Origin of the sequence: Nostoc sp., assembly GCF_036919575.1 — a bacterium.
Taxonomy (GTDB): domain Bacteria; phylum Cyanobacteriota; class Cyanobacteriia; order Cyanobacteriales; family Nostocaceae; genus Nostoc.
In genome coordinates this window covers 1-57,671 of record NZ_JBALBY010000102.1, presented here as the reverse complement: position 1 = coordinate 57,671, position 57,671 = coordinate 1, and the positions used below count along the sequence as shown (strand labels likewise).

Annotated in this window: 47 protein-coding genes, 2 tRNA genes and 1 pseudogene (1 of these 50 running past the window's edge); 21 read left to right on the top strand and 29 right to left on the bottom strand. The window is 42.7% G+C overall.

Going from position 1 to position 57,671, the window contains the following annotated elements; genetic code table 11:
- Nucleotides 1-61, top strand: partial view of a DnaJ C-terminal domain-containing protein gene (locus tag V7K27_RS25685; RefSeq protein ID WP_334951072.1) — the end only. 947 nt of this gene lie to the left of the window's left edge; only the last 61 of its 1,008 coding nucleotides appear in the window; its start codon lies beyond the left edge, outside the window; its stop codon occupies nt 59-61.
- A 195-nt stretch (nt 62-256) separates the two neighbouring features.
- Here the strand turns inward: V7K27_RS25685 and V7K27_RS25680 are convergent, their stop codons facing one another.
- The 4 genes from V7K27_RS25680 to V7K27_RS25665 all read right to left on the bottom strand — a co-directional run bounded on the left by V7K27_RS25680 (nt 257) and on the right by V7K27_RS25665 (nt 3,074).
- On the bottom strand, nt 257-910 hold the full coding sequence (locus tag V7K27_RS25680) for a glutathione S-transferase family protein (RefSeq protein WP_334951070.1): 654 nt from the start codon (nt 908-910) through the stop codon (nt 257-259).
- Nucleotides 911-1,024: 114 nt separating this feature from the next.
- A complete protein-coding gene (locus tag V7K27_RS25675) occupies nt 1,025-1,627 on the bottom strand; it encodes a Uma2 family endonuclease (RefSeq protein WP_334951069.1) in 603 nt (200 codons plus the stop codon).
- A 36-nt stretch (nt 1,628-1,663) separates the two neighbouring features.
- A complete protein-coding gene (locus V7K27_RS25670) occupies nt 1,664-2,218 on the bottom strand; it encodes a peroxiredoxin family protein (protein WP_334951067.1) in 555 nt (184 codons plus the stop codon).
- A gap of 244 nt (nt 2,219-2,462) precedes the next feature.
- Nucleotides 2,463-3,074, bottom strand: a complete 612-nt coding sequence (locus tag V7K27_RS25665; protein ID WP_334951066.1) for a peroxiredoxin — start codon at nt 3,072-3,074, stop codon at nt 2,463-2,465.
- A 131-nt stretch (nt 3,075-3,205) separates the two neighbouring features.
- On the opposite strand from V7K27_RS25665, the gene V7K27_RS25660 reads away from it, so the two are divergent.
- Entirely contained in the window at nt 3,206-5,344 is a 2,139-nt protein-coding gene (locus tag V7K27_RS25660; protein WP_334951065.1) for an amylo-alpha-1,6-glucosidase, read from the top strand.
- 22 nt (nt 5,345-5,366) lie between these two features.
- The gene (locus tag V7K27_RS25655) at nt 5,367-6,344 is read left to right on the top strand and encodes a DUF4351 domain-containing protein (RefSeq protein ID WP_334951087.1); all 978 of its coding nucleotides are present in this window, start codon (nt 5,367-5,369) and stop codon (nt 6,342-6,344) included.
- Between the two features lie 89 nt (nt 6,345-6,433).
- Here the strand turns inward: V7K27_RS25655 and V7K27_RS25650 are convergent.
- The 14 genes from V7K27_RS25650 to V7K27_RS25585 all read right to left on the bottom strand — a co-directional run bounded on the left by V7K27_RS25650 (nt 6,434) and on the right by V7K27_RS25585 (nt 30,802).
- Nucleotides 6,434-6,507, bottom strand: a tRNA-Met gene (locus V7K27_RS25650).
- A 146-nt stretch (nt 6,508-6,653) separates the two neighbouring features.
- Nucleotides 6,654-8,963: a peptidoglycan DD-metalloendopeptidase family protein gene (locus V7K27_RS25645; RefSeq protein WP_334951064.1), complete on the bottom strand. Its 2,310-nt coding sequence runs from the start codon at nt 8,961-8,963 to the stop codon at nt 6,654-6,656.
- Nucleotides 8,964-9,754: 791 nt separating this feature from the next.
- Nucleotides 9,755-10,216, bottom strand: a complete 462-nt coding sequence (locus tag V7K27_RS25640; protein ID WP_334951063.1) for a tRNA (cytidine(34)-2'-O)-methyltransferase — start codon at nt 10,214-10,216, stop codon at nt 9,755-9,757.
- 193 nt (nt 10,217-10,409) lie between these two features.
- Complete coding sequence (locus tag V7K27_RS25635; protein ID WP_334951062.1) at nt 10,410-10,574, bottom strand: hypothetical protein; 165 nt, start codon at nt 10,572-10,574, stop codon at nt 10,410-10,412.
- Nucleotides 10,553-11,692 carry a glutamate--cysteine ligase gene (gene gshA, locus V7K27_RS25630; RefSeq protein ID WP_334951061.1) on the bottom strand — a complete coding sequence of 380 codons (1,140 nt, stop codon included), beginning with the start codon at nt 11,690-11,692 and terminating at the stop codon, nt 10,553-10,555. Before gshA ends, V7K27_RS25635 begins: the two co-directional genes overlap by 22 nt.
- 188 nt (nt 11,693-11,880) lie before the next feature.
- A complete protein-coding gene (locus V7K27_RS25625) occupies nt 11,881-13,713 on the bottom strand; it encodes a hypothetical protein (RefSeq protein ID WP_334951060.1) in 1,833 nt (610 codons plus the stop codon).
- Nucleotides 13,714-13,815: 102 nt separating this feature from the next.
- Nucleotides 13,816-14,535, bottom strand: a complete 720-nt coding sequence (locus tag V7K27_RS25620) for a DEAD/DEAH box helicase family protein (RefSeq protein ID WP_334951058.1) — start codon at nt 14,533-14,535, stop codon at nt 13,816-13,818.
- Between the two features lie 72 nt (nt 14,536-14,607).
- Nucleotides 14,608-17,922, bottom strand: a complete 3,315-nt coding sequence (locus V7K27_RS25615) for a translation initiation factor IF-2 N-terminal domain-containing protein (RefSeq protein WP_334951086.1) — start codon at nt 17,920-17,922, stop codon at nt 14,608-14,610.
- 347 nt (nt 17,923-18,269) lie between these two features.
- Complete coding sequence (locus V7K27_RS25610) at nt 18,270-18,893, bottom strand: Uma2 family endonuclease (RefSeq protein WP_334951057.1); 624 nt, start codon at nt 18,891-18,893, stop codon at nt 18,270-18,272.
- A 232-nt stretch (nt 18,894-19,125) separates the two neighbouring features.
- On the bottom strand, nt 19,126-20,532 hold the full coding sequence (locus V7K27_RS25605) for a family 2B encapsulin nanocompartment shell protein (RefSeq protein ID WP_334951056.1): 1,407 nt from the start codon (nt 20,530-20,532) through the stop codon (nt 19,126-19,128).
- Between the two features lie 275 nt (nt 20,533-20,807).
- On the bottom strand, nt 20,808-22,217 hold the full coding sequence (locus V7K27_RS25600; RefSeq protein WP_334951055.1) for a family 2B encapsulin nanocompartment shell protein: 1,410 nt from the start codon (nt 22,215-22,217) through the stop codon (nt 20,808-20,810).
- 176 nt (nt 22,218-22,393) lie between these two features.
- Nucleotides 22,394-24,652 carry a family 2 encapsulin nanocompartment cargo protein terpene cyclase gene (locus V7K27_RS25595; protein WP_334951054.1) on the bottom strand — a complete coding sequence of 753 codons (2,259 nt, stop codon included), beginning with the start codon at nt 24,650-24,652 and terminating at the stop codon, nt 22,394-22,396.
- Between the two features lie 637 nt (nt 24,653-25,289).
- The gene (locus V7K27_RS25590; protein ID WP_334951053.1) at nt 25,290-29,771 is read right to left on the bottom strand and encodes a translation initiation factor IF-2 N-terminal domain-containing protein; all 4,482 of its coding nucleotides are present in this window, start codon (nt 29,769-29,771) and stop codon (nt 25,290-25,292) included.
- Between the two features lie 113 nt (nt 29,772-29,884).
- Complete coding sequence (locus V7K27_RS25585) at nt 29,885-30,802, bottom strand: histone deacetylase family protein (protein ID WP_334951052.1); 918 nt, start codon at nt 30,800-30,802, stop codon at nt 29,885-29,887.
- A 301-nt stretch (nt 30,803-31,103) separates the two neighbouring features.
- On the opposite strand from V7K27_RS25585, the pseudogene V7K27_RS25580 reads away from it, so the two are divergent.
- A pseudogene (locus tag V7K27_RS25580) lies at nt 31,104-31,723 on the top strand (mechanosensitive ion channel family protein); the annotation flags it as partial.
- A gap of 287 nt (nt 31,724-32,010) precedes the next feature.
- Here the strand turns inward: V7K27_RS25580 and V7K27_RS25575 are convergent.
- Nucleotides 32,011-32,790 (bottom strand): MBL fold metallo-hydrolase, encoded by a 780-nt coding sequence (locus tag V7K27_RS25575; protein WP_334951051.1) that lies wholly within the window; start codon nt 32,788-32,790, stop codon nt 32,011-32,013.
- Nucleotides 32,791-32,908: 118 nt separating this feature from the next.
- Here V7K27_RS25575 and V7K27_RS25570 point away from each other — a divergent pair, with 118 nt between their 5' ends.
- Nucleotides 32,909-33,049, top strand: a complete 141-nt coding sequence (locus tag V7K27_RS25570; RefSeq protein WP_334951050.1) for a hypothetical protein — start codon at nt 32,909-32,911, stop codon at nt 33,047-33,049.
- Nucleotides 33,050-33,294: 245 nt separating this feature from the next.
- Entirely contained in the window at nt 33,295-33,543 is a 249-nt protein-coding gene (locus V7K27_RS25565; protein ID WP_334951049.1) for a hypothetical protein, read from the top strand.
- A gap of 46 nt (nt 33,544-33,589) precedes the next feature.
- On the opposite strand, the gene V7K27_RS25560 is transcribed toward V7K27_RS25565, so the two are convergent.
- The 3 genes from V7K27_RS25560 to V7K27_RS25550 form a co-directional block, all read right to left on the bottom strand.
- A complete protein-coding gene (locus tag V7K27_RS25560) occupies nt 33,590-33,916 on the bottom strand; it encodes a type II toxin-antitoxin system HicB family antitoxin (protein WP_334951047.1) in 327 nt (108 codons plus the stop codon).
- A complete protein-coding gene (locus V7K27_RS25555) occupies nt 33,909-34,181 on the bottom strand; it encodes a toxin HicA (protein WP_334904800.1) in 273 nt (90 codons plus the stop codon). The genes V7K27_RS25560 and V7K27_RS25555 overlap by 8 nt, the downstream gene beginning before the upstream one ends.
- 694 nt (nt 34,182-34,875) lie before the next feature.
- Nucleotides 34,876-35,808, bottom strand: a complete 933-nt coding sequence (locus tag V7K27_RS25550; protein WP_334951046.1) for a serine hydrolase — start codon at nt 35,806-35,808, stop codon at nt 34,876-34,878.
- Between the two features lie 9 nt (nt 35,809-35,817).
- On the opposite strand from V7K27_RS25550, the gene V7K27_RS25545 reads away from it, so the two are divergent.
- Nucleotides 35,818-36,615: a C40 family peptidase gene (locus tag V7K27_RS25545; protein ID WP_334951045.1), complete on the top strand. Its 798-nt coding sequence runs from the start codon at nt 35,818-35,820 to the stop codon at nt 36,613-36,615.
- Nucleotides 36,616-36,629: 14 nt separating this feature from the next.
- Nucleotides 36,630-37,643 carry a glycosyltransferase family 2 protein gene (locus tag V7K27_RS25540; protein ID WP_334951044.1) on the top strand — a complete coding sequence of 338 codons (1,014 nt, stop codon included), beginning with the start codon at nt 36,630-36,632 and terminating at the stop codon, nt 37,641-37,643.
- A gap of 179 nt (nt 37,644-37,822) precedes the next feature.
- Here V7K27_RS25540 and V7K27_RS25535 read toward each other — a convergent pair.
- Nucleotides 37,823-37,896 (bottom strand) — tRNA-Arg (locus V7K27_RS25535).
- A gap of 34 nt (nt 37,897-37,930) precedes the next feature.
- On the opposite strand from V7K27_RS25535, the gene moaC reads away from it, so the two are divergent.
- The 5 genes from moaC (at nt 37,931) to V7K27_RS25510 (ending at nt 39,884) form a co-directional block, all read left to right on the top strand.
- Nucleotides 37,931-38,440, top strand: a complete 510-nt coding sequence (gene moaC / locus V7K27_RS25530; RefSeq protein WP_334951042.1) for a cyclic pyranopterin monophosphate synthase MoaC — start codon at nt 37,931-37,933, stop codon at nt 38,438-38,440.
- Nucleotides 38,400-38,615, top strand: a complete 216-nt coding sequence (locus V7K27_RS25525) for a hypothetical protein (protein WP_334951040.1) — start codon at nt 38,400-38,402, stop codon at nt 38,613-38,615. The genes moaC and V7K27_RS25525 overlap by 41 nt, the downstream gene beginning before the upstream one ends.
- A gap of 82 nt (nt 38,616-38,697) precedes the next feature.
- Nucleotides 38,698-38,955 carry a hypothetical protein gene (locus V7K27_RS25520; RefSeq protein WP_334951038.1) on the top strand — a complete coding sequence of 86 codons (258 nt, stop codon included), beginning with the start codon at nt 38,698-38,700 and terminating at the stop codon, nt 38,953-38,955.
- A gap of 120 nt (nt 38,956-39,075) precedes the next feature.
- On the top strand, nt 39,076-39,384 hold the full coding sequence (locus tag V7K27_RS25515; protein WP_334951036.1) for a DUF3181 family protein: 309 nt from the start codon (nt 39,076-39,078) through the stop codon (nt 39,382-39,384).
- Between the two features lie 284 nt (nt 39,385-39,668).
- Nucleotides 39,669-39,884, top strand: a complete 216-nt coding sequence (locus V7K27_RS25510) for an acetyltransferase (RefSeq protein ID WP_334951034.1) — start codon at nt 39,669-39,671, stop codon at nt 39,882-39,884.
- A 243-nt stretch (nt 39,885-40,127) separates the two neighbouring features.
- On the opposite strand, the gene V7K27_RS25505 is transcribed toward V7K27_RS25510, so the two are convergent.
- The 3 genes from V7K27_RS25505 to V7K27_RS25495 all read right to left on the bottom strand — a co-directional run bounded on the left by V7K27_RS25505 (nt 40,128) and on the right by V7K27_RS25495 (nt 42,288).
- Entirely contained in the window at nt 40,128-40,610 is a 483-nt protein-coding gene (locus V7K27_RS25505; RefSeq protein WP_334951032.1) for an ABA4-like family protein, read from the bottom strand.
- A 106-nt stretch (nt 40,611-40,716) separates the two neighbouring features.
- Nucleotides 40,717-41,757, bottom strand: a complete 1,041-nt coding sequence (gene cobW, locus V7K27_RS25500; RefSeq protein ID WP_334951030.1) for a cobalamin biosynthesis protein CobW — start codon at nt 41,755-41,757, stop codon at nt 40,717-40,719.
- Nucleotides 41,758-41,994: 237 nt separating this feature from the next.
- Entirely contained in the window at nt 41,995-42,288 is a 294-nt protein-coding gene (locus V7K27_RS25495; RefSeq protein WP_334951028.1) for a helix-turn-helix domain-containing protein, read from the bottom strand.
- A 106-nt stretch (nt 42,289-42,394) separates the two neighbouring features.
- Between V7K27_RS25495 and V7K27_RS25490 the strand changes: the two genes are divergently transcribed.
- Nucleotides 42,395-42,622 (top strand): hypothetical protein, encoded by a 228-nt coding sequence (locus tag V7K27_RS25490; protein ID WP_334951026.1) that lies wholly within the window; start codon nt 42,395-42,397, stop codon nt 42,620-42,622.
- 372 nt (nt 42,623-42,994) lie between these two features.
- On the opposite strand, the gene V7K27_RS25485 is transcribed toward V7K27_RS25490, so the two are convergent.
- A complete protein-coding gene (locus tag V7K27_RS25485; protein ID WP_334951084.1) occupies nt 42,995-43,711 on the bottom strand; it encodes a biliverdin-producing heme oxygenase in 717 nt (238 codons plus the stop codon).
- Nucleotides 43,712-44,568: 857 nt separating this feature from the next.
- Between V7K27_RS25485 and glmM the strand changes: the two genes are divergently transcribed.
- The 7 genes from glmM (at nt 44,569) to V7K27_RS25450 (ending at nt 56,509) form a co-directional block, all read left to right on the top strand.
- Nucleotides 44,569-46,041 (top strand): phosphoglucosamine mutase, encoded by a 1,473-nt coding sequence (gene glmM / locus V7K27_RS25480; RefSeq protein ID WP_334951024.1) that lies wholly within the window; start codon nt 44,569-44,571, stop codon nt 46,039-46,041.
- Between the two features lie 450 nt (nt 46,042-46,491).
- Nucleotides 46,492-47,232: a glycosyltransferase family 2 protein gene (locus tag V7K27_RS25475; protein WP_334951022.1), complete on the top strand. Its 741-nt coding sequence runs from the start codon at nt 46,492-46,494 to the stop codon at nt 47,230-47,232.
- A gap of 65 nt (nt 47,233-47,297) precedes the next feature.
- Nucleotides 47,298-48,941 carry a hormogonium polysaccharide biosynthesis protein HpsL gene (hpsL, locus tag V7K27_RS25470; RefSeq protein WP_334951020.1) on the top strand — a complete coding sequence of 548 codons (1,644 nt, stop codon included), beginning with the start codon at nt 47,298-47,300 and terminating at the stop codon, nt 48,939-48,941.
- Between the two features lie 121 nt (nt 48,942-49,062).
- Nucleotides 49,063-50,043, top strand: a complete 981-nt coding sequence (gene hpsN / locus V7K27_RS25465) for a hormogonium polysaccharide biosynthesis glycosyltransferase HpsN (RefSeq protein WP_334951018.1) — start codon at nt 49,063-49,065, stop codon at nt 50,041-50,043.
- 136 nt (nt 50,044-50,179) lie between these two features.
- Entirely contained in the window at nt 50,180-51,355 is a 1,176-nt protein-coding gene (hpsO, locus tag V7K27_RS25460) for a hormogonium polysaccharide biosynthesis glycosyltransferase HpsO (protein ID WP_334951016.1), read from the top strand.
- A gap of 175 nt (nt 51,356-51,530) precedes the next feature.
- Nucleotides 51,531-52,709: a hormogonium polysaccharide biosynthesis glycosyltransferase HpsP gene (hpsP, locus tag V7K27_RS25455; RefSeq protein ID WP_334951014.1), complete on the top strand. Its 1,179-nt coding sequence runs from the start codon at nt 51,531-51,533 to the stop codon at nt 52,707-52,709.
- A 440-nt stretch (nt 52,710-53,149) separates the two neighbouring features.
- Nucleotides 53,150-56,509: an efflux RND transporter permease subunit gene (locus tag V7K27_RS25450; protein WP_334951012.1), complete on the top strand. Its 3,360-nt coding sequence runs from the start codon at nt 53,150-53,152 to the stop codon at nt 56,507-56,509.
- A 333-nt stretch (nt 56,510-56,842) separates the two neighbouring features.
- On the opposite strand, the gene V7K27_RS25445 is transcribed toward V7K27_RS25450, so the two are convergent.
- Together V7K27_RS25445 and V7K27_RS25440 are read right to left on the bottom strand one after the other, a co-directional pair.
- Nucleotides 56,843-57,010: a type II toxin-antitoxin system RelE family toxin gene (locus tag V7K27_RS25445; RefSeq protein WP_334951010.1), complete on the bottom strand. Its 168-nt coding sequence runs from the start codon at nt 57,008-57,010 to the stop codon at nt 56,843-56,845.
- A complete protein-coding gene (locus V7K27_RS25440) occupies nt 57,003-57,245 on the bottom strand; it encodes a hypothetical protein (RefSeq protein WP_334951008.1) in 243 nt (80 codons plus the stop codon). Before V7K27_RS25440 ends, V7K27_RS25445 begins: the two co-directional genes overlap by 8 nt.
- Nucleotides 57,246-57,671 lie beyond the last annotated feature (426 nt).

Here is a 57,671-nt window from a genome sequence, read left to right as displayed (position 1 = left end):
AAAAATCAGGGCTATACGTACTTATAATCCCCGTAGTCATTTGCAGCAAGTCAGGCTGTAAATATTTTGGATTGTAGAGACGTGAAACTTCGCGTCTCTAAATTAAGTAACGCCATGTGCGACTTGATCTCAAACCTAACCCCCAACCCCAACCCTTGTAGCGTTGGGGAGCAAAAATCAAAGCCTCTCGACCCTTCGGACAGAGGAATGGAAGCGGGGTTCCAAGAATAAGTCGCACATCGCGTTAAGTATGAATTTACCGTGCCATTCTCGCCACCACGATGGACTTAAACACTTCGATTGCCTCCGGTGTAGCCTCGGTAGCTTGCCACGATGGACGTACAATCAAGCGATCGCACCAAGCATTTAATTTGGGATAGTCACTCAAGGATACGCCTACACTTGGCAACACATTTACCACAGTTCCAGCCACAACCTCGGCGAGAGTCAGGTTGTGACTAGCAAAGTAAGGGCGATCGTCAAGTAAATTTTCAAAAAACTTCAATACTATGGCAATTTTTTGCTGTGCCTTCTCGATTTTCTCTGGATCTCCTCCAGGCAAGCCAAGAAACTGAGGTAGAAAGGTAGTGGTTGCTGGCAAAAGTTCATTCACAGTTACCAGTTGTACCATCCGGGCGATCGCTAAATCCTTGGCATCTTTAGGCAACATCGCAGGTGTCGGGTATTTTGCCTCTAAATAGTCCAGAATTGCTAAAGATTCTACTATATTAAAGCCGTCATCTACTAACGCGGGAATGTGATGAAAGGGGCTAATTGCTAAAAAATCTGGTTTCAACTGCTCCCCATTCAGTTTTATCTCTACTAATTCAAACTCAAGTCCTTTTTCCAGCAGAGTAATCCAGACGCGGCGCGAATTGGGAGAAATTGGCGAATGATAAAGTGTCAACATGAGAAAACCTTACAAATTTATGAGTAGGGTAGACATTTTCACTTTACACTTACAGTGGTTTTTAAATGCTGATTTATCATTCTTGGCTTCATCTGTCTGCCTTTTAAATTTAAACTAAGAAATGGCATCACCCGCATTGCTTTCTCCGGCGTTCAGTACTTGCTCTGCGGTTAGCTGTAATTCTCTTAAGATGGTAGAAGCGATCGCTGTATTTCCTGTAAACACAGTTTCTTCATAAAACCCATCAACTAAAGTCAGTACGGTAACTCTGTTCCTTTGGGGGTCAACAATCCAATATTCGGCAATTCCCCTTGCAGCATACTCGGAGCGTTTGTAGCGATAGTCCCGGTCTTCGTTAGCTTTGCCAGGAGAAACAACTTCGACAACTAATGCTGGAGGTGGCATATCCAAGGTGATTGTAGATCGTGTTGCACGTTCTAAGACTGTTGCTAGTTCATCCGTCAGCACAACTAAGTCAGGAATGCGAGTTGTCGCACGAGAACCAGCAACAACAATTTCAGCTTTATTACTCAACCGATTAACCGGGACAAACTTGAGGAAATTTACTAGCAAAAAGAGAGATATCTGGACATTTTTTGGGCTTTCGGGTGGCATTACAACTAACTCACCTGCCACCAGTTCATATTGGTTATCAGTGCGATCGTCATACTTCAAATATTCCTCAAGCGTTAGACGTTTGCCAGTGATTGCGGTCATATAGCGTAAAGGGGAGTCGCGTACTGATAGTTTACTTCAATCTCGTATAGTCTCTATATTGAATTGTTCTAACAATGTCTCAACGCTAGCATTGTGATCCAAAAAAGAAAATAAATGCCAGTAGCGAAGTTTTCCTTCTTTATCTAATACGAACTGTGCTGGTAAAGGCGCTCCCAGTGCTTGTCCTACTTGATATTTACGAAACACTCGACAACTGGGATCACTCAGCAACGGCATTTTTAAACCTAAATCCTTCACAACTATTTGACTCTGCCGTTCATCGGTACTAGTAATCATTAAAACTTCTATACCACGATTTTTAAATTGTTCGTAGTTTTCATTCAAAGCTTTGATGTGAGGAAAACAAAATGGACAATATTGCTTTTCGGTAAAGATCCGAGTCAAGGCGAGTAACACTGGTTGCTTGCCTTTATAATCACACAATTTTACTAAAGTTCCGTTGGTAATATCTGGCAGTTGAAAGTCTGGTGTTCCCACTCCCAACCTGAGTTTATTGCTAGCTGGAACTGGTAAAAAGTTGCGGAAGAATCGCTCATTTAATAAGCCACTAAAATCAGTTGAAGTCAGCATAATAACATTTTGGATTTTGGATTTTGGATTTTGGATTGTCAAAGAGTTATTAGATAAGCTTTTGGGCGCTTAATCTGTCGGAATAATTGTTCAAACTGGATTATTTAAATACTATTTTATAAGAAAACCACAGATAGATACGGAGGTTAACACTGTTTAATGTGTATCTCTGTTTATCTGTGGTTTTCATTGATTTTGCTCTCAACTCCAACAGGATGGATTAGAGTTTGCTAGCTAGCGAAATTTAGACGGCAGAGAAGTAAACTTTAGACTTCACTGGGTCAGGATTCATTGTCTTGTCCCCAGGTTGCCAACCAGCTGGGCAAACTTCGTCGGGGTGAGACTGAACATACTGAATTGCTTGTAATGTCCGCAGGGTTTCATCAACGCTGCGACCAAAAGCTAGGTTGTTAATAGTGGCGTGCTGTATGATACCATCTTTATCAATGATGAACAGACCACGCAAGGCAATGCCTGCTGCTGGGTCAAGAACGTTGTAATCGGCACTAATCTCTTTCTTGATGTCGGAGACTAGAGGATAATTCAGGTCGCCGACGCCGCCAGACTTACGATCTGTTTGAATCCAAGCGAGGTGGGAGAATTCACTATCAACGGAAGCCCCAAGGATTTCCGTATTAATTTTATTGAATTCTTCGTGGCGATCGCTAAATGCTGTGATTTCAGTAGGACAAACAAAGGTAAAGTCTAGTGGGTAGAAAAACAGGACGACATACTTACCGCGATAATCGGAAAGTTTGATTGTCTTAAATTCCTGATCTACCACAGCCGTTGCTGTGAAATCGGGAGCTTGTTGACCAACGCGGAGGCTTGCTTCGGTTCCGTAAGTAAGGGACATTAACCTAATTCTCCTTTATCGGTTTAGTAGCGTTGGAATTCGGGTTAAGTAAAACTCACCCATCCACGCTCTCACAGTTTAATTACAATCTGTTACGACTATATCATACTCATAACGATTTTGAGTAGCAAATGGCTGATTTAGATACAAGAGAATGGGTACTTACCAATGGCTTAGGAAGTTTTGCCAGTGGTACAGTTTCTGATGTCCGCACGCGCACTTATCATGGTTGGCTGTTTGCGGCGACAAACCCGCCTTCTGGGAGGACTCTGCTGTTTTCGCACCTAGAAGCTAGCTTGGAAGTATTAGGGAGCGTTGTGGCACTGGGGACAAACTTTTGGGGTAACGGTCAGATTGAGCCGACAGGCTACGAACTGCTACGTTCTTTTGATATTAGCCCAGTTCCAAAATGGACTTGGGGTCAAGATAACTGGCAGTTAACTAGACAATTGATGATGCCTTATGGTTGGGGAGGGAGTAGCGAAGAGAATCCCACTCCCCACTCCCTACTCCCCACTCCCTACTCCCAATTTTGCCATCGGATTTTAATCCACTATCGCTACGAGGGAAGTCATACAGCGATTTTACGGCTGCGGCTGTTGATCGCAGAACGTGACTTTCACCACCAGCAGACTGCTGGCCCAAAATTACAGTTCTCGCAAATGCTAGGACAACAGCAAGTCTGTCTGCAAGCAATCAATTCTGGGCGCTTCGGTATACCTTGGAACTTGCGCTGGACACAAGGAAATTATCAACCAGATGCAGTTTGGTATTGGCATTATGGATTGCCGGAGGAGACGAAACGGGGATTAGGCGACAAGGAAGACCTCTACAGTCCTGGTTACTTGATAGTCACACTCCAACCAGGAGATGCAGTGACTCTAGAAGCACGAGTAGGTTTTCCCGACTCGATGCTAAGTGTTATCACGGACAAAACTTTTGCAGAAGCTGTGGAGGCAGAGCAAGAACGGCTCTCACAGATTTTTGGATGGGGAGAGAGGGGCGGAAATCAATTCAAAATTCAAAATTCAAAATTCAAAATTAAAGAACTTCTGCCTCCTGCCTCCTCTTTGCCACTCCCCAGTACAGACGCGATTAATCGCGTCTCTCCTCACTCCCCACTCAGCCAACAACTACTCAAAGCAAGCGATCAGTTTATTGTCTATCGAGCCTCAATTGCTGGCCCCACAGTTATTGCTGGTTATCACTGGTTTAATGACTGGGGACGTGACACATTAATCGCCTTACCGGGGTTGGCACTAGTTCCACAGCGCTTTGATCTGGCAAAAGGAGTATTGCGAACTTTTGGGCATTATTGTCGTTACGGTTTGATTCCTAATGCATTTCCTGATGTGAATGGCGAACCAATTTATAACAGTATTGATGCGGCGTTGTGGTGGATTGAAACTTTAGGACTTTATTTAGAAGCTACCCAAGACTGGAATTTTTTGGCAGAGCAATTCCCTGTAGTACAGCAAATCTACAAAGCATTTGTCGGTGGTACACATTTCAATATCCAGGTGGATGCTACTGATGGGCTAGTTAGTTGGGATGCTCGTGGTGTAGCCCTCACCTGGATGGATGTGGTAATTGGGTCACACCCCGTGACTCCCCGTTACGGTAAGCCAGTGGAAATCAATGCGCTGTGGTATTCTGCTTTATGTTGGCTGAGTCAGTGGGCAGAACGATTGAGCCAGCTTGAGTATGGTGAGCCAGTGCGTCTCACTAAGCAAGCACAGCGTTATGCTCAACAAGCAGAACACGTAAAAACCTCGCTGCAAAAGTTCTGGAATCCTCAGCTAGGTTATCTTTACGATACTATTGAGCCGGACGATCGCCGGAATTTTCAAATTCGTCCCAATGCTGTTTTGGCGCTATCGCTGCACCATTGTGGGTTTTCTGAACAACAAGGGTGTCAGATATTAGATTTGGCAACTGCCAGCTTGCTGACCCCCTATGGTCTTCGCAGTCTCGATCCAGGAGATCCCGAATATAAAGGGAAATACCAAGGCAACTCAGAGCAACGCGATCGCGCTTATCACCAAGGCACTGTTTGGGCTTGGCTAATTGGCCCATATATTCGGGCTTGGCAACGTTTTTATCCACAGCGATCGCTACCTTTTGATTGGCAACCTCTGCGAGATCACTTTTTATCTGACGCTTGCCTTAGTTCTATTTCTGAGATTTTTGATGGCGATTTACCTCATACACCCAGAGGTGCGATCGCTCAAGCTTGGTCAGTCGCTGAAGTCATCCGCCACATTAAATAGTGCTGAGTCTACCAATCAACTCATGAGCGAGAAACGAGAAAGAGCCGATAATGATTCCCCGTGGAAAGAAATCCTAGAAGCTTACTTCCCCCAAGCAATGCAATTTTTCTTTCCGCAAACAGCAGCACTAATTAATTGGGAACGTCCCCATGAGTTTCTTGATAAGGAATTTCAACAAATAGTCCGCGAAGCAGAACTTGGTAGAAGATATGCAGATAAATTGGTCAAAGTCTGGCAAATTCAAGGAGAGGAAATTTGGCTGTTGATTCATGTCGAAATTCAGGCAAAATCGGAAGATAATTTTGCTCAAAGGATGTTTTCCTACAACCTGCGAATTTTTGACAAATTTGCTAAACCAGCCATTAGCCTAGCAATTTTGTGCGATGCTGACTCGAATTGGAGACCAAATCAATACAGTTATAATTATCCCGATTGTGGTCTGCATTTTAGATTTGGAACCGTCAAATTGCTCGATTATCAAAATCGCTGGACAGAGTTAGAAAAGAGCGATAATCCCTTTGCGACGGTGGTAATGGCACATTTGAAAACCCAGCAAACTACTAAACAGCTGGGAGAAAGGAAAACGTGGAAATTTAGTTTAATTCGGCGATTGTATGAACAAGGGCTGCAAGAAAAGGATATTCGTAACCTCTATCGTTTTATCGATTGGGTTATGATTTTACCAAAAGGATTAGAAGCAGAATTTTGGCAGGAGTTTAAACAATTCGAGCAGGAGCGTACCATGAGTTACATTACCACAGGCGAGCGCATTGGCTACGAGCGAGGGAAGGAGGAAGGACAACAGGAACAAGCACAAACACTTGTACTACGACTGCTACAAAAACGGGTAGGAGAGTTACCACAACAGGTTCGAGAACAGATTCAGGGTCTTTCTCTAGAACAATTGGAAACACTGGGTGAGGCTTTGTTAGATTTTAGTGCGATCGCTGATTTGCTCAACTGGCTACAAACTCATCAAACAGTTAGCGCTGAGTCCTGAATATTAGAGGTCAAACTTGTCTCTTACAGAGCAGTCAAAGTTACTCTATCTTTACTCGACTTATCGCTCGCTACTTATAAATTTTAAAATGGCTCAGGTCGGAGTTGAACCAACGACCCCAGGCTTATGAGTCCCGTGCTCTAACCAACTGAGCTACTGAGCCAGATTTATTCAAATCATTAACTAATATAGCATACAAATTTGCTCAAGACTAGCCTCTTTGGGAATTTTGTTAGAACTTGTATCCCTGTTGAGGTCATAGAAAGCAAAAGAGGGAGGTGAACTCCCTCAGTTACAGACAGTCAAGAATTACAGGCGATTTGGTAGGAAGGCTATTGGGTTAACAGCACCCTTGCCTGATGGATGAATTTCAAAGTGGCTGTGTGGCCCAGTGCTGTGACCGGTGCTACCCATTAAAGCAATTGTTTCTCCTTGATGCACTAGCTGACCAGGTTGCACCAGAATCTTGCTGTTATGACCATACCGAGTCATACTGCCATCGGGATGACGAATATCGACAAGGTTGCCGTAACCGCCATTGTTCCAGCCAGCTTTTTCTATCGTACCCTCTGCTGAGGCAACAACTGGCGTACCAGTGGAGTTAGCAACGTCAATTCCCTTGTGCAATCTACCCCAGCGCCAACCATAACCAGAGGTGAGAGTACCCTTCGCCGGCCATGTGTAAGCTATAGATGAGCTAGATGGAGGGGGTATAGTTTCGTCAATTTGTCTGGGCAGATATTGATCCACTGCTGCCAAAGGTGGTATCCGCATCTGTGGAGAAACTGTACTTCCCCGCATCTTTCCTAAAGAGTCAGAGGCATTTACTCTTCCAGCAGGCGTTTTAACCCTTGTGCCAGATGGATTGCCAGATGGATTGTCCGAGGGAGTCCACTGACTAGCAGAGCCTAGATTGGGCAAGAAATCTGGGTTTACTGGCTCGTTAGCCGGCATAGTAGCACGGTATTGAGACTTAATTGGTTGAAAGCTATAGTTAGCTCTAATCGGTGTAGGAACTGGAATTTGTATCGCTACACTATTCGGTCGAACTACAGACTTGGGTACAGTGAAATTATTGGGGCTAGAAATAGGAATGAGCATCGCAGCATTATTAGTTTCGCTAGCTGCTGCTGGCACAATTAAGTTCCCAGACTGTTGAGCGCGATATTTCTGCTGTAACCTCTGGATTTCCGATTGTAAGCCCCGCAAACGGTCATTATTGTTGTTATTGTTTACCCTTGCTACCTTATTTGTTGGCGTTTTCGGCTGTTGCATTTCTACAAAAGCCTGTGGCACTGGAATGTCACCACCGACGCCATAAGAAGTTACAGCAGTGGGGGCTGTTTGGCGTTTGGTTGCACTATTTGCCTGAATCTGAACAATTACCGGTGTAGGGGCGGCAACGCTACTGTTGTCGGCAATAGTTGGTGATTGTGAAGTAGGTAGATATGAGTTAGCACTACCAATGTTGACATTATCGGAGGTGGCAACATGAGGAGTATTGCTGGACTCTACAAAAGTGGGGTTACTTGCTACAGTTGCCTCAACTTGAGCAGTAGGAATAATCAGTTTTTGACTAATTTTCAGTTGATTTGGATTATTAAGGTTATTTGCCTTAACTAGTTGTGATACTGAAGTTTTGTATCTGCTGGCGATCGCTGCTAGTGTATCTCCAGGCTTAACTTGGTAGGCTGTATGAGTCGAGGACGCAATAACTGTTGGTTTGGCTGGTACCAGTGCAGTCGTCTGTGTCTTCTGTTTTAACCTCGATATCAGGTTCGCTTTGCTGGCATTCTCAGAAGTATCCGACTGGGCTAATACAGTCTTCTCAACGACAGTCGCCGGCTGCACCAACCCCATATCAGCTTGTGATAAATTTTTAGTCTCCCCAGACCGCAACTGCGCCAGACTCTTTCTTAAACGATTCGATTTTTCTTGTAAGCGATTCAGTGCGAACTCTTGTTGCGCCTTAAGTTGTGCATTTATTTCACTGTTGGCTGCGGTTGACGTTGCCACTGTTTGTGGCTGGGCAGTTAGTGATGCATTTATACTACCAACACCATCAGCACTATAGTCAGACAGATTATTGACTGTTGGGAAACTAGTTTCCGCTAAGGTATTGTTCAATCCCTGTGCCACTTTCGGCTTCAGGTAGGTAGAATTTTTATAACCTGGTGTTGCTTGAGAAAATGTGTTTGATGCCGGAACTTCCAAAGACATTCCACTTGCCGCAACTTGCCATTTAGCTTCAAGCCCAGGCACTTGTGAGACTGCGGTTGGTTCCACGATCGCAGGATTTTCCGGCACGCTCGCTGATGAGACTGCTTGGGACTCCAGCTTTGTGGAGGCGAATTTCACCTCAGTGTCAGGAACAGCAGGAATCGCTGAAGTTGCCTTTTGGCTGCCTACAGGCACTGCTGCTTGGGCTTGATCGCTTTGTCGAGTCACCAAAAGGCTGGTTGCTCCCATAGAGATTGCCAAGCCAATCATCGCGGCTTTTGTTCGCACCCGGCGGTTAACTTTTGGATTCATCATATTTACCAGTTTTACCGGGGAATCATCATCGCTAGGGTTATTGTTCAACACAGCTTTTACTCTCTTTTTCAATGCTCGTTTCAAAGACGACCTCCTACGATCACTAGCGCTTAACTGACCTCGATTTTTCAGTTGGATACTAGTCAATGATTTAGATCACAACGAACGATAGATCAAGATCACATTCACCAGAGATGCTTACGCAAGATTAACCTGCTTCTCTGATTTAGACAAGTTCACCTGTTTTAGCAAAATTTAAAGTTTGCTGTGTTTACTTGTCCGAACCACTCCTAACACCACTTAGGACGTTTTACTCTTTACCATTGTCCGCGCTTGTCTTGCGTCAATCGCGGCGACTGGGCAAATAGTTTGCCTAGTCCATAGTCGCTGTTAATAATTAAATTCCTGCGACTTCTGGAAAAGTTATATCCCCTGCTGTAGATATCTTCAAGATATTTCTACCCAATCCGTCTTCTCAACAAGAGACTTTAAGTTGATTATTCCCTAAAAAACAACCGTATGAAGCATCGGCTACTTTTGGGCTGCTTTCTGGCGTTCATTGAGCCAGAATAGCTCAAATGTATAACATGAACGGATTTTAGTGCTTTTGTTCCCCCATTTAGGATGTTTCAAATTCATCAAAATCTATCATTCAAATTTGGGAATGTCCCAAGTTTTATATACAGATTTCTTATAACAACCTTCCTATGCTTGTAAGTATCTTCCACTACAATTTGGCGATCAATCTTATTATATGTATTTTTTTTGACAATTTATTCCAGTAACCAGAAAATTTTTGTCGCCACAAATAACTCGTATAATAGATTTCTGGAGATACTATAAGTATATTTACTTATGCTTCTGGAGGTAAACAACTATTGTAAATAGCCTAACTGACGACGGGTTTCAAATAAGCCAATTGCCACACTCACTGACAGATTCAAGCTACGAACCCCGGGTTGGCTCATGGGAATATACAGGGTAGCATCGCAATCTGACAGAATTGCTGGTGGTAAGCCCGTGGTTTCACTACCAAACAGCAGCCAATCATCAGGTTGAAACTGAAAGCTGACATAATTAAAATTTCCACCAACCGTATAACCCAACCATCTGCCTCCACGCTCCTGATGTACGGTTTTAAAAGCTTCTAGCGATTCATGATAGTGTAATTTGACATAAGGCCAGTAATCCAAGCCCGCTCTTTTGAGGTAGCGATCGCTAATTTCAAATCCCAAAGGTCCCACCAAATGTAACTCTGTACCCGTAGCTGCACAAGTACGGGCAATATTACCTGTATTAGGGGGGATTTGCGGGTTAACTAAAACTACATGAGGCATTGTCCGTATAATTTTCGTATTGTATAAAACAATTTATTGTAAATGTTAAATCTACCAAAAGGTAGAGGCGATTCATAGCTTTTATTAATAATAATCAACCATCCTCCATCGATTAGATTTTTAAAACGAAGCACAAATCCTCCCAGAGGAATACCTGAGAGGATATTTGGTTAAAATCAGAAAATATTAAGTTTTATGTAGAAAGAGTGGGGAGTGGGGAGTGGGGAGTGGGGAGTGGGGAGTTATAAGAATTCTTTCCCCAATGCCCAATGCCCAATGACAAATGACAAATGACAAATGACAAATGACAAATGCCCAATGCCCCTACCTCTTCAATTAAGCCAGTAGGGACGAACACAATTTGTCTTCAAGTTCGATTTCGCGTTCTTGGGTGGCGATAATAGCCTGAGTAATGACACGCTGGCTGTCGAAACCGACTGCGTGTAATTGCAACCACTGTTGAGCTTCATTGCCTTCGCGGAGGATTTTTTGCAAAGGGGAAAGGAAACAACTAAAGCCTTGTTGTTTAGCGATCGCCCAAACATCTTGGTACATTTGAGCAATCCAATCTCTCGCTAGGATACTTCTGCCATCTTGCCAATGTCTCAAATTAGCATCAAGACTACTAACAGCAGCAGCAGCTTCGTTGTCAGCAGTCAGGGTGACGAGTTCTTCAGCAGAGAAGGTACTTTGGGTTAACGGATCAATGCTGGGATTTTCGATTATTTGCAATAAACGCGCTTCTAATAAGGCACTAATCGCTAGCAAGGCAATGGGATCTGTGACTAAATCACATATTCGCAATTCTAGACGATTCAAGTCGTAGGGACGGCGATCGCCATTTGGTCGTACTGATGCCCATAAATGTCGTATATTTTGCATTGTTCCAGCAGCCAGTTGATCTTCCACCCACTGAATATGATCGGCGTGGCTGGCAAATAACGGTACATGACTAGGCGTTTGCGGAAAGAGTCCCCAACGGGTGGAGTGATAGCCAGTAGTTTTCCCATCCAAGAAGGGAGATGAGGCGCTGAGGGCGAGAAATAGAGGTGCTTCCATACGAATCACCCGACACGCCCGCATTAATACTTCTGGGTCGCTGATGCCGACATTAATATGTACACTAGCGGTGACTACTTTTGTTCCGTAGGTGTTCTCAATGTAGTCATGATAAGGGTTTGCTGGATCGGAACGCAGAAAGCGATCGCCACCACCCAAAGATAAAGTACTTCCCGGTATCAAGGTATAATTGCCCAAGCGATCGAGGTAGTTTCGCAACTCTCGCCGGGGACGCAGCAAGGCACACAATAAATTATCGTAATTAGGGGATGGTTGAGTTATGTATTCCACGTTGCGGCTATCTGGCTCCCGCATAAATCCATCCAAATCTGCAACGATTTTGTCGGAGAGGCCCACGATTTCACCTTGAGGCGTGCCAGTGTACATCTCTATCTCAAAGCCTTTTAATAAAACCACATTGTTCTCCTCGGCTCTCTCTGCCTATAAATTGTATCGAATCAGACGAATTTCTGTATCTATCTTTAAGTCAATCAAAGGTTAAGAATCATTTAATTGCCAACTCACCCGAAATCAGGACGACAGATTTCTGGGCTGTCTTCCGTAAAATTATTACTATTGAAGTATGAAAAATATTCTAATATGTGTTATTCACGGGAGAGAATAAAATCATTGGGTGAATCACTCTCTTGGGCAATATTGAGACGTAGAAACTGCGCCCATACTTCATCACTCAGTAAGTTTAAAGCAGTTTTAGGATTGTTAATTGCGATCGCGCGGATAACTTTACGCCATCCCTGCTGTAATGACTCAATAAAAGCCTCTTCAATAGAAACTTGATTCAGCAACGAAAGTGCCGTTTTAAAACTTGCTGAATCAGCTTGTATATTCTTCGATCTTAACCCTTGAAGTGCTACATTCAACCACACAGGCAGAAGTTCCAGCCAGTTGTTTTGCTGTATCTCTTTGAGTGCAATATCTTCCATACCTAGCGCACCCCACATACATAAAGACTCTACAGCAAGTTTATAATCGCGGTTTTCTAGAGCATTTCGCCATAATTTTTGAGCGTGATTTTGGAAGCGATTAGCGAGAAATTCATAAGCTTCCTGAACTTGATGCAAAATTGTAACTTTATAAACTGACTCGCCTCGTGGTAGGTAGTCGCCGCGATAGGATAACCAGTTATGAGATCCACAAAGATGGATTTCCTGATCAACTATTACTTCTTTGACATGGGAATCTCCCAACCAAAAAACCTGTACAGATGGTAAACCATCAGGGGTTTTTATCGCTCGAAGTTTTTTCTCTACTTCTGGTGGAATTGGCTTATCTTCATCTTCTTCTCGCCGCGAAATTCCATGTCCAATTAAAATCCAAACTCCGCGATTAGCTAATTTCTGTAACAGAGTTATAAATGTTTCATTTACAACTGCCTGATTCACCCAAGGAGAATAAATTATAACCTGATTTTTAGCCGAATTTAAAACTTCTGAAAAAGCTTGGCTAATTTGTCCATCGCGTAACTGTGTAGCTTCACCTACCACTGTAGAATTATCTAGTTTTTTACCAGCTTTTGTGGCAGTTTCTAGCGCCTTCTGGCGAATATTTTCGAGTCTAGCTTCTATTTCAGTATTTTTTTGCTTGAGAATGGCTTCACGTTCAAAATTGATGGTTTCGGTTGACAATTTACATAATGCTTGCAAAGATATTTTCTCTTCAGCGTGTAGCACTTCCAACCAATTTGATGCTGACTCTAAAATTTGCTTTCCATTTCTTATTTGAATATTCAATTTATCTTCAAGTGCATCGAAGATAATGAAAAGCGATATCTTTTTCCAAAATTTTTCAGTCGAAGCTATTACCTTATAGGAAGTGACAATTTTTCCCTCTTCTCGCAGATGAAGCGCTAAACCTGAAGCTTGAATACTTTTTTGTATTTCCTCAAGCGATAACAAAGAAATCTCACTAATTGTATGATCAATAGTTATAAAGTCTGCCAAGTCAGGCAAATTTATCACTGTCTCATTTAAAGATTCAGATTGAAAGGTGATTTTGTCGCTTAAAGGGTCTGTAATAGCATTAAGCTGTACAGGATATGGCGGCTGTGGTACAGACCCTTTTTCATAAAATGAGCGACCTTCAGGAGTGACTGTTAGTGGCGATGTTGCTGATAGAGTTTGTAATGTCCGAAGAGTTGCAGTAGTAGTTTTAATAAATACAGAATCCAGCCCAAGTACAGAGGCTAATTCATCCTCTGTTGGTGGAGGTTGAAATTCAATAGCAGCGCGGATAATAAATTCTTCGAGTACGTTAAACTGGCGGGGTTCTTTGATATTTACTTCTACCGGAGTTTGACGCAAACTATAACGGAATTGACGCGCTGCTAAAACTGATAAACTAAGGCTTTGCGCTTCTATTTCGTCTACCAACTTCTTAAGATTGTCATCAATTGGTTTAGCTGAAGAGGCGAGAAACATCAATGAAACCTCCATGTTGACGCACGATATCTGAAACATTGGAGTACATACTCCCGACTTCTCCACCCTGTTGGGTGAATAGCGAATGACAACCGACAATTACTAGTAGTTCTGAGCGCGGGAAAAAGCAACGTTAACTCGTTCTGGCTTTTTGGCAAATCCCACATCTCCTCTACTATTATTGCGAACCATACTCACAATTACAACAGGTCGTTCCATACCTTGAAATCGGTCTACTGTACCAGTGGTGATTTGCAACGATGGGAAAAGTTCAGATTGTAGGCGTTCATCAATTTTTCTGAGTTGATCGCCATAAAAAGTAATCACGGCGATTTCTTTTTTTGGTTTACCATTAGCAACTTTAGAAGCCCAAGTAGTCTCAAATTGCTTACACAGACGTACAATGGCATCAATTTCTTGAGTATTAAAATAAGAAGTTCCGTTTCGTTCTTGTTCCTCTAAAAATTTCTTCTCTATAGGCGTTTTTACCCAAATAATATGGTGAGATTCTTTGATGATTTTGCCTGCTAAATTATGTGCGCGTTCGGTATCAGGCTTCAAAATACCACATTCTAGTTTACCATGATAAAACTGATTGATTGCGCCCATAATTATGGGGTGCATTCGATATTGAATATTTAACATTTTTTTGATGCTATCATTAGCAGTCTCAAAGTGAATTTTAAACAGTGATTCTTGCAATAATTGTAATTCTGTATTTGTGCTGCCAATCTCTTGAGAAACTTCCTCTAAAGTCTTAGTGTCAAGCATGGGTGGTAATTGTCGATGATCGCCTACCATGACTAACTTTTTGCCTTTCAAGGCTGGAATTAGTAACTCTGGTGGAGTACATTTACTAACTTCATCAATAATGACGACATCAAAGTATTTAAATTATTTTGAAAAATCGTAATTTGCAGCTTGAACGCAAGTGATACCAATGACGTTGGCATTATTTAGATAAATCTGCCTTAAATCAGTGCGATCGCCTTCAGTTGGCTTTCTTAATTTTCCAATCCAATCTTGAACAAAATTCTGATATCTGTTGAGATAAATTTCGTCTTTTTGGAGTTGCTGTTGCCAAGATTTAAACTGAGTATTGATAGTGTGTAAAAAGTCTATATTAAACAAGTCTGTAGAATCAACTTTAGGCTTGAATTTACTAGGGATATCTTCCCAAATTGACTGCCACCAAGTTCGCTCAGTGGATATATAGTTTAATTGCTGCCGCAAATTCTCAACAATTTTCTGTATTTGGCTTTGAGTTTCTATAAATTGTTTTTTGTAAGTTTCAGTTATTTTATGCAAGCTAGTAATGCGAACTATCAGCAAGTCTTTGCTAGCCGAAAGTGTAGCAAAAGGATCGATTAAGGAAATCAAAGTATTAAGTTGTTTTGTACAATTTCCCCAGTGGCGGATTTTTGCTGTAAATCGTGGTGTCTCAGTTAGAATATTTGAAGGATTATCGAGGTATTGTTGCACTAAAAGCCTTAATTCTTTGGGTAAGTATGGGAAGGGAAAAAGTTCTTGTAAGAGTGCGATCGCTCTTTTTAATTTTAAGTCAGCCTCACTACAAGAAGTTTCTAGCTGCTCTTGATTAGCAGATATTTTTTGCTGCTCATTAACCGCCAACCTCATCTGTTCATTTAATTGAACCTCAAGCTGCTTTTGCTCTTTTTCTGTTTCAGTCTGTAGTTGCTTGAGCCATGTACGCGCACTTGTAACTATGCCGTTGACCACTTCTGCGGTAATTTGAGAGAGAACCAATTCACTCTCAACAGGTTGAACTCTTTGACGTATAATCTGGGCTTGTCTTTTAATAGCCTTAAGAGTTATCGCCGCACCATAACGGCGGCTATATGGACGTAACTTTTGAGCTATAAAATCCAAACTTTTCTGCTTGAGAGCGATCGCAAGCACCCATTCAATAATCCGACCCCAGACCCCTAGTGGTTTCTCAATGTTATCAATGCTATGTTGTGCTAGTTGCTTCAGGTTTATAAGGGATTCCATAGGGTCTAGCGCTTTACTAAAGCTGACTTGGGAAATAGCAGCTTTATTGATTGAGTGATTACCTAGTAGATTTCGCCCCCGCACGAGTAAATTGTTTATCTCAATAATCTGACTCCATACCCTATCCCATTCATGGTATTTCTGAATTAACTTATTAACTTTTACCCGACACCGATCAAGACTTTGTTGCCAGGGTAGATATTGATCTGCGATCGTCATGCTTTGCAATCCCGAAGGTAATGAGATTAAGTCAACTGTAAAGCCTTGACGATTTTGTAAGCACTGTTTCAATACATTGACAATATCTAAATTAGCTGTAGATAGCCATATATCAAGGTCATTTATTGCTAAACTGACCTCAGATTCACGGTTATGTAAATTCCTAATTCTTTGGTGCAAACTTTGCTGGTTTGCAAGCAATTGTTGGTGATTTGACTTTAAGCGAGCAAGAAATTCTGAATTTTGTGTGTAAGTCTGTGCAGTTAAATCCGCTTCGGTCATTACCATAGCTATATCACTGGCGTAGGCTAATGCTGTGCGAACTTCAGTAATCCAAGAAGCTACAGTTTTATGCAACCAACGAGCTAAACCAAATAAGCCGTAATTTGGGTGAACTATACCAAGTTCAGAAGCCAAATCAATTGCTAACTGAAGATTTACAGCAAAGTTTCGCAAGGAAGCGTCTGTAGATGTGTATTTGTTCAGACCCGCCCACAAATTAAGAAGTGCTGGATCTTGCCAGTCTACTGAAGGTGCTTGATTCAGCAACTCCTCCAAAGCAGTTTTCAAAGATTCGACCTCACCCAGTTGAGATGCAGCTTGATTGTATTCTTTTTTTTGGGTCGTACAAGCTGACTCTAAATTTGCTTTACGTGTCTGTAATAGATTCTGCTCTCCCTTAAATACCTCTTCTACTTTCAGGTATGTTGTGAATCGTTGTGATGCTGCCAAAAATTGAGGTAAAACTCTTACATTATCGAGGCGTTGGGTAATATTTTTTTCGCAGTAAGTAGCAGTATTTTCTAACCATGTGCCAATCACTCGATCTTCTAGAAATGGCTGTCCTTGTACCCCAACTTTTTCGGCTTTTCCCTTTCGCACAGCCCGGATTACAGGGTTATGAACTAATCGACTCAGGACGTTATCTACTGCTAAATTGGCTTGAGAAGTAATTAGAGTACGTCCACCGCGTAGAGCAACTTGATAGCAAATCTCGGCAATTACGGTAGTTTTACCAGTACCTGGCGGTCCTTGAATGACAACTAAATCTTCAGCTGCAAGCACCATTTCTACTGCTGCTTTCTGACTAGGATTAGCTGAGGATAACAACAAATCTTCTGGTCGCAATTCGACAGTTTTTAGAATAGGTCTTGCTTGGGAAGCGTCGAATAAAAAGTTTCCCAAATAAGGATTTTGGGTGCGTCCCTGTTTTAATTGTGCCAACGCTTCTTTTTTGCGTTTAATCTGTTGGATGTCACCAACTGCCTCGAAAAACAAAAATCCGGTAGCTGGTAGCTGATAACGCCCTGCTGCCATATTGTCAGCTAAATCGTCTTTTAGCGTCACGCTTATGGTACAACTGTTTGGGACAACTTTTTCAATAGTTCCCAATTTATTGCGGTTGCTATGCCAGTTTTCTCTTGTGGGAGTAGTCTCGGAGAGCTTAATCTCTTCGTTTTTTGCTAGTTTTACCCGTTCCCAGAAGTTTTCCACAGTTAAGGAATTTTCATCAGAACCCTCAAGAGTAGCTGAGGTTACGTCAATCCCAAAAGTGACCTGTCTTCCGAAGCCATTGTGGGTGAGAAAAGAGACACAAAATTGGCGTCCTTTAGCGATTTTTTCCTCAATCTGTAAAAATACTTCCCAAATTCGTATGTTAGAGGGACGATTTGTTACGATTATAGGTTTAGGAATTTTCAAAATTTGTTGTTTGAGAAGTGGAGCAAGTCGATTTTGAGAGATAATCTCTGGTGATTTTGGTTGATGACTGGTTATACCTAATTCATTTTTAGGTGTCTCCTTTTTAGATGCAAGTTTTTCAGCAGCTAAACGGATTTGTTCTGCCTCAGATTCGGAAATCCTGCTGCTATGGCTTCTGACTACGATATTGAGTTTGTCGCAAATTGCTAGTAACTCTTTGTTCTCCAAATTCAATTCTTTTGATAGCTCATAGATTCTGAGTTGGGCGTTGTTCATCCACAGCTTGCCTTTACTAACAAAGGTTTCCAAGTCTAGTATTCCCAAATGCTGGCAAGGAACAACATCTTAAATTTCTGCTGCTTTGCCTATTTTAGGTAGTATTACCCACCAAGAATAAAATTCCCGACTTCTCTAAGAAATCGGGAATCTAAGCTTTTTAATTTTCACAAATCAAATATAATTACTATCTAGTGTGTATTGTCAATACTACACAGTCACTCAAAACATAAATTTAGGACGAAAAATGTCAGCTTTGGTGATGGCTAATTTGTCCACTATATTGCCTCAATTTTATATACCAAATTTTTGAGATTATTATTAATAGGTTTAGCAGAAATCGCCAGCTATTTGTGAAGCGCCTGCTGAAAAGTCTTGATGGCATCAACATGATTCACCATATTAATGCAGCGTAACAACAAATCCAGATCGATACCTTTAACCTCCTCACTACTAGAAACCCTTTCATAGTGAAGTGCGTTGCCTTCTTTCCGCAGGTGATAAACTTCTAACACTCCATCTTCCCAGAACCACACTTCTGGAATCAACAGCCGCTTGTATGCCTCCAGTTTGTTGATACCGCCACTGGTAAACACCACCTCGATCGCCAAATCGGGACGCACTCGACCAGGGGCAAGTTTATAAGATTTATCTGCTTCTCGCTTGACAGCACCCGATTCACTTTCTAAGGTCATTGATCCAGTTGGAGTAAAGTCAAACCCTGCCATGAGCAGGTAAAGCTCTAACAATGCGCCGAGTCTTTCCTTAACGGTTTCGTGTGGTTCTCCAGGCATTCTTCGGATCTCCAAAATGCCATCCAGGAAAGACAGCCGATATCCTGGACGGTCTAATAACTGCTCAACTGCTTTGAATTCTCTCCAAGTCAGTCCTTCAAATAAAAGGGGTGATTCTTTTGTGGGTGTAGCGTAGACGCTTTGCGGCTTGTCGCCAGACATCGCTGCTGGGGTCATAAAAGTCTCCAGTCTGTTTCTAAATGAGAAATAATCAGTTTTGGAGGGCAGTTTGTTAATTGTAACTTCTTTCTAGGAGCTTAAAAATTACTTTTTCTCAGCCTTTTATATATATTTTTGGACTTTGGACAAAAAGAAGTAGTTCGCGTAAAACAAACGTTTTTGCATTTGAACGCAAGAGATACCAATGAGGTTGGTATCTCCTCCGTGTCCAGGTGTCCGACCCCTTTCCTCAGCGCCCAATTTCGACATCTTCGAGGATGCCGAGTGCGTCGGGGACGAGGACGGCTGCGGAGTAGTAGGCGGTAACGAGGTAAGAGACGATCGCCTTTTCACTGATGCCCATGAATCGCACAGACAGGCTGGGTTGGTATTCGTCGGCGATCCCAGTTTGGTGTAGCCCGATCACGCCTTGGTCTTTCTCACCAGTGCGGAGTACAAGGATAGAACTGGTCTGGTTCTTGGTAATCGGGATTTTGTTACAGGGAAGAATAGGTACATTGCGCCACGCGATTACCTTGCTCCCATCCATGTCGATACTTTGTGGATAGATGCCCAGACGGTTGCACTCCCGACTGAAGGCTGCAATAGTGCGGGGATGAGCTAGGAAGAACTTCGACTTCCGCCGACGCGTGACCAGTTCATCAAGATCATCGGGAGTCGGGGGACCACTGCGGGTGTAGATGCGCTGTTTGAGGTCAGCATTGTGCAGCAACCCAAATTCGCGGTTGTTAATCAACTCGTGTTCTTGACGTTCCCGCAATGCCTCAATCGTCAGCCGCAATTGTTCTTCCGTCTGATTGTACGGTTCATTGTACAGATCCGCAACGCGAGTATTCACCCGCAACACAGTCTGGGCAATGCTCAACTGATATTCGCGGGGTGAGAGTTCGTAGTCAACAAATGTTCCTGGTAACGCCGTCTCTGTGCGATGACCCGAAGCCAACGCGATCAAAGCTTCTCCATACTTGTTTTGTGGTTGTTCGGCGCGAGTCCTAAACTGCTCAACCTGAGCCTGCAACGCCTGCGACTGGTTGAGCAGTTCCCGAAACGCCTGTTGTGGTAGCGCCAATATTGTGCATCGGGTCACAGCCTTGACCGTGAACTTCCAACTGCTTTCTGACTCCACCAACACCTGATCGCCGAAATGGTCGCCATCCGCCAGCACATCCAACAGAGGCTGCTCGTCATACTTGCCAATACCAATCTTGTTCACCTTGCCATGAGCGATTAAGAACAGCCGCTCGGCTGGCTGACCTGACTGCACTATAATGTCACCAGGTGCGAACTCCTGCTGCACAAACCGACCCGCCAAGGCGCTCAACACCTGGGTGTCTTCAAACCCCCGCAGCAATGGCAACTCAGAAAGTTCTTGAGGAATCACCTGCACCGTAGCTCCGGTGTTGCTGAAAGTGACCTTTCCATCACCCACAGTATAGGTCAAGCGACGGTTTACCCGATAGGTGCCACCCTTCGTCTGCACCCACGGCAACATCTTCAACAACCACCGAGAGGTAATTTCCTGCATCTGCGGTGCAGATTTGGTGGTCGTGGACAAATTACGCGCAGCTGCGGTACTCAAACTCAGTTGAGGTTGTCCGCTCTCAATATCCAAACCCGAATCATTAGAATACGTCATTACCTCATCCTCTAGTTACTAATAAAAGTTAAAAGGGCGGTTAGAAACCGCGTCTACACAAGGCTTAACCCACCTCCGTGGGTTAAGAATCCTTGATTTATTAGTCCACGGAGGTGGACTAAGTTTTGTGTAGCCGCGTTCGCGTCAGCGTGCCGGAGGCTCTATTCCATTCGCCAAGGCTTAAGTTGACACTGTAATGCTTATAAGCTTTGATTTATCACCATTAGAGCCAAATCAGTTGTATGTGACAGTTGCGTAAGTCCTCTCACGAATACTTAACGCCCGATTTCGACATCTTCGAGGATGCCAAGTGCGTCAGGAATGAGGACGGCTGCGGAGTAGTAGGCGGTGACGAGGTAGGAGATGATCGCCTTTTCGCTGATGCCCATGAAGCGGACGGACAAGCTGGGTTGGTATTCATCGGGGATACCAGTTTGATGTAAGCCGATCACCCCTTGTTTTTCTACACCAGTACGGAGCAAGAGGATAGAACTGGTGCGGTTATTGGTGATGGGGATTTTATTGCAGGGAAATATCGGTACACCGCGCCAAGCTGTAACCTGAACGCCGTTCACATCTACACTTTGTGGATAGAGACCCAGGCGGTTGGCTTCCCGACCGAAGGCAGCGATCGCACGGGGGTGAGCCAGGAAGAATCCCGGCTCCTTCCATACCGTCGCCAACAACTCGTCCAAGTCATCGGGGGTGGGTGCGCCGCTAGTGCTGTAGATACGCTGTTTCAGGTCGGCGTTGTGCAGCAACCCGAATTCGCGGTTGTTGATCAACTCGTGTTCTTGACGTTCCCGCAATGCCTCGATAGTCAGCCGCAGTTGTTCTTCCGTCTGGTTGTAGGGTTCGTTGTAGAGATCCGCAACGCGGGTACTTACTTGCAACACCGTTTGGGCGATGCTCAACTCATATTCGCGGGGTGAGAGTTCGTAATCGGCGAAGGTTCCTGGCAATGTAGTCTCTTGGGGATGATCAGCCGCTAACTCAATGGCGGCTTCACCTTGAGAATTCTGTGGCTGGCTCAGGCGATCGCGCACCTGTTCAACATGAGTTCGCAACGCCTCGGACTGACCGATCAACCCCTCAAACACCTGTTGGGGCAGCGACAAAACTATGGTTCTGGTAATTGCCTTGAGGGTATACTGCCAGGTGTCCTCAGACTGCACCACAGTTTCATCGCCGAAATGGTCGCCGTCGGCGAGTACATCAAACACAATTTGCTCGTCATATTTGCCAACACCAATTTTGTTAACCTTGCCACGAGCAATCAGAATCACGCGATCGGCCGGCTGACCAATCTCGACAATCACATCGTCTGGGGCGAACTCCTGCTGCACAAACTGGTTTGCCAACGCGGTCAACACATCAACGTCCTCAAACCCACGCAACAAGGGCAACTCAGTAAGTTCCTGGGGAATTACCTGCACCGTCGCTCCGATGTTGGTGAAACTGACGCGCCCATCACCCACGGTATAACTGAATCGACGGTTGACGCGATATACACCACCTTTGGTCTGCACCCACGGCAATAGTCTCAACAACCACCGGGATGTAATTTCCTGCATCTGCGGTGCAGATTTGGTCGTCGTCGCCAAATTACGCGCCGCTGCTGTACTCAAACTTAACTGGGGCTGCTGATCTTCAACATTCAAACTGGGATCATTAGAATAAGTCATAACTTCATCCTCCAAGCTCTAGTTAGTAAAAAAATCGATCTCACATGAATTACGAATTATCAAAAAATTGGGTTTAAAACCCCGTGCTTTTAGCACCGCTTTAAGTTTTGTGGCTCTTTCTAAATCCCCGTTACAAAACTGTACTTCCGACTTCCGACTTCCGACTTCCGACTTCATTATCTTGACCCTAGACTCCCTGTACCGAGCAACGAGCCGATCCGTGCAGCCGAGGTTCCCAGTCCTCTCGGACCGTTGAGCAGCCGCACTATTGGGGAAGCACTATTACGCAATTCAAATTCCTTATAGCGGTCTACCGTTATATGCCACTTGAGAACGCCGCACATCCACTGTTCTAATTTCTCAACGTATCCGAGCAATTTCTTGCGGGTACTTTCATCCAGGTTGAAATCGTCGAAAAGGACAGGCAATTCTGTGGCAACAATGTGTTGAAACTGTTGCGCCCGAGCGGTCATCAGATTGTTAACAATCTCGACCGCCTGGGGCAAATCGCAGTTGAGGAAATTCTGAACAACCAGCACACAGTTATGGATTTCGCCTTCAAATTCGATTTCTTTCTGGTAGGAGAAGATATCGTTAGTGAAACAGGCGAAGTCGGCGGCAGAATTATCCAGCGATCGCATTGGTCGGCTGCGGTAAATTTCCATCGGGATCTCGCCACCCTGAGCTAGTCGAGATAGGCTCATCGTCAAATCTGAGCCAAAGGTCTTCCGGCGCATCTCCACATAATCTATCGGGTCTGGAATCCGATTTTGGATCTGGTTGGCAAGTTCCCACACCCAGCTGTCAGTCATATCCTGAATCGCTTGGCGGAACTGAGTCCGCGCGTTGGCAGACATCGGACTAGCAGTACGAGACCAAATATCTGCCAAGCCCCGCTCTACTGGATTAGTCGGCACTGCGGGGGGTGTGGAGTCGTCGAGGGGCATGAACGCCGACAGTCTGGCATTGAAAACTTTCGCGCCAACCATGTCCCGGTTATTCCCGTAGAGTGCTGGGAAGTAATCGTCGGCATAGGTTCCCCAGACAAGCCAGCAAGCGCTTAGATTTAGCTCATGAGCCGAACCATTTGGATGGATCAACGCACCGCATAGGGCAACATCGGCAACATCAAACTTGTGGTCATTCCAGATGAAGGCATCAGGAATACCAGGTAATGATTCCAGCATCCCCATTTGACGCGCCCATTCTTTGGAATGCTTCCGCGCAGCATCCAGATTGGGATTCAAAGTGGTAGAGAACGGCATATAAAACTTCGGCAGTTTCACCGGTCCCACAGCTTGGTATGGAACGTGCGTGAAGCTCTTGAACCTTCCCAAACCCAAGGTGGCGTATAAAGATTCAATCCGCGCCCCCGATGTGCCTAGCCCTTTGGGTCCGCCCAGAATCGTCGGTGTCGAAGAATTGTCCGATTCCTTGTTCATGTAGCGGCTCGATCGCATATGCCACTCGTGACCGCCCGACTGCCAATCTTGAAGTCCTTTGATGTAAAGGAGAACGTTCACACGCTCTACTGGGTCTAGTCCGTACTCCTCAAACAGGGAGGGCAACTCGGTGACGGCAGTGTTATCAAACTGGTATAACCGCGAACTCAGGAGTTCGTTAGTGAGGTTAGCTGCCTCCTGGGTACTCACATTCAGGAAGCGTTCCAAGACCAACACGCAGTTTGCATTCTCGCCTTCATCCTCTACTTCTCTCTGGTAGGAGAACAGGTCGTTGCGGAGATGCACCCCATCAGCAAATGTGTCTTTGAGTACACGCATTGGCCGAGTGGCGGCAATTTCCGCCGGCACCTCTACAAACACGGCATGTTCGATCAGATTCGCTGACCAGGGTGCGCCACCAACCTTGCGCCGCATCTCGATGTATTCGATGGGGTTGGCAATCCGATTCTGGTTGATATTGGCAAGTTCCCACATGGATTCTTCCAAGAGGTTCTTAGTACTCTCGAAGAACCGGAGCCGCCAGTCCACAGACTTAGTAAAGGCGGTGCGAGACCACAGGTTTGCCAAGCCCCGCTCTACTGGGTTGGTAGGAACGGGAGGGGTTTCGGTGGGGTACACCGACATAAATGCTGGCAGTCGGTCGAGATACTCCTTCGCCCCAGCCATATCTTGGGTGCGCTTATAGATTTCAAGGAAGTGATCGTCGAAGAAGAACACCCAAACATACCAGTCGGTTACTAGGTCAAGCTCGGTCCCTGGCGCATCTGGATGGGTATATGAGCAAAGCAAGGCGTAGTCGTGGGCATCGAATGTGCGCTCGTCCCAAATAGGCGAGCCTTCTGCTTCCTCTTGTGAGCCAAGTATCCCCATCTCGTAAGCCCACGCCTTGGAATGGACTCGTGCTGCTTGCAGGTTGGGGTTCAGCCGCGCCGGCCAAGGCATGTAAAATTCTGGCAGTTTAAAGGGTTGCATGATCTGCGTCTAACCTTCTCTCAGGTCTTCTTGCTATCTTCATTTGCCATCTGAACCAGTCATCCGTGGCAGTCAACGAGCATCCTTGCCACCTCGGACACGTTCTCAGTGCTGTTTCAATACATATTGGAGGATATTTTGTCAAGATCATGAGTGAAAAATTTAGATGACTTGGTAATCAACAAGTTACTTTTTTGACACAATTGAGTGCGATCGCACTCAATTTGTTCAATTAGATTTTTGAATAACCTGATTTTTTGTCCTAGATCCTTGCAACTCAGAACCTTTTCGGGAACGAAACAGCTTTGAAGCACCTGTGGTTTGCTCGTAGTGCTTTTCGTAAAAAATAGTACAGCTTGATCGTTGTTTAAGTAAAGAACTATACTTATTAATGATATATTTCTTAACAATTTTTACTTTGAACAAGAGATATTGTCCAGAATAGACCTCTTGCATAAATGCTTAAATTGTCATATTGAGTGGAGCAAAACATCTGTGAGATTCTTCTCTCCACTGCGTTCCGCTCAGAATGACATTCGTGATTTTTAGCTATTAGCCTCAGAATTCATTCTGAGGCGGTTGTTGGAACTGGTGCAAGATTTCAGTTAGACAATTCTTGAGATTGTCATCAATAGGTTTAGCAGAAGAGGCGAGAAACATCAACGAAACCTCCATGAAGACTTACAATATTTGAAACTTCCGAATACATACTTCCGACTTTACCTGATTGATGGGTAAATAAATTATGACAACCCACAATTATCAGCAGTTCTTGCGCGCGAGAAAATGCAACATTTACCCGTTCTGGCTTCTTGGCAAATCCCACATCTCCTTTACTATTGTTGCGAACCATACTAACAATTACAACAGGTCTTTCCATACCTTGAAATCGGTCTACTGTACCAGTACGAATTTCTAGCGAAGGGAAAAGTTCAGATTGCAGACGTTCATCTATTTTTCTCAGTTGAGCGCCATAAAACGTAATTACAGCAATTTCTTTTTTTGGTTCACCATTAGCAACTTTAGAAGCCCAAGTAGTCTCGAACTGCTGACATAGACGTTCTATCGCATCAATTTCTTGAGTATTAAAGTAAGAAGTTCCATTTCTTTGCTCTAAAAACTGATTCTCGATAGGCGTTTTTACCCAGATAAGATGCTGAGATTCTTGGATAATTTCGCATGCTAGATGATGTGCGCGTTTTGTATCCGGCTCCAAAATACCAGATTCTAGTTTACCATCATAAAATTGATTGATTGCTCCCATAATAAATGGGTGCATTCGATACTGTGTAGTTAGCATTTGTTTGATGCTTTCATCGGCAGATTCAAACTGACTTTTAAACAGTGATTCTTCTAAGAATTGTAGTTCGTCTCGTGTATTACCAATTGTTTGAGCAACTTCTTCTAAAGTGCTAGTATCAAGCATGGGTGGTAATTGCCGATGATCGCCTACCATAACTAACTTTTTACCTTTCAAAGCTGGAATTAGTAACTCTGGCGGAGTACACTTACTAACCTCATCAATAATCACGACATCAAAGGATTTGAATTCTTCAGAAAAACCTCTATTTGCAGCTTGAACACAGGTGATACCAACGACGTTAGCATTATCTAAATAAATGCGTCTTAAATCATCGCGGTCGCCTTCAGTTGGATTTCTTAATTTTTCTATCCAATCTTGAACAAAATTATGATATTTTTTCAGATAGTTTTCTTCTTTTTCGAGTTGCTGTTGCCAAAATTCAAACTGAATATAAAGACCGCGTAATAACTCTATATTAAATAAGTCAGCAGCCAAATTTTCTGGTTTAAATTTATCCGGTATTGTTTCCCATTCTGTCAACCACCAAGTCCTTTCTACCATTAAGGTTTGTGATGGGTGTGGTTGTAATTTCTGTTCTATTTCGCGGAGATTAATTTGTAATTTATAAAGCTCCTGTAGAGAAGTTTCAGTTTCTTTTTGTAGCTTTGATAAATGCTCATGTAGAGAGTTTTTAATTATTCCCAACACAGCAAAAGGTTCTAATGATGAAATTAAGGTTTCAAGTTGACTGATGCAAGTTCCCCAATGATTCACTTGATTTGAGAATTCTTGGGGTTGCTCCCAAATATTTGATTGTGTTGCGAGATATTGTTCAGTTAGAATGCGTAATTGAGCAGGTATATTTGGCTGTTGGTTAAGTTCTTGCAAGATATTAATAACTTGTCCAAGTTGCAAATTAGCGTCTTGTTGCGCTTTTTCTACCTCAGCTTGAGTAATAGATATTTGCTGTTGGCTGATTTCATTTTTCTGAAGTTCATTTAATTGTCGTTGCAGATGTTGAAGCTGTTGTTCAGTTTCCGTTTTAACTTTTAAAACGCATTGACGTGCATTTACAAGAATAGTATCTAACAATTCTTGTGTAATTTGGGTGAGAGTAGAATCGATGTTATTCCATTCCCATGATGCGCCATAAGTTCGTTGCATTCTAATTAAAAAAACCTGGGTATTTTCAACTAGTAATTTTCGCTGTTTTGCGGTTAGTAATTGATAATTGTTAAACTGTTGATAGGTTTCTTGCCATTGGGTGCGATCGCTCTTTGATAGCACCATTGGAATCTGACTAAAATTTTGTTGTAAAAAATAGCTAAAATTATGCTGTTTCCCTCGCCTATCAGCGAAACCTCCGTCTATTTCATAAGCGATCGCCTTTTTTAAGACTTCCCATTCTGGGAGGTTAATTTTATATATCGTTGGTACAATTGTTAATTTTAATGTATTAGCAAACATCAACAAACCTAGTGGTAAATCTACTAAATTATCCGTTAGTGGTAAACCGGATTGCTGACAATCTTTCAAAGTTTGATACAGATAAGAAGGTGCTGTAGATTTCCATTCCTTAACTGCTGAGATAATATAATCTATTTCTCGTTTGCGGTTTTCCCAAATCTTGATTGTTTGCTGGATATTTTGCAGTTTGGAAAGATATTGCTGATAATCTGGTTGTAGCTGATTTAACGAGGCGAAATTTTGTTTGACAACCTCCACTGATGCTGCAACTTCTAAGATTGCTTCACTTGCATTTTGAGCATGAGTCAAAACACTTTGAAATTCAGAAATTTCTGTTGCTACAGTTTCACGCAACCAAACCGCTAAACCAAAAGCACCAAACGTCGGTAGTACCAAGCCAAGTTCATCAGTATATTTAATGGCTTTACGAACATTTGCTAAAAATTCTTCTACTAAACTGTTCCCTTCTGTGTAAGGCTTAAGAAGTGGTAAGAAGCCTGTAACTTCTGGAGCTTTCCAGTTGATATTTTGTGCAGTATTTAGGATGTTTTGTAGACCTGCAATTAGAGATTCAACCTCATTCTGTTTTCCTACGGTTTCGTTGTAAGATTTTTCTTGATTTTTAAAGTTTGACTCTAGTTTTTCCTTGTTTTTCTGGAATTTATTTTGTTGATAATTGAATTCTTCTTCGGCTTGAAAGTAGGCTGTGAATCTTGGCGATGATGCCAGTAATTGACTGAAAATTTGGATATTTTCGAGCCGTTTATTCAGATTATTTTCGCAGTCATTTGCTGTATTTTCTAGCCATCTGCCAATCACTTGATCTTCCAGAAATGGCTGTCCCTCCTCTCCAACTTTCTCGGCTCTCCCCTTGCGTACAGCCCGAATCACTGGGTTGTGAACTAATCGACTTAGGGCGTTATCTACTGCTAAATTGGCTTGAGATGCAATTAGAGTGCGGCCACCGCGAAGCGCAATTTGATAGCAAATCTCGGCAATTACGGTAGTTTTACCAGTACCCGGTGGCCCTTGGATCAGAACAAGATCCTTAGCGGCAAGTACTTTTTCTACTGCTGCTTTCTGACCAGGATTTGCAGAAGATAATAATAAATCTTCTGGTTGAAGTTCGATAGTTGTTTTGATTTGTCTAGCCTGAGAAGCATCGAATAAAAAATTGCCCAAGTAGGAATTTTGGGTGTAACCATTATTCAAATCATCTAAAGCTTTTTTCTTGCGCTGAATCTGCTGAATATCACCAACTGCCTCAAAACATAAGAATCCGGTAGCTGGTAATTGATAACGCTCTGCTGCCATATATTCAGCTAAGTCGCGTTCTAATCTTAGGCTGATAATACAACGGTTGGGATCAATTTCTTCAACAGTCCCTAATTGACGTCCGGTAATCCAATTTTTGCCGACGGGAGCAGTTTCAAAAAGCTTCAAATCTTCGTTTTTTGTGCGTCTTGCTCGTTCCCAAAAGTTTTCCACGTCGAGGGAATTTTGATAAAAGCCGTCAAGGGTGGCTGAGGCTACATCAATTTCAAAACTGATTCGTCTTTTAAAGTTATAGTTATGACTTACGTAACGCACGCAAAATTGACGCGCTTTAGCGATTTTTTCTTCAATTTGCAAAAACGCTTTCCAAGCTTTAAGCTGATCTTCTGTAGGCACATGATCGCCACAAACTAGCGCGGCGGCGATGCGTTTCAATGTCGTTGGCGGAATATCGAGATGATGCTGATGATTAGGTAGCAAACGTAAGCGACAAGGTACAGCATAACTATCGGCGTGTCCCCGTGAGGGTTGTAACAACTGAGCCGAAAGTATTTTTAAACCGCCGCGTCCATCTTTTTGTACAGCCGCTCTAAATCCTAATGTTTTTCTGAGCTTATCAAGTCTTGTGGGTAACTGAAAATCATCGGAGTCTGTTGCGATTGTTAAATCCCAAATTTCTTCTCTTGCTTCTTTTCCCGCACCTTTGCGACGCACATAAAATAGAGAAGGCTTTTTCCCGACACATTCCAACATTAACTCATTGGCGCGATCGCGCCGCTCCCTAAATTCGGGATATGCTTCCAGAGCAGTTTTACCTTCAAGATGGCGGATAAAACTATCAATTGCTGAAGCGATAAACATATAGCCCCAATCTTCAGAGTTTGTTTTAATTTTCGAGGATTTTGCTGTTAGTTTATTTACGGCTACACGAATGCGTTCTGCATCGGATTCTGAGATTGTACTGGTATGACTTTTAACTGCAATTTTCAGTTTTTCGCAAATTACTAATAGCTTCTTGCTATCCAAATTCAATTCTTTTGCTAGTTCGTAGATTCTGAGTTTGCCGTTGTTCATCCACTGCTGCCTTTGCCGACAAAGTTTTGCTATTTAGGAAAATCAAATCACAGATGAAATAGATAATTCATCTGTAGTTCCAAATCAGGATTTTTGCAATAAGTCATATTACATCAAAGTTTGTACTGGTGATAAACTTCACTGGCGGCGCGATGCAGCAGAGAATGCCGCCAAACTAAAGATTTCATATCATCAGCATAACCGCCACCAATGACGCAAGCGACAGGATAACCGCTACTCATACAAGTACTCAAAACCTGCATTTCCCGGCGAAAAATGCCAGCATCAGTTAAAGCTAATTTTCCCAAGCGATCGCCTATATGAGGATCAACACCTGCATCATAAAATACTAAATCTGGCTTGACTTTAGACAATAAATCTGCTAAGTAATTCGCTAATGTTTGTAAATAAGCGTCATCCTCCATTCCCACTGGTAAAGCAACATCCAAATCGCTGTTTTGTTTAGTACCGGGGAAATTGACTTCGCAGTGCATGGAGAAAGTAAAAACACTCTCGTCATCCTGGAAGATAAAAGCGGTGCCGTCTCCTTGATGAACATCCAAATCCACAATTAGGATTTTTTGGACAAGTCCAAGTTTTTGTAAAACGCGACAGGCGATCGCTAAATCGTTGAAAATACAAAAACCAGACCCATAACTAGGAAAGGCATGATGAGTTCCACCAGCTGTATTACACGCTAAACCCTGACTTAGTGCCAGTCTAGCAGTAAGTATTGTACCACCTACCGCTACACAAGTACGATTCGCTAATGCTGGACTCCAAGGCAAACCAATGCGTCGCTGTGCTTTGGCATCTAGGGTTCCTTCACAATAAGCTTGAACATAGCTTGGAGTGTGGACTAACTCTATCAATTCTGGCGACGGACGTTCCGGCGTGTGAAATTGTTCTTGATTAGCCACACCATCAGCTAACAGCAATTCATAGAGTTGTCGGAACTTAGACATGGGGAAGCGATGCCCTTCAGGTAGGGGAGCAATGTAATCTGGGTGGTAAATAATTGGCAAGTCCATAAGGAAAGAAAATCTCAAGCAATCTGAAAATTAACAAGCTAAAATTTAGCCATAATCACAGCAAAAATGCTGCTCTCCTAAATCTAAAATTCCAAATTTAAAATTGATATGATGGAATGGATTCTGCCGATAGCGTTTATTCTAGCTGGCTTACTAGCTAATCTGACTTTTGACATCATGTGGAAAAGCTAACGCGAAACCTAACCCCCCAGCCCCCTTCCCTACAAAGGAATGGGGAGAATTCAAAGCCTCTCTCCTTGCAGGAGAGAGGTTTTCCAGATCCCGTGAAAAGTCAGACTAGTTAATCATATTACAAACGGTAGGTGTTGAAATTACGCCGATAATCACAACTTTAGGTATTGGTGGTTTAGCAGTTGGTTTGGCACTTCAAGACACACTTGCAAATTTGTTCTCTGGTTTTTACTTAATTATTTTAAGCAATTTAGAAGCGGAGATTATGTGAAATTAGATGCTGGGCATGAGGGATATTTCATAGATATTTATTGGCGCAATACGACAATTAAATAAATTTCAAATAATGTAGTTATTGTTCCCAATTCTAAGTTGTCTTCTGCAATTTTCACAAACTATCATTTACCAGCAAAGGAAATTACTTTAACAATGGATGTGGGTGTCAGTTATGATAGCGATTTGGAAGAAGTTGAAAATGTGACTGTAGAAGTAGCCATTGAAGTCATGCAAGAAATTGCACCGGAATTAAAAGAAAGTGAACCATATATCAGATTTCATACTTTTAATGATTTTAGTATAGATTTTACGCTTTATATGCGCGTTAGTGAATACTTTGATCAGCGTATTGGTAAACATCTATTTGTCAAAAAATTACACAAACGCTATCAGCAAGCAGGAATTCAAATTCCTTTTCCGATTAGAGAAGTGTATATGCAAGATAATTCATAAAGCCTGGGCGACTGGAAGTCGCGGCTACACAGGCGAAACCCACCTCCGTGGGTTAAAAACCTTTGATTTTTTCTTAGTCCACGGAGGTGGACTTTGTTTGTATAGCCGCGATTTCTAATCGCTAGGGTTTATATCTTGCACCAGGCGACTAGAAGTCGCGGCTACACAGGCAAAACCTGCCTCCGCAGGTTAAAGATCCTTGATTTTCTCTTAGTCCACGGAGGTGGACTTCGTTTGTATAGCCGCGATTTCTAATCGCCAGGGCTATATGCAAGATGTCAGCTAACTTAGATTGCTAATGATCGCTTTTCTAATCGTAGTTCAAAGCGATCGCCTGGTTTCGCCTCAAGTACCCGCGTCGAAAGATTATTTTTCTCTACTAGCGAACGAAATTCTTCAGCACTTCCTTTAGTCTGAATGAGTTTCATTAGCAATCCCTCAAACGCCACATCCCCACCAGCTGCTGTAGGTAATATTACTTGAGGTTTTAACCACCTTACCACTTCCAAAGCGCTATTTCCCCCTTTAATAAAAGACCCAACCAAAGGCAGCGTTAAGTCAACAAATGGTGTAATCACCACATCAACTGGTGCAGCCTGCTTAAGTTGCGTTGAATGATACCCGTGAGGCTCGTAGTATACAGTTAAACCACTCTCCAATTCTTTGAGGAGATAACTATTTTCTACCAGAGTGGGGCCAACGGGTGAGCCGGGGAAAGCCTTGATTTCAACTTGATTATTTAAAGTGAAAGTTTCCCCATGAGCCAGAGTTGTTACTTGGCTATAACCTAACTGCTGTACTACTTTGGCTGCATTGGGAGAAGCTACAACTTTGATGCTGCGATCAAATAATTTGAGCGTTTCTGGGTGAGCGTGGTCTTCTAAACCCTGAGATAGCAGGATCAAATCAATATTATCTGGTATTGGACGATTTTGCGATCGCGAACCTTTAAACAACCAATCCAAATTGCTGAAAATCAAAGAACCAACCAACCAAGGGTCAATTAATATTCGTTTCCCGCCGATTTCCAGTAACCAACTATTGCTGTCTAACCAAGTTAAGAACATAAACTTATGTGAAGATAACGCCTACATTCATTATCAAGCGTATACAGCCACAGTAGCCACAGCTTCGGAACAGGTTGTATTAAAATATGCGATCGCATCTTATACCATTAATGAGTAGTTGAGCCTCATTACTCCCGGTTCGCTCTACAACACCAGGGAAATGCAAAACTTTCTCGGACACCGCGATATCAAACATACTGAAAAATATACTAAGCTGAATGCTCGACGCTTCCTGAATTTTGATTGGGGTGATTTGTAACGATCTTTGCGTCAAGCGACCCCAAGACATTGCAGGGCTATTAGCGATCCCATAAGCATTCTATCCATCAACATTTTTTGCCATGTTCCAAGTACCCATTAATCTGTATGCGCTCATTTGACCCCAGAGACTAGGAACCCTGAGAGATGTTTCTTGGCTCATTTCACCCTCAGTCAGTCATTGGAAAATAAACGACAGATTGTAGTACAAACTGCTAATTTACCTCAGAATAAGTATAAAATCAAATGGATAAAAGATTACAAACATCCCAGGTTTTTATAGATACAGAAGTATTTATTAATGCAAATTTTCAATTTTCATCAGGACGTTTATCAAGACTATATACTGAGCCGTTTTCAACAAGTCATCTGTTTATAGCGATCAGCGATCACTACGCTCAAGAGCGATCGCACCTCGCCACCAATGCAAAACCCCGTAGCTATAAGAAGCGCTACGGGGTTACAAAGACAATTATCGGTATTGAGGTCGATTAATTGATATGGCGGGCTGTAGGGCCTTGGGATAGATAAAGCGAAAACTTTAAGACGCAAGTTTAAGGCTTACATAGCGATTTAAGCTAATTTTTTGCTCTGCTGCTTCTATAGCTAGTCTACGATGATGTTCTGGAGGTATACGAACTACAAATTTACCACTGTAATTTTTTTCTGAAATGGGTTCTGGAATAGTTTCATCATTCGCTCCCATATCAGCTACTACATCTTTTACCAAGTCTGTAATACCTTCGAGTGCTGTATTACGATTTTTATCGAGAAAAGATAGACTAGGAAATTCAACGCACAATCCTACAAATTCTTCATCTTCCCTTGACCAAGTAACTTTATAGGTGTAGTGATCGTAGTTAATCATCTTTCGTTTCCTCAAATTCTTCAATCGCTTCTAATTTTTCAATTGCCTCTATAACCTGCTTAACTTGATAATCCTTAGCTTTTCCATTCTTTTCTTGAATGTTTATACGCGGATCTCCAGACCAGGGCATTTTATAGACACAATGGCTCGTTCCTTGTTGTCTGGGTTCTCCAAAGTAGTGATTGCAAACCTTCATTAAATCGGTAAAGTTTACATTCTGAGGATTTTTCTTTAATTTAGCAACAAGTTTTTCTATTTGTGACATACGTTTTATACCAAGTTGTAGTCAATAAGTAGAACGTGTCTACGAAATGACAGATTAAAAGCAACTTGGTTTTAGCGTTAAATTAATAATAGTATCAATATTGATACTATGTCAAGCATGATGATTATTTTAGTGTCAATGGGAGGAAAATCTTTGCTATATATAGGTTACAGCCTATTCATTGCAAAATACTGTCTGATGAAAATCAGAGATTTTGCTTTCTTGTACTTCATTACTCCCGGTTGGCTGATTTTTTTTGGAGTTCGAGAAATTGCCGAAAAACAGAAAATCTAGGTGTAGTAATGGTTTTAGCTATTTCCCTAAATTTACCTTGAACTACCACCCGGCTCTAAAAACTCTATTTTTATGCGATCGCGCCAAGTCAGAACGAGTGTACATTTGTATTACAGGCTGGAACCCATATTAAATCATTCAGCTTTTTTCTAACTCAATTTAAAATGGGCGAATCAGGAGTCATTAATGAGTGATTGAACTCCGTAAAAGTTACTTGTTTAGGAACGTGGATTAAATAAAATGCAAAACTTCATCCTATCTCTAGCTTCCCTCTCCAATATATCGGAGAGGGATTGAGGGTGAGGTAAACCAGGGACATAAATTGTATGTTATTTAATTCCTATTCCTTAACGAACCGCAAAGGAAGAAATAGGTATTGTGGCGATGCGATCGCAGTAGATCATAAACTAGCGATCGCCGAAGCAACTAATTTAGAAACAAAGGGCAAAATAGCCCGACTCTTAGCCTGTGCTTTACCTTCAGTAAATACCACTAAGAGATAGGGACGCTGATTTGGTATCTCAATATACGCAGCATCATGGCGAACTTGACTTGTCCAGCCTGCCTTTGACCAAATTTGAGCATTTTCAGTCAGTCCACCACCTAAAAAACCTGTTACCTGATTTTCCTCGGTATCAGCAGGCAAATCGTTGAGATTGCGTTTGAGCAAAGCCATCATTGCTTGCGATCGCGCACTTGAAACCGCCACTCCACCTACAATACTATGCAGTAACCTAGCGATCGCATTTGTTGTCACCATATTGCGATTTTCCAGTAACTCTCCCACAAACGCCCGCTCCCGTCCATATGGCCCATCACCCCAAGTTTTTTGACAGACGTTAATCGTCTCCATTTCTTCCCAACCTAAAGTTTGGTAATAACGGTTAACAATATTACGCTGATATTTCCAAGTTTCAAAGGGTCCGATTGGTAACTCTGCCCCTGATGTGGTACCGCTCAGGATATCCACAATCAAGCTAGTAGCATCATTGCTGGAATCTACAATCATATCTCGCAAGGCTCGCTCCAACTCCTTGGAAGTTTGACTCATGCCTTTTTCTAACCATTCGTTGACCGCCACCAGATAAAATAGTTTGACTACACTGGCGGGATAAATCCGCTCCACACCGCGATAAGTGAAACCACGAACTGGGTGATCCCAAAAAGCGTTGGGAGTCAGCGCACCACCAGTATTTACTCGTACTGGTGGATCGTAAACAACCCAAGTCAGGGCAATTTGATTACGGGCTAAGGTCGGAAATTCTGCCCAAGTTGCATCTAAAATGCCTAACCCAAGATTTTCGAGTTGTTCGTCTTTATTAAAAAAAATCATTCTCTAATAATGTCCTTTAATCTAAAATCCCAAATCGTTCGATGGTTCCTGAGCTTTGTCGAAGGACTGAGCCAAGCCGAAGTCCCAAATCGTTCGAGTGAGCGTTCGCGTAGCGTCTCGGAGAGAAGCCGAAATCCCCAATCAGGGGAGTATCAATGTTTAGCTGACCTGAATTTATATGATTCTCCTGAATGTACACGGGGAGCAACTCAAGCCGCATCTGGGCGACATTTATGGGTAACATCAAATCATCAAAATTCAGTGGTTGAGGTGTATTTGTGTGAAGATGACTATCCGGGATGGCTATCCCTTTCAGATTTTGATTCATTACAATTTGCTACTGTACCTTATCAGGCTGCAACATTTTCTGAATCTGAGATTAAAAAACTCCTAGCAGAGGTTATTGCCTTTACCCAAAAAGCGATGCAACAATCAAATTATTACCTTTGGGGTGGTACAGTTGGGCCAAATTATGACTGTTCTGGGTTGATGCAGGCGGCGTTTGCTTCGGTGGGTATTTGGCTACCCAGAGATGCCTATCAACAGGAAGGATTCACTCAACCAATTACTATTGCAGAATTAGTAGCCGGGGATCTAGTATTTTTTGGAACTAGCCAAAAAGCCACCCATGTCGGACTTTATTTGGCGGATGGTTATTACATCCATAGTTCTGGGAAAGATCGGGGACGGGATGGGATTGGGATTGATATTCTCTCGGAACAGGGAGATGCAGTTAGTCAGTCGTACTATCAGCAGCTGCGAGGTGCTGGTAGAGTTATCAAGAGTTACGAACCACAGAGACGCTGAGGACGCTGAGGCTTATGAGGAGTGGGAAGGTTTATCAAGGGGTGATTGAGGAAAATGGGGTGATTTCCGTAATTGTCCCAGATGTTTCAGTGGTGGTGCCGATACATAACGAGGTGGAAAGTTTGCCACTTTTACTAGAAGCGATCGCATCTATTTTATCCTCTAGTCAGATAAATTATGAAATCATTTGTGTGGATGATGGTTCTACAGATGGTTCTGGGGAATTTCTCAAGCAAGAAGCGCAAATCCGCACTGATTTAAAGGCGGTGATTTTGCGTCGCAACTACGGACAAACTGCGGCGATGGCTGCTGGATTTTATTATGCAGTCGGTAAAGCGATCGTTACTTTAGATGCTGATCTCCAAAATGACCCAGCTGATATCCCCATGTTATTAGCAAAGCTGGACGAGGGTTACGATTTGGTGAGTGGTTGGCGGCAAAAACGCCAAGATGGTGCCGTAAATCGGTTACTTCCTTCTAAAATTGCCAATTGGCTAATTCGCCATACCACTAGCGTGAATATTCATGACTATGGCTGTTCACTGAAAGCCTATCGTACAGAACTGTTGGCAGACATGAATCTCTACGGAGAATTACACCGATTTTTACCTGCCCTGGCGTACATTGAAGGAGCTAGAATTACCGAAATGCCCGTGCGTCATCACGCCCGTCGCTTTGGTCGCAGTAAATATGGGATTTGGCGGACATTCCGGGTGTTGATGGATTTGTTAACCATTCTGTTTATGAAAAAGTTTCTCACCCGCCCGATGCACGTTTTTGGGCTGTTAGGCTTGATTTCAATGGTTTCAGGGACAGCGATCGGAATTTACTTAACTTTCGTCAAATTGGCTTTAGGTGAAATGATTGGCAATCGCCCTTTGCTGATTTTAGCAGTTCTTCTGCTAGTCACTGGAGTACAGTTATTTTGCTTCGGTCTTTTAGCAGAATTGCTCATGCGTACATACCATGAATCCCAAGGACGGCCTATCTATCGCGTGCGAGAGGTGGTAGCAAAAAAGGTTAAGTAAGGTAACAATGGTATTGATTTGTCATTGGTCATTCGTCATTGGTCATTAGTTAAGAGTAAATATTGATTGACAAATGACAAAGGACAAAGGACAAAGGACAAATGACAAATGACATTAAAAGTTAGGAGTGAGGAACTTTAATTCTTCACTCCTAACTTTCAACTCTTAACTTTCAAAAACGGGCGAGGAGGGATTCGAACCCCCGACACCGTGGTCCGTAGCCACGTGCTCTAGTCCACTGAGCTACACGCCCTCACCGACAATCAATATTAACACGTTCTAACCAAATGACGCAAGATAATTTTCCATCTCATTTTGCCAACTTAACCCATCTAGATCACCAAGGACAGGCACAGATGGTAGATGTGTCTGAGAAAGCACCCACTATCCGCCAAGCAGTAGCCGAGGCCAATGTGCGAATGCTGCCAACCACCTTCGCTGCCATTCAAGCCGGAAATGTCCCAAAAGGGGATGTGTTAGCAACTGCAAGATTGGCTGGGATTATGGCAGCAAAACAAACAGCCACTTTAATTCCTTTGTGTCATCCCTTGCCTTTGCAAAAAATCGCAGTCGAGATTATACCCAATCCCCAACTACCTGGTTATCAAATTCAAGCCACAGTCAAAACCAAAGCTGAAACTGGTGTAGAGATGGAAGCCTTAACTGCTGTTTCTGTGGCTGCCCTGACTTTATACGATATGGCAAAAGCTTTAGAAAAGTCGATTCAAATTGAATCAATTCGTTTAATAAGTAAGAGTGGCGGGAAATCAGCAGATTATTCCTCGCCAGAGCAATAACAATTCCAAATTAAAGACTCCTCATCATCTGGTAGTTTCTCTAATAGAGAGATCATCTCCCTCATCTCCCTCATCTCCCTCATCCCCCTCATCCCCCTCATCTCCCTCATCTCCACTCCCCACTCCCCACTCCCCACTCCCCACTCCCCACTCCCCACTCCCCACTCCCCGATGACTGGTTATAGGAGTCTAATAGCAACCGCTACCCCAAAAACCTTAGAATGAATAGGGTGTATTTAAATCTGTAATAAATATTTATGCCTCCTCGTTGGCCTCGCAAACCCGATCGCAAAGACCCAGATTACCGCAAGATCGATGACCGGATGAATTTTGCCGTGCATGTAGCGATCGCTGCTACTATTAATTCTGGCTTGTGGTTTTTCCACATCTTAAAAGGCACTACCTGGGAGTGGCTGCCGTGGGTAACAGCAAGTTGGATAGTAATAGTGTTGGTGCATCTAATTTATATTGGTGCGATCGCTAACTACACCGAAACTCCACCCAAATCCACCTGAAGACGGATTGCTGATGCTGGGGCGATTGTAACCTGTGGTAGTAGAATCAGCCTGTTAATTGAGCGATAATGTAAAAAAGCCTGAGATTTCGCACTCTTTCTGAATATAGGGTTATTTTTTATGGCTAAGACTAACACCACAGAACTACTGGAAGCCCTAGCAGCTGAAATTGGCGAAAACGTCTACATAGACGTTGCCAAATGGCATCTTTATTTATCTAATGCCAAGCTGCATACCCTTGTTGCCGAGCAACTCTATCCCTTAATTACTTCCAACGCTGTAAATGAAGACCGAGTTTTAGAAGTCTTAGGATCAATTCCAATAAAAATTGGCGGCGGTAGAAGTGAACTTCCTTTAATCGATTTACTGCCACTGCAATGTCAGGTAACATTAGTAGATATTTTGGAAAAATATCAACGCGAAATCTAATCGCTAATACCAAGATTATTTGAATTAAACAATTTTCTCGGTCAGCATTCCCTGATTAAATTTGGAATTTGAGATGCTGAATTGGGGATGAGTTAACAGTGTCAATTTTATAAAAGTAAAAACCACAGATACACATAGATGAATCTTGTACAATTTATATATGCATATCTGGTAAAAATTTCCTTTAACAATTAAGGAATCTCAGCCCGATCAATCGGTTGAGATGTGAGTGAGTTGTTGAGACTTACTTTCAACTTTCATGCAAACTTATTGAGGCAATTTAGATGCTTTTACAAGTCAAAGATAGTGGCGAATTGGTAAAAATTGTTGAAATTCAGGAATTACTTGACCCGAATACTAATGTTGTTCACGCAAAAGACCAAGAAGGTCAAGAAGAACAGCAACCTGAGACTTTTAAAAAAGAAAATCTCGTTTTTCCTTCAGGTGAAGTTCTACCACGGTGTTGGTTAGATGCCGACTATAGACATGACAACGCTTAATTGATTTTAAAATCAGGTAATTGGCAATGGAAGTAAACTGATTATCCATTATCAATTTACGTAACAAGAGTCTGACAATTCAGGTCATGTGGAAAAGCCCATGAAAGACCTAACCCCCTAGCCCCCTTCCCGACACGGGAAGGGGGAAAATTCAAAGTCTCTCTCCTTGTAGGAGAGAGATTTTCCAGATAAGAATGAAAAGTCAGAACAAGAGTAGGGGCGTACATCTGTTTGCGCCTACTACTATGTGCCAGTTGATGATATTTCTTGTTCTGTTACCGTCGCCGTTTTATTCTGCTGAAACTTCGGGAAAAATGCTTTAGCAATCCAGTCAGTCAAGATGTGAGAGAGTAATCCCAAAGGCCCAGCAAACAAACACAAAGCCAGAGAGTGAATTGTCCAAATACCCGTTTTCTGTCCTTCCCAATAAATCCAACGACCGACGAATAAATCCATCACTAAAAAATGAATCCAACCCGTTGCAGCAGCTGTTTCATCTGCAAAAAATCGCGCAATATCAGCTAATTGGGGATTCGATAAAGCTTGGGCATTTTCTGGCGTAATGCTGTTGATAAACAAATACAAATACGCCCCAGCTAACAGCACAAAAGGCAAATATGATTCCATGATCCGCCGTGTGACTTTCCAGTTTGGCAAGAAAATCATCAACGCCCAAAATGGTAATACGAAAAGATTAGCAACGTTAAATAGTTGAGATATCATCATATTTTTATGAGGTGGAGAGTGATCAATTATGAGTTGCGAATTTTCAGTTATTATTCTCAGGATATAGATCCCCGACTTCTCAAAGAAGTCGGGGATCTGGGTATACTTATAAAGCTACAAGTTGTGATTCGATTTCTGAAGACTTCAAATCACGACCGATGAAAACTAAGCGCGTTTGTCTGGCCTCTTCTGGTTTCCAGGGGCGATCGTAAAATTTATCAAATCGGGTTCCCACGCCTTGCATCACTAGGCGCATGGATTTATTTGGCACTGCTACAAAGCCTTTAATCCGGTAAATTTCTTGTTCTTGTGCCAATATTTCCAACTGCTGTTGTAGCTTTTCTGGGTCAAAAGTACGATCCAAAATTAAATTAGCTGAGGTAATTTCTTCGTCGTGATTGTGATCTTCTTCAGTATCGTGATGACTAGGACGAGAATCTAAGTTATCTTCGACTGCGGCTTGGAATCCTAATAATATAGATGCATCAAGTTGAGAAAGATCGCTCTCGACAATCTTCACCACTCTGGGCAACTCTTGCTTAATTAATTCCTGAACTCTGGCTTTTGTCTCGGCGTCTACCAAGTCAATTTTATTCAACACCACCAAGTCTGCACAAGCAAGTTGATCTTCAAACAGTTCTTGTAAGGGTGTTTCATGTTCTAGACTATCATCTGCTTGCCGTTGGGCTGCGATCGCCTCTGGATCACTAGCAAATGTCCCCGCCGCTACCGCCGCACAATCTACCACAGTAATTACAGCATCCACAGTGGCGGCGTTGCGAATTTCCTGCCAGCGAAAAGCCTTAATCAGTGGTTTAGGTAAAGCTAAACCACTTGTTTCAATCAAAATGCAGTCGATGCTATCTCGCCGCTTGATTAACTCTTGCATCATCGGGTAAAATTCTTCCTGTACGGTGCAGCATAAGCAGCCGTTAGTTAATTCAAAGATATTAGTGTCGCCCTCACCATCTTCCGGGCAAACTTGACAGGATTTTAACAATTCGCCATCAATACCGAGTTCGCCAAATTCGTTGACTATAACGGCAATGCGGCGCCCTTGGTTGTTTTGTAGCAGGTGGCGAATTAGGCTGGTTTTTCCACTACCTAAGAAGCCTGTGATCACTGTGACAGGAATTTTTGCAGCCATATTTTTGCCTGATTTACTCAGTATGGTAAGTTTTATGGATTACAAACTTAAATACTGAGATTAAGCTTGGTTTGAAGATTGACTTAGTTATTTTACAGCTATTTTCAGGTAAATAGACTCACGGCGTAGGGGCACAGCAATAGCCTATTTGTTACAGCAATTTAATACGGTACAACAGGGGTTTGAAGCCCTTAAATTTCAGGGACTTCAATTGATACAGTTTAAAATGAATTATGCCTACATTGCATCCACCAATTCCAAACGTATCCGCTTACCAACCACTCTGGCAGCACGAGCAATGGTGTCTAAGGATACAGATGAGTTATTGGGGTCTAACAGCCGATCAAGAGATGATCTACTAGTTTTCATCTCTTTTGCCATTGCTGCCTTATTCAACTTTTTTTCTTCCATTGCTTTGCTAATCTGCCATGCAATAACACGTTTAGCAGCAATCAGGTTAATTTCTTCAAGTGTCCCTTCTTCTTCAAGAAGGTCATCAAGAGACGAACCAATATATGGATTTTTGTTCATCTTTGCGCCTCCAGTTTTTGCTTGCGTTCTTTATAGCGGTTCTCAATTGCATGGAATACAGACCACTCGTAAGGGGCACAGCATTGCTCATACGTGTCAACTTAACGTGAAAGTTAGTCTAGAAGCAGCTTTTAGAGATTATCTCGTTCCCAGTCTCCGACTGGGAATGCCCGTCGTTGAGGCTCCGCCTCAAGACTTGCGGCAGAGCCGCTATGAGGTGCATTTCCAGCCAGAGGCTGGAAACGAGGTTTTAAAAAGCTTTCACGTTAAGTTGACACCAATGAGCATTGCTGTGCCCCTACCATGTATTGCATCCAAAGGAGAACTGCTATAGATTCATTTCACATCACATTACTCTTGTACCTTTTTTGGTACGAATAGTCAACAGTAGACATAAGTTACTTTTCACCCATTTACTCTAAGGGCGATCGCCCCAATCCTCAACACCCAATGTGGTCAAACCAGGGACAATGGAGTCAGCAGTGGGGGAGTAGGAGCCTTAAAATAATTGAGGGGCAATCTCCCCATGCTTGCTTTCACAAATCAAAAGCAGTCACAAGGCTATTGCCCCTAAATATTTTATTTTGAGCGTTTTTAGCGTCGGCGTAGCCCAACCTAAGCATCGCTCTTTCCCCAGAGACACCTATGAATTATCCTTCATCAGGCTATCCAGACTTCTAACTCCACACTCCACACTCCGCACTCATTACTCAGCAGTGGCGAGTTCAGTACTACCGCGTGTACGACGCCGTGTGAGGCTGTTGAAAAGCATTACACCGATCGCCTTAATTAAATTGCCTTCCAATTCCTGGAACATCTTCATGTTCGTACCAAAGGCGGCGTTAGCTTCATCAACTATGCGATCGGTTGTAGCATCGTCAAGGGGTAATTCATCCAAAGTTTGCCGATATTTCGCTTTGAATGCCTTCTCATCAGGAATCTCTGGAAACTCATAAAAGGCTGTTCCTTGCCCATCAGACAAATTCATTGCTGTTACGGCAATATTTTTGAGAATTTGCCCCCCGGATAAGTCACCCAGGTAACGGGTGTAAGAATGGGCGATTAACAGTTCTGGTTCTGTTTGAGATATTTCTCGGATGCGCTTTACATAAGCTTCACCTGCGGGAGATAGTTTGATTTGCTCCCTCCAGTTGGCACCAAAATAATAACTCAGGTCTTGCTCTAAAGTATACTTGCGGTTTAACTGGGGAAAGTTAATTTTAGAAACTATTGGGTGCTGGCGATGCTTTTCCATTTCCTCTTCCATCGCCGAGTAGACGAAGTAGAAGTTAGCAACTAGTTTCCGGTAAGAGTTTTTTTCGACTACTCCTTTTAAAAAGCACTTGACAAAACCTACATTTTCTGCCATTGTGTGGGCTTTTTTAGTGCCTACACGTAATTTGGCTGCTAAATTGCTGCTCATGCTAAATTTCTCAACTTTAAAACTCAACTGCCGAAGTTTTGATTCACTAACGGCTAAAAAAGCCATTAAAACGTTACCTTAAAACTATTTGATGAGAATTTATATTAAAATTTTTTAAGCTGCCATGATTTTGTAATTTTTTACACACCAACAGGGCTAAGGGAATAGAACTTTAGATTTCAGTGTTTTGATTTTTTGTTGTTATTAGCTGAATTTTGCTTTCATTCTCAGCTTTGGTGAAAAACACTTGTGATTAAATAAGGTTGAAGAAGAATGCAGAATCCAGAATCCAGAATTCAGAATCAATACTTCAGCAGAGCTACGTAACCATCAGTCGGGGATTGGGACCCGCGACTGATTGAACACCACAAAACTAGAATTTTTGGTGGGGGTGCAAAAACGCCGATTATTCATCCGCCAGTACTTCGACCCTTCTCTACGAGACGCTACGCGTAGCTTGCTTCCCGAAGGGTACGACAAGCTCAGGGCAGGCAAAAGCTCAGTAACCATCGCACAGAATACCCTTCTTGTATTCTGACTCCTGACTCCTGAATTCTGTTCGATAATATTTATTACAGTTTGTTCTTTGTTAGTAGCATTGCAAAGTGGATAAAAATCAAGACACAAGTTGAGAGTATAAAAGGAATAATTAGCTAAAATGTGGAGACTTTACTGATAATGCAAAAACCAATATTGGCTTTATAAAAAATTTACAATGAAAGAGGTAAAATTTAAGTACTATTACGTAAGTGCGGCCTGATTTAGAATGAATTTCTAAAAAGAAAAAGCACGTCAAAATTGCTGAATAAAATCTTAAGTGCTATTTTTCGGTGTGATTATGTGGAGTGTTTAAAGATATGGTTTCATCTATAATTCGGACATCGGGCATTGCTGAGGGTTCTGCTTCCGAAGTTGAGGGATTGGGCAAAGGGATTGAGAGCAGTTTTGCACTGAATTTAATCCCACTACCAGCAAATCCCTTATTTGGCACAGATGGGATTCGCGGACGAGTCGGAGAATTACTGAGTGCGCCGCTAGCATTACAAGTTGGTTTTTGGACGGGGATTGTTTTACGTAACCATGCGACTCAAGTCGGGCCAGTCATTCTCGGACAGGACTCTAGAAACTCTAGCGATATGTTGGCAATGGCTTTGAGTGCAGGGTTAACAGCAGCAGGATTAGAGGTCTGGTATTTGGGATTATGTCCTACTCCTGGCGTTGCCTATCTCACCAGCATCAGTGAAGCCATCGGCGGAGTGATGATTTCTGCCAGCCACAATCCCCCAGAGGATAATGGTATTAAGATTTTTAATGCCGATGGTGGGAAGTTACCGCAAATATTGCAGGCAGAAATAGAAGCCGGAATGCGTGGCAAGATATCACCCATTACTAGAGTCAGTAATTGCGGACGGCATTACTCACGTTTGGAGTTAGTGGGGGATTATAGCTCGGCGTTGAAAAAACCCTTGAACAGTTCCCTAAATCTTCAGGGAATGAAGATTGTTTTAGACTTGGCGTGGGGAGCAGCCGTCGGGTTAGCACCATCAGTATTTACAGAAATGGGGGCAGAGGTAATCTGCTTGCATAACGAACCGGATGGCGATCGCATTAATGTTAACTGTGGTTCCACTTATTTAGATATTCTGGCAGCAACAGTACAAGAACACAATGCCGACATCGGCTTTGCCTTTGATGGCGACGCCGATCGCGTCTTAGGAGTAGACAATACAGGAAGGCAAGTTAACGGCGATTACATTCTCTATCTCTGGGGACGCCACTTACAACAAAAGCAACAACTGCCGAATAATCTGATTGTATCTACTGTCATGGCCAACTTAGGCTTTGAGAAAGCTTGGCAGCAACAGGGTGGAAACTTAATTCGCACCGCAGTCGGCGACCAATATGTGCAAGCCGAAATGTTGCGGACTGGGGCAATGCTAGGCGGCGAACAATCAGGTCATATTCTTTGCCGTCATTATGCTGTGACTGGAGATGGCTTGTTAACAGCATTACACATAGCAGCTTTGGTAAAAGAGGCGGGTGTTTCCCTAGCAGAATTAGTAGATCAAAGCTTCCAGACCTATCCGCAATTGTTGCGGAACGTGCGAGTTATCGATCGCGATCGCCGTTTAGGATGGCAAGATTGCCAACCTCTGCAACAAGCGATCGCTCTTGCGGAAGCTGCAATGGGTGATTCCGGCAGAATTTTGGTTCGCGCCTCTGGCACAGAACCAGTGATCAGGGTTATGGTGGAAGCTGCCAATGCTGAACTTACTAACTACTGGACAAATGAATTAGTTTCGCAAGTCCAGCAACACATAGCAGTCTAAGTTACGTTTATTGTAAACCTCTTTTATAACCGACATTCCGCACTTATGTTTGTAGTATGCCCGTATTACAAGTATTGACATACTAGTACCGCAAGGCGGAAGTCAAAAGTCAAAAGTCAAAAGTCAAAACTGCTGTACTAAGTAAGTGGGTCAAATTAAATATAAAACCTCACCCTCAATCCCTCTCCGAACTCACGGAGAGGGATTGAGGGTGAGGTTTGATCTTATGTTTAATTACACCTACCTACTTAGTAGTTGAATAGCGATATCTACGACGGGCTACGCCTACGCCATAAGCCTAGGCTAGATCAGTGTTAATACTTAATTTTATAACTAATTTTGGTAATATTTGTCGAAGTATTCAGATTACAGGTTGAAGTTAAAAATGTGGGTTATAACAAGGAAATAGTACTCTGTGTATTCTTTAGTTATCTTCTATAAGGTAGTAAAATGCTTGTTTTTGTTATCCTACTTAAAAGTCAGCAAGTTTCCAATTCCTGGGAGCGTGTCACCCAATTATTTGAAAGATGCCTCAAATCAATTTGCAATCAAACCTCTCCTGATTTTCACGCTATTGTCGTTTGCCATGAACAACCAAAAATAGAATTTAACCATCCCCAGATTACGTATATTACAGTTGACTTTCCTCCTCCCAACGAGCCAAACCCTATAGCTAGAGGAGAAACAGATAAAGGGCGAAAAATATTGAAGGGATTAATGCATGCTCGTCAATTTTCTCCAACTCACACTATGGCAGTTGATGCAGATGATTGCATCAGTAAAAACTTAGCCGCATTTATTCAGCAACATCCTAACTCTAATGGATGGTTTATCGATAAAGGTTATAAATATAAAGAAGGTAGTCAATATATATATATTAAAAGAAAAAATTTCTATAGAATATGCAATACATCCAATATTATCCGATATGACTTAAATTTCTTACCAGAAAACGCAGAATATAATCGGGGTTATGGATACTACAAATATTATATAGACCACGGTAAAGTCAGAGGCGTATTAGAAAACAAAGCTAACCCTATTGAACCATTACCATTTCCTGGAGCAGTTTACATTGTAGAAACAGGAGAAAATCTTTTTTACGGTTCAATGAAGTTAAACTTCATCATTTTTAATCGAAAATCCTTAACTCAATCACTTAAGGATGAATTCGGCTTGTACACGCTATAGCCATTCCAATCCATTTGTATGTAAGCTATAGATGTTTTTTAAGGCTGATAGGCTAGAGCGCCACTATGCCGAAATTCAAATCAAAAAATCAAAAATCAAAAAAACAGGCTAAAAAAGAAACTCCTACTCTTAGCCTCAAAGAACAGTCAGCCCAAAAGCGCAAAGCAGCCCAAGCACGTAAAGAATTCACTAGCTTACTCACCACTGCCACCTTTGGCGGTATCTTCGTTGGCATTCTGCTTTTTTTCGTAGCTGGAATTAAAGCGGCAGTTCCTGGGGTTTTAGGGATAATCATCATGTCTTTTTCCTACAAATACCCGCGCCAAGCATTATATGCCTTCATCATTTACGTACCTATTGGGGGTACTATCACTTACTACTTGGGCAATAGTCCCATACTCCAATTAGCTAAAGATGCTTTTTACGTTCCAGCGCTAATTGGACTTTGGCAGACTTGCCGTAAACAGGGGCTACCCCTAATTATTCCCCAAGGCATTAAAATCCCACTTTATATTGTTTTGGGTTGCAGTCTGCTAACACTGTTGTTTATCAATGGTGGACAGCAGTTTAATCCGCCTAGTGTGGGACTATTAGAAAAAGCAGAGAAAGAAATACCATTAGGCATGGGAATTCTGGGACTAAAAGTATTTTTAGGCTATGTCCCCCTGATTGGTTGTGCTTACTATTTAATTCGCGATAAGCGGGATTTTCTATTTTTATCACGTCTCCAGATTGCTCTCATACTGATTTGCTGTGTGCTGGGATTTATTCAATACTTCTTACTACTAACTGGTGTATGTCAAGGCACTAGAGGTCTTGAAGGAAATGCCCTATTTGTCACATCACTAGAAGCCCGGTGTTATTTTGGTGGAGCGCTCTTATATAGTCCCGAAGAAGGGGTTATTCGCCTACCAGGGACATTTGTAGCTCCTTGGCAGTGGGCATGGTTCTTAATTTCTAGCACCTTTTTTACCTTTGCCACCGGCTTTACCGACCCCTCCCCAATATGGCGGTTGCTTGGTTTAGGTTCTTTAGTGGCAGTCTTTATCAATGCTCTAATCTCTGGACAGAGAATCGCCTTAGCTTTAGTACCAATCTGCTTCGGGATTTTGCTATTGCTCACCGGACAAATTGGCAACCTGAAACGATTTATCCCCATAGGCGTGGGACTTGCCTTGATTTTGGGAATTGCGATCGTGAGTAACCCTGTTCTCGTGCAAGAGAGAACCGAGAGTTTTACCGGTCGCTGGGACGCTTCACCACCTCAAGATTTTATCATCCAGCAATTTGAAGAGAATTGGAAAAACGTAGAGGGGCCATTGGGAAGTGGCTTAGGTCGAGCAACCAACTCTGCCCGTGTAATGGGTAAAACTAAGCTTGTGGAAACCTACTACCCGAAACTGCTTTATGAAGTTGGAATTATTGGAGTACTAGCGTTTCTGGGTTTGGTAACAAGTTTAACAATTATTGGCTTTAAAACCTATCGCTCCATAAAAAACCGTAATTTCCGCAGTTACGGAGCAGCTTTGTGGGTGTTTATATTGTTTATTAGCTACAACACCTACTACTATCCTCTAGATGTTGATCCAGTTGCTGTCTATTATTGGTTTTTTGCGGGAGTTCTTTTTAAATTGCCGATATTAGATAAACAAGAGAAGAAAGAAGCAGATCCTAAGAAAGCAAGAAAACAAAAACCTCTAATAAGCTGACGGGACATAGTGAAAATATTCCAGTATGCTGTCGGTAGACAAGTCATGAATAAGCAAAATTAGTGTTTCCCATGATTAACGAAAATTCCAATTACCTTTAGATAAAGTAGTAGAAAAAATTATGGCTAATTACCCTTTAATTTCTGTAGTTATACCAACCTATGGGCGAGAGGAACCGCTACGCGATAGCATTGTGGATGTTCTAAAACAGGACTATCCAAATTTTGAAGTTTTAGTTGTAGACCAAACCCCAAAACACCAACCAGAAATTCAAGCCTACCTGGAGGAGATGGCAAAGGCAGGTAAAATTAAATGGTTGCGCTTAGATTGGGCAAGTTTGCCAGGGGCGCGAAATTATGCCGTCCGGCGGTCATCTGGTGAAATAATATTATTTATTGATGATGATGTTCAGCTAACCCCAGGATTGTTAGCAGCCCATGCAAAAAATTATTTGCAAAATCCAGAGGTGGGGGCTGTGGCTGGACGGGTATTTGACAGAATGAAATTGGACGATTCTGGGGGAGATTTAGAGATTGAATATCTGCCCCCCCAGGCAATGGACCCAGGAATTGCTTGGTATTATATTGATTTAGTACATACCATCAAACCTCAGCAAGTACTGACAGCGAGGGGTTGTAATATGTCTTTTCGCCGCGATATTTTTACTAAGTACGGACTGAAATTTGATGAGAGGTTTGGCGGTAGTGCAGTGCGCGAAGAGTCAGACTTTTGTTTGCGGGTACGGCAAACGGGGTATAAAATTTGGTACGACCCAGAAGCCCATTTGGTACATTTAGGCGAAGAAACAGGGGGTTGTCATGATATTAGTATGCGATCGCTAAAATATCAACTCACCTTCTACCACAACCATTTCTTACTGGGGCTGAAAAACCTCACTCCAACTCAAGCTTTACGCCTATTCGCCCGTTTATTTGACTGTCACGTACTGGGACGCCCACCTTGCCATAAAAGTGGTTCCCCCATCAAAATTGCCACTCGCGCTATTTTCTACATTTTGGGTTTTTTCAAAGCCTTGGGTACTGTCATTCAAGCAATATGGAACGATGGTCAAATTTACAGTCGATTGGATGAACAAGTTTAGTGATTGGGCATTGGGTATTGGGCATTGGGCAAAAACTCTCTAAAACTCTTATTTCTTTGCGTCCTTTGCGTCCTTTGCGGTTCGTTTTTTCATAATTTTGCGTAAGTACTGGTTATTAAAAAAATGACAAATAACAATGAAAATCTTAGTTGCTAGTCACACTTATATCGTAGACCTCAACTGTGAAAAATTACGCGCTTTATCTCAACTAGAACCGGGAGTTGAAGTGACAGTTGTAGTCCCAAAGCGCTGGAAACCAGGTGGCGTGCAAAACAGAATTATTGAAACTGAATACCGCGATGAAGGCACATTTAAAATAGTTCCCGTTTCTAATTTCAGTCAAAATCATCAGGGACTTCTGACATTTGGTACTGATTTGATATCTTTGTTAAAACAATTTCGCCCCCAAATCATCCAGGTAGAACAAGGGTCTAGAGCATTGGCTTATACTCAGATGATTGCCTTAAATAAACTCTTGGGACTGAAGGCAAAAAATGTATTTTTTACTTGGTGGAATCTACCATATAGCCTGAAGCCACCAGTTTCTTTGTTAGAAAAATATAACCTCAATCACAGCCACGGTATTATTTCTGGCAATCAGGATGGAGCAGAAGTTTTGCGACAACGAGGATATCAAGGGGTAATTAAAGTTATGCCACAACTAGGTATAGATGAAAGTCTATTTATTCCCAAAGCCCAACCAGAACTAGCAGCTAAGTTGGGCATTGAAAAAGGAGATTTTGTGGTAGGTTTCGTTGGGCGTTTTGTCCAAGAAAAAGGTTTATTAACACTTTTACAAGCCTTAGTGATTTTGAAAAATAAACCTTGGAAATTACTACTGCTGGGACGGGGAGAGTTACAAAGTGAATTAATCAAAATAGCGACAGAAAATAATATTAAAGAACGATTTATTTTGGTAGAAAGTGTCCCTCATGACGAGGTTACAAACTATATCAATTTAATGAGTACTTTGGTACTGCCTTCAGAAACAAGTTACAAGTTTAAAACCTTAACTTCTGTTGGCTGGAAAGAACAATTTGGTCATGTGCTAATTGAGGCAATGGCTTGCCAAGTACCTGTAATTGGTTCTGATTCTGGTGAAATTCCCTATGTAATTGGCGATGCTGGTTTAGTATTTCCTGAAGGTGATGTTCAAGCCCTTGCTAATTGCTTAGTTCAATTAATGGATAAACCCTCTTTTGCTCATACTCTCGGTGAAATGGGTTATCAGAAAGCAATGATTAAATATACAAATAAAGCTTTAGCTAAACAGCAATTAGAGTTTTATCAAGAATTGGTTAGTAGTCAATAGTCATTAGTCATTAGTAGACTTCTTACATAAATCACAAATAAGAACCCCACCCCCAACCCCTCCCCGCAGGCGGGGAGGGGAGCTAAAGCGCAGCTTTGGCTCTTTGGGGTTCCGGGTATTATGCTTAATTGCCCGGACATGATATGACAAATAACAAAATAAAAATGACAAATAAATGAAAATATTACAAATTGTCCCCTCAATTTCTCTAATTTACGGCGGTCCGAGTCAAATGGTACTAGGATTAGCTCCAGCGTTGGTAAAAGAGGGAGTGGAAGTTACAATTCTCACAACTGATAGTAATGGCGATAATGGTCAAACACCTCTAGATGTTCCTTTAAATCGCCCAATTAAACAAGATGGCTATGAAATAATTTACTTTCGTTGTGCCCCGTTTCGTCGCTACAAATTTTCCCTAGATTTATTAAACTGGCTAAAACTTCATGCTCACGAGTTTGACATAGCACATATTCATGCTCTATTCTCCCCAATAATTAGTGCTGCTGCTATTGTCTGTCGTCAGCAAAAGCTACCTTATATTTTCCGTCCTTTGGGTACTCTTGATCCGGCTGATTTACGCAAAAAAAAGCAATTAAAACAGCTTTATGTCGCAATTATAGAACGTCAAAATTTAGCTGGTGCGGCAGCAATTCATTTTACCAGCGATCAAGAAGCTAAAATATCAGAACGTTTTGGAGTATCTACGCCAGATTTGGTAATTCCCTTGGGTGTAATCCCCCGTCAATCCCAAATTAAAAATGTATGTAGTCAGTTGCAAATACCAGAGGATGTACCGTTGGTGCTGTTTATGTCACGAATTGACCCGAAAAAGGGGTTAAATTTGTTGATTCCGGCGCTAGAGAAGCTGTTAGCCGTTGGTTATAAGTTTCATTTTGTCTTAGCTGGAACAAATCCCCAAGATCCAGATTACGAAAAAAAGATCATATCCCAAATTCAAAATTCACCACTGCGATCGCACACGACAATTACGGGCTTTGTCACTGGTGAACTAAAAGTTAGTTTACTACAAGCTGCTGATTTATTTGTCTTACCTTCCTACTACGAAAATTTTGGGATTGCTGTTGCTGAGGCGATGGTAGCAGGAACACCAGTGGTAATTTCTGACCAAGTGCATATTTGTCAACAGGTGCGTGATAGCGAGTCGGGTTGGGTAGGCGCAACAGATGTGCAAGCGCTGGTAGAGTTACTGCAAGAAGCTTTGCAAAATCCCGCAGAACGCCAACGACGGGGATTAAACGCCCAAAAATATGCCTTGGAAAATTTTAGCTGGGATGCGATCGCTAGGCAAACAATCCAAGCCTACCAGCAAATTCTGACGAACAAAATAATTTAACCCAATCCAGACAATAGCAGTTTTTGCCAAATAGGTGCAGCCAATTCACCAAAGACCTAGAAAGTATCTCTCTTCAAGCTTTCAGGTACTTTACCCTGAGTCTCAAAGACAACTTGTTCCTTTCTTTTCCCCACGTTCCCATGCGCCTCACGGTACACTGTTTCTTAAAGTTGTTGTCTTTTTTAGGAGATCATAGATACAATCGTCGCTCAATGCCTTATATCCTCACCCTATTCAGGGATGGTGTATTACGACGGCTTTAATAAAAAGCTACTAAGTAAGTTGGTGGGAATAAACCAAATTATGTTACGGAACGTAAATAGGCTTAAAACCCTTACCAATGACAAAGGACAAAGGACAAATGACAGCCCACGTCAGTTAACTTTAATTGCGCCCACCTACTTACCTCACTAACCAGTCTTGAAGTTTTCCCTGATTTTATGTTTGTCAACACCTTCATCAGACGTCCAGTCCTGACGACGGTCTGCACGTTCATCATTTTGCTACTGGGAAGCATCTGTATTCCGATCCTACCGATTTCTCAGCTACCAGACCTCGCCCCCGTGCAAATCACCGTTAGCTCCACCAATATTGGTGCGGATGCTCAAACAACAGAAAGCACTGTCACCAACATTATTGAGCGACAAATTAATGGTGTTAAAGATGTATCTTATATATCTTCTAATACGGGTAATGATGGTTCCAGCAATATAACTGTCTCCTTCCCAACTCAAGTCAATAGCGATATTGCTCAAGTAAACGTTCAAAATAAAGAAGGACTTGCTGAACCTCAATTGCCAGATACTGTTCAACGAACAGGTGTCACCGTTGAAACAGCATCGAGCAGTCTGCTTCTCGTCTTTGGGTTTTACTCAGAAAATAATGAGTATGACAACATTTTTATCAGTAACTATGTCGATCTGTTTATTTTCGATCAGATCAAACGGCTTCCTGGTGTAGGAAAAGCAACGATTTTTGGGGAGCGCAAATATGCCATGCGTCTTTGGCTTGATCCCAACAAGCTTGCCCAACATCAACTAACTCCTCAAGATGTGACAACTGCCCTGCAAGAACAAAATATTCAGGTGGGTGCAGGAGCGATTGGTAAGGAACCAGCACCAGATAATCAAAGCTTTGAATTTGCTTTACGGGCAACCAGTCGCTTTAAAGATGCGGCTGAATTTGAGGACATGGTGCTGAAGGTGAGTCAAGGTGGCACTAATAACACCACTAATAACACCACTAATAGCAGCAATAATAGCAGCACTAATAGCAGCACTAATAGCACTAATAGCACCCTAGTTAAGGTCAGAGATATCGGTCGAGTTGAACTGGGAGCAGAGAGCTATCTCGCTGATGCCAAATTCACCTTACCAGGAAGTACTCCCAAGCCAGCCGTGGGTTTGGGGATATATCAACTTCCGGGTAGTAATGCTCTACAAGTTGCTCATGCTGTTGAAGACCAGATCGCAACACTAGCGAAGAGTTTTCCACCTGGACTAAAAGCACAGTTGGCATTTGATACCACTCCATTTGTAGAAATTTCTTTAGAAGAAGTTCTACACACTCTAGTTGAAGCGATTATCTTGGTGGTTTTGGTAATTTTTGTCTTTTTGCAAGACTGGCGTACCACGATCATTCCTACTGTGGCGATCCCCGTTTCCTTGGTTGGGACGTGTGCGGCTCTGTTGGTTTTAGGATTTCAGATTAATACACTGACCTTATTTGGTTTCGTCCTGGCGATCGGTCTTGTTGTCGATGATGCCATTATTGTGGTGGAGGCAGTTTCAGTCAAACTGGAGCAGGGTATGAAGCCCCTTGATGCAGCGATCGAAGCCATGAAAGAGTTGAGTGGGGCAGTCATTGCCACTTCACTTGTACTCATGGCGGTATTCCTTCCAGTTACATTCATTCCCGGCACTACTGGGATTGTCTACAAACAATTTGGGTTAACCGTTGCTTGCTCTATTGCCATTTCGACCTTTAATGCTTTAACTTTCTCTCCGAGTATGGCAGCCATCCTGATGCGCCCTGCTCAGACTGGATGGGGTCCTTTGGGGTGGTTTTTTGGGCTGTTTAATCGGGGATTTAGCTGGTTTACGCGCCGCTATGTCGGGTTTGTTAGCTACCTTACCCATGTCAAGCCGATTGTAATTGGGGTTTTTATCAGTGGTTTAGTAGCAACGGTTTTGATGTATAAAGCAGTGCCGACTGGATTTATTCCAGAGGAAGACCAGGGTTACTTCTTTGTAGTTGTCCAAGGGCCTGACGGGGTTTCTTTGAAATACACCGAATCTGTGATGAATCGGGTTGTTAAGGAAGTAACATCGCTTCCCGAAGTTCAAGCTAGTTTTATGATCAGTGGCTTTGGTTTCGATGGGAATGCTTCTAATTTAGGCATTGCCTTTGCTAACCTGAAACCCTGGAAAGAGAGACCTGAAGAATCTCAGTCTGTCTATGGAATACTTCAGAGGATGAACAAAAAGCTCTCTACAATTACAGATGCGAGAGCGATCGCTGTGAATGCTCCGCCAGTTAGAGGATTAAGTACTACGGGTGGTTTTGAGTTTATCATTCAAGACAAAACCGGAAGTGCGCCGATTCAAACCCTGGTTGATGCTGCTCAAAAGTTCATTGGGGCGGCGAATAAAAACCCTGTTTTACAAGGTGTCTTCACTCAGTTCACCGCAGACACTCCCCAATTTGACATCCAGGTAGATCGCAACCAAGCCAAATCTCTCAATGTCGAACTCAATGACATCTTTGGGGCGTTGCAAAGTTACTTGGGGTCGCAATATGTGAATGACTTTGTGCAGGGACAGCGACAGTATCGAGTATATGTCCAAGCAGATGGGGTTTTCCGCTCTAATCCAGATGATATTGGTAAGCTGTATGTTCGCTCTGCAAGTGGGGCGATGATTCCGTTGAGCAATTTGGTGAAGGTTACTCCCTTTGTGGGGCCGAAAACCATTTCCCATTATAACTTGTACAGGTCTATCAAAGTCCAGGGCGCTCCTGCTCCTGGTGCTAGTTCTGGACAGGCGATTCAAGCGATGGAAAAACTAGCAGCAGAAGTCTTACCCAAGGGGTTTGGTTATGAATGGACAGGGACTTATCTCCAGGAGAAGACATCTGGGGGATCTACGGGGTTGATTTTTGGCTTCGCGTTCGTTATTGTCTTTCTGGTGCTGGCGGCTCAGTATGAAAGCTACATTGACCCGATCATTATTTTGCTGACAGTTCCCCTGGCAGTTTTGGGAGCGATGACGGCGATTTGGCTACGTTCCAATATTTTCATGGCAGGTAGCCTCTTCCCGAAAGTGGTGGATGATATCTATTGCCAGGTAGGTTTGGTGACTTTGATTGGTCTATCCGCAAAGACCGCAATTTTAGTTGTAGAATTTGCCAATCAGCTGCATGAGCAGGGCATGAGCTACACGCGGGCGGCGGTGAAAGCGGGGCAAGAACGTCTGCGACCGGTCTTGATGACTTCCTTTGCAGCGCTGTTAGGATTTTTGCCCTTGGTGATCTCTCAAGGGGCTGGAGCCAGCAGCCGTTGGTCTTTAGGAACAGCGCTCTTTGGGGGGCTGCTGCTTTCAACGTTTTTGAGTTTGTTTTTAGTGCCAATTCTGTACATCTTAGTTAAGACTCTGGCTCAAAGTATATTATCTCGGAAGGGATCGGGTGGCTCAAAGCCTCCAGATTCTCCTAATGGAACTTTGGGATCTGAACATCGGGTTTTGCCTGCTGGCTCAACTCAGCCAGAGACACAACTTCGATCTCAGGAGGATGGGATCTAGCTGACTTTTGCCGTTAAGTCTTTATTTTGGCTCTGCCGCAAGTTAAGAGGCAGAGCTTTTTATTAGGCGTTTCCAGTCGGAGACTTCTTTTCGAGATAAACGGTACTTTCATGAATAGGATGCGATCGCTAAAATGATCGAAATCGCACCTGTAAGAATGGCAATTATTTTCGAGCGGTTCATCAGTATTTCCTGTAATACAACTTATTGTGCTTATCTCCACATTAATACTTGACACACTCACCGATATACATCGCTCCGATGGGCTATCAGTAAAATAGTAATTAGTTGCTGTTCTTCATCCACCTGATAAACAACTCGCCAGACACCAACTTAATAGCGAAAAAGACCCGCGAAATCGCCTTTAAGCCGCTTAATGTTTGGATGTTCATAAGCATTCTGTCGCAGTTGGTCAAAACAACGGTTTAGTCGTTTTGCTAATGATGCATCTACTTCTTGATAAAACTTCTGTGCTTTGCGAGTGAGTACCAGTTCATACATGACGACGAATACTGTCAAATGGCACCACTTCCCCAGCCTCAGCTTCCTGCATAGCTTCATGCAAAGCTTGCTCAAAACCAGGGAGATTCAAAAGTTCCATCGTCGCCTCATGTTCTTCTTTTTCTTCTAGAGCAGCTAGAAAATCACTCACTACCCGCAGCCTTTCTGGAGACAGTCGCCGTAAACGCTTCTCAGCTTCCTGAAGAATAGTAATGTCATCTTGCTTTGATTCCATTGTCATCTTTACACTCAACGCTCTTTAAATACTATCTACATAATAAACTCGGCTGGCTGAAACCGTTCTGGACACGTCCGTTGCTATTCGCTATCTCAACGGTGATGCGATGCCTACGGCGGCAAGCTACGCAGTTGCAAGAGTCACAGCCTTGCTAAATATTGTCCTGCCATTAGGGACTTCCAACAAATAAATTACCCAATCTTGTGGGGTGGGCAACATGAGCGCCTCTGGCTTAGGGCGGGCGAGACGCCCACCCCACAAGAAGTAGTTGAGTATTTTTTGATTTAGAATTACCCTTTAAACCTCAATGTTGACCTTCTGAAGCTCGAAGTTGACCTTCTGAGGCTCAAAGTTGACCTTCTGAGGCTCAAAGTTGACCTTCTGAGGCTCGACGTTGACCTTCTGAGGCTCAAAGTTGACCTT

Bases quoted from the DNA above. Each gene is read 5' to 3' on its own strand.
- V7K27_RS25440 (WP_334951008.1), bottom strand. From the start codon at position 57,245: ATGGAATCAAAGCAAGATGACATTACTATTCTTCAGGAAGCTGAGAAG.
- hpsO (WP_334951016.1), top strand. From the start codon at position 50,180: ATGAAAATCTTAGTTGCTAGTCACACTTATATCGTAGACCTCAACTGT.
- V7K27_RS25660 (WP_334951065.1), top strand. From the start codon at position 3,206: ATGGCTGATTTAGATACAAGAGAATGGGTACTTACCAATGGCTTAGGA.
- V7K27_RS25510 (WP_334951034.1), top strand. From the start codon at position 39,669: ATGCTTTTACAAGTCAAAGATAGTGGCGAATTGGTAAAAATTGTTGAA.
- V7K27_RS25545 (WP_334951045.1), top strand. From the start codon at position 35,818: ATGTCCTTTAATCTAAAATCCCAAATCGTTCGATGGTTCCTGAGCTTT.
- V7K27_RS25555 (WP_334904800.1), bottom strand. From the start codon at position 34,181: ATGTCACAAATAGAAAAACTTGTTGCTAAATTAAAGAAAAATCCTCAG.
- V7K27_RS25605 (WP_334951056.1), bottom strand. From the start codon at position 20,532: ATGACGTATTCTAATGATTCGGGTTTGGATATTGAGAGCGGACAACCT.
- V7K27_RS25625 (WP_334951060.1), bottom strand. From the start codon at position 13,713: ATGTTTCTCGCCTCTTCAGCTAAACCAATTGATGACAATCTTAAGAAG.
- cobW (WP_334951030.1), bottom strand. From the start codon at position 41,757: ATGGCTGCAAAAATTCCTGTCACAGTGATCACAGGCTTCTTAGGTAGT.
- V7K27_RS25505 (WP_334951032.1), bottom strand. From the start codon at position 40,610: ATGATGATATCTCAACTATTTAACGTTGCTAATCTTTTCGTATTACCA.
- V7K27_RS25600 (WP_334951055.1), bottom strand. From the start codon at position 22,217: ATGACTTATTCTAATGATCCCAGTTTGAATGTTGAAGATCAGCAGCCC.
- V7K27_RS25565 (WP_334951049.1), top strand. From the start codon at position 33,295: ATGGATAAAAGATTACAAACATCCCAGGTTTTTATAGATACAGAAGTA.
- hpsL (WP_334951020.1), top strand. From the start codon at position 47,298: ATGCCGAAATTCAAATCAAAAAATCAAAAATCAAAAAAACAGGCTAAA.
- V7K27_RS25665 (WP_334951066.1), bottom strand. From the start codon at position 3,074: ATGTCCCTTACTTACGGAACCGAAGCAAGCCTCCGCGTTGGTCAACAA.
- V7K27_RS25680 (WP_334951070.1), bottom strand. From the start codon at position 910: ATGTTGACACTTTATCATTCGCCAATTTCTCCCAATTCGCGCCGCGTC.
- V7K27_RS25590 (WP_334951053.1), bottom strand. From the start codon at position 29,771: ATGAACAACGGCAAACTCAGAATCTACGAACTAGCAAAAGAATTGAAT.
- V7K27_RS25585 (WP_334951052.1), bottom strand. From the start codon at position 30,802: ATGGACTTGCCAATTATTTACCACCCAGATTACATTGCTCCCCTACCT.
- V7K27_RS25495 (WP_334951028.1), bottom strand. From the start codon at position 42,288: ATGAACAAAAATCCATATATTGGTTCGTCTCTTGATGACCTTCTTGAA.
- V7K27_RS25640 (WP_334951063.1), bottom strand. From the start codon at position 10,216: ATGCCTCATGTAGTTTTAGTTAACCCGCAAATCCCCCCTAATACAGGT.
- V7K27_RS25675 (WP_334951069.1), bottom strand. From the start codon at position 1,627: ATGACCGCAATCACTGGCAAACGTCTAACGCTTGAGGAATATTTGAAG.
- V7K27_RS25450 (WP_334951012.1), top strand. From the start codon at position 53,150: ATGTTTGTCAACACCTTCATCAGACGTCCAGTCCTGACGACGGTCTGC.
- glmM (WP_334951024.1), top strand. From the start codon at position 44,569: ATGGTTTCATCTATAATTCGGACATCGGGCATTGCTGAGGGTTCTGCT.
- moaC (WP_334951042.1), top strand. From the start codon at position 37,931: ATGACGCAAGATAATTTTCCATCTCATTTTGCCAACTTAACCCATCTA.
- hpsP (WP_334951014.1), top strand. From the start codon at position 51,531: ATGAAAATATTACAAATTGTCCCCTCAATTTCTCTAATTTACGGCGGT.
- V7K27_RS25615 (WP_334951086.1), bottom strand. From the start codon at position 17,922: ATGAACAACGCCCAACTCAGAATCTATGAGCTATCAAAAGAATTGAAT.
- V7K27_RS25670 (WP_334951067.1), bottom strand. From the start codon at position 2,218: ATGCTGACTTCAACTGATTTTAGTGGCTTATTAAATGAGCGATTCTTC.
- V7K27_RS25445 (WP_334951010.1), bottom strand. From the start codon at position 57,010: ATGTATGAACTGGTACTCACTCGCAAAGCACAGAAGTTTTATCAAGAA.
- V7K27_RS25575 (WP_334951051.1), bottom strand. From the start codon at position 32,790: ATGTTCTTAACTTGGTTAGACAGCAATAGTTGGTTACTGGAAATCGGC.
- V7K27_RS25515 (WP_334951036.1), top strand. From the start codon at position 39,076: ATGGCTAAGACTAACACCACAGAACTACTGGAAGCCCTAGCAGCTGAA.
- V7K27_RS25520 (WP_334951038.1), top strand. From the start codon at position 38,698: ATGCCTCCTCGTTGGCCTCGCAAACCCGATCGCAAAGACCCAGATTAC.
- V7K27_RS25655 (WP_334951087.1), top strand. From the start codon at position 5,367: ATGAGCGAGAAACGAGAAAGAGCCGATAATGATTCCCCGTGGAAAGAA.
- V7K27_RS25610 (WP_334951057.1), bottom strand. From the start codon at position 18,893: ATGACCCCAGCAGCGATGTCTGGCGACAAGCCGCAAAGCGTCTACGCT.
- hpsN (WP_334951018.1), top strand. From the start codon at position 49,063: ATGGCTAATTACCCTTTAATTTCTGTAGTTATACCAACCTATGGGCGA.
- V7K27_RS25550 (WP_334951046.1), bottom strand. From the start codon at position 35,808: ATGATTTTTTTTAATAAAGACGAACAACTCGAAAATCTTGGGTTAGGC.
- V7K27_RS25475 (WP_334951022.1), top strand. From the start codon at position 46,492: ATGCTTGTTTTTGTTATCCTACTTAAAAGTCAGCAAGTTTCCAATTCC.
- V7K27_RS25540 (WP_334951044.1), top strand. From the start codon at position 36,630: ATGAGGAGTGGGAAGGTTTATCAAGGGGTGATTGAGGAAAATGGGGTG.
- V7K27_RS25560 (WP_334951047.1), bottom strand. From the start codon at position 33,916: ATGATTAACTACGATCACTACACCTATAAAGTTACTTGGTCAAGGGAA.
- V7K27_RS25595 (WP_334951054.1), bottom strand. From the start codon at position 24,652: ATGCAACCCTTTAAACTGCCAGAATTTTACATGCCTTGGCCGGCGCGG.
- V7K27_RS25485 (WP_334951084.1), bottom strand. From the start codon at position 43,711: ATGAGCAGCAATTTAGCAGCCAAATTACGTGTAGGCACTAAAAAAGCC.